The organism is Haloterrigena salifodinae (genome assembly GCF_003977755.1).
GTDB lineage: Archaea > Halobacteriota > Halobacteria > Halobacteriales > Natrialbaceae > Haloterrigena > Haloterrigena salifodinae.
Genome location: NZ_RQWN01000003.1, coordinates 1 through 54,070, shown reverse-complemented (window position 1 = coordinate 54,070; position 54,070 = coordinate 1). Strand labels below are relative to the sequence as shown.

General features: G+C 65.2%; 57 protein-coding genes and 6 tRNA genes (1 of these 63 cut by a window edge). 26 read left to right on the top strand and 37 right to left on the bottom strand.

All coding sequences use genetic code 11. The features are described from left to right. A protein-coding gene (locus tag EH209_RS14835; protein WP_126663671.1) for a DUF309 domain-containing protein crosses the window boundary here: on the top strand, positions 1 to 502 show its 3' portion. 113 nt of this gene lie to the left of the window's left edge; only the last 502 of its 615 coding nucleotides appear in the window; its start codon lies off the left edge, out of view; its stop codon occupies positions 500 to 502. 90 nt (positions 503 to 592) lie between these two features. Here the strand turns inward: EH209_RS14835 and EH209_RS14830 are convergent, their stop codons facing one another. The 3 genes from EH209_RS14830 to EH209_RS14820 all read right to left on the bottom strand — a co-directional run bounded on the left by EH209_RS14830 (position 593) and on the right by EH209_RS14820 (position 3,278). After that, the gene (locus EH209_RS14830; RefSeq protein WP_126663670.1) at positions 593 to 1,564 is read right to left on the bottom strand and encodes an aldo/keto reductase; all 972 of its coding nucleotides are present in this window, start codon (positions 1,562 to 1,564) and stop codon (positions 593 to 595) included. Between the two features lie 125 nt (positions 1,565 to 1,689). Beyond that, positions 1,690 to 2,439: an NAD-dependent glucose-6-phosphate dehydrogenase Azf gene (azf, locus tag EH209_RS14825; protein WP_126663669.1), complete on the bottom strand. Its 750-nt coding sequence runs from the start codon at positions 2,437 to 2,439 to the stop codon at positions 1,690 to 1,692. Positions 2,440 to 2,915: 476 nt separating this feature from the next. Further along, entirely contained in the window at positions 2,916 to 3,278 is a 363-nt protein-coding gene (locus EH209_RS14820; RefSeq protein WP_174681451.1) for a dihydroneopterin aldolase family protein, read from the bottom strand. Between the two features lie 277 nt (positions 3,279 to 3,555). Between EH209_RS14820 and EH209_RS14815 the strand changes: the two genes are divergently transcribed. Further along, complete coding sequence (locus EH209_RS14815; RefSeq protein WP_126663668.1) at positions 3,556 to 4,074, top strand: DUF5790 family protein; 519 nt, start codon at positions 3,556 to 3,558, stop codon at positions 4,072 to 4,074. A 45-nt stretch (positions 4,075 to 4,119) separates the two neighbouring features. On the opposite strand, the gene EH209_RS14810 is transcribed toward EH209_RS14815, so the two are convergent. After that, positions 4,120 to 4,860: a creatininase family protein gene (locus EH209_RS14810; protein WP_126663667.1), complete on the bottom strand. Its 741-nt coding sequence runs from the start codon at positions 4,858 to 4,860 to the stop codon at positions 4,120 to 4,122. A 156-nt stretch (positions 4,861 to 5,016) separates the two neighbouring features. Here EH209_RS14810 and EH209_RS14805 point away from each other — a divergent pair, with 156 nt between their 5' ends. After that, entirely contained in the window at positions 5,017 to 5,361 is a 345-nt protein-coding gene (locus EH209_RS14805) for a DUF5789 family protein (RefSeq protein WP_126663666.1), read from the top strand. Positions 5,362 to 5,427: 66 nt separating this feature from the next. Here EH209_RS14805 and EH209_RS14800 read toward each other — a convergent pair whose 3' ends face one another. The 3 genes from EH209_RS14800 to EH209_RS14790 form a co-directional block, all read right to left on the bottom strand. Beyond that, positions 5,428 to 5,607, bottom strand: coding sequence for a hypothetical protein (locus EH209_RS14800; RefSeq protein WP_126663665.1), 180 nt, complete (start codon positions 5,605 to 5,607; stop codon positions 5,428 to 5,430). After that, positions 5,604 to 7,556 carry an ABC transporter ATP-binding protein gene (locus EH209_RS14795; RefSeq protein ID WP_126663664.1) on the bottom strand — a complete coding sequence of 651 codons (1,953 nt, stop codon included), beginning with the start codon at positions 7,554 to 7,556 and terminating at the stop codon, positions 5,604 to 5,606. Before EH209_RS14795 ends, EH209_RS14800 begins: the two co-directional genes overlap by 4 nt. A 78-nt stretch (positions 7,557 to 7,634) precedes the next feature. Continuing rightward, the gene (locus tag EH209_RS14790; protein ID WP_126663658.1) at positions 7,635 to 8,129 is read right to left on the bottom strand and encodes a DUF192 domain-containing protein; all 495 of its coding nucleotides are present in this window, start codon (positions 8,127 to 8,129) and stop codon (positions 7,635 to 7,637) included. 61 nt (positions 8,130 to 8,190) lie between these two features. Between EH209_RS14790 and EH209_RS14785 the strand changes: the two genes are divergently transcribed. Then, positions 8,191 to 8,264, top strand: a tRNA-Val gene (locus EH209_RS14785). A 415-nt stretch (positions 8,265 to 8,679) separates the two neighbouring features. Here the strand turns inward: EH209_RS14785 and EH209_RS24120 are convergent. Together EH209_RS24120 and EH209_RS14780 are read right to left on the bottom strand one after the other, a co-directional pair. After that, a complete protein-coding gene (locus tag EH209_RS24120) occupies positions 8,680 to 8,856 on the bottom strand; it encodes a hypothetical protein (RefSeq protein WP_164722057.1) in 177 nt (58 codons plus the stop codon). Positions 8,857 to 9,934: 1,078 nt separating this feature from the next. Continuing rightward, a complete protein-coding gene (locus tag EH209_RS14780; protein WP_126663657.1) occupies positions 9,935 to 10,381 on the bottom strand; it encodes a DUF7344 domain-containing protein in 447 nt (148 codons plus the stop codon). A 222-nt stretch (positions 10,382 to 10,603) separates the two neighbouring features. Here EH209_RS14780 and EH209_RS14775 point away from each other — a divergent pair. The 4 genes from EH209_RS14775 (at position 10,604) to EH209_RS24970 (ending at position 13,647) form a co-directional block, all read left to right on the top strand. Then, a tRNA-Phe gene (locus tag EH209_RS14775) sits at positions 10,604 to 10,677 on the top strand. Between the two features lie 959 nt (positions 10,678 to 11,636). Further along, entirely contained in the window at positions 11,637 to 12,077 is a 441-nt protein-coding gene (locus tag EH209_RS14770) for a hypothetical protein (protein ID WP_249038806.1), read from the top strand. A 511-nt stretch (positions 12,078 to 12,588) separates the two neighbouring features. Further along, a complete protein-coding gene (locus EH209_RS14765) occupies positions 12,589 to 13,446 on the top strand; it encodes an aldo/keto reductase (RefSeq protein WP_126663656.1) in 858 nt (285 codons plus the stop codon). Between the two features lie 66 nt (positions 13,447 to 13,512). Further along, positions 13,513 to 13,647 (top strand): hypothetical protein, encoded by a 135-nt coding sequence (locus EH209_RS24970; protein WP_282957096.1) that lies wholly within the window; start codon positions 13,513 to 13,515, stop codon positions 13,645 to 13,647. Between the two features lie 61 nt (positions 13,648 to 13,708). Here the strand turns inward: EH209_RS24970 and EH209_RS14760 are convergent, their stop codons facing one another. The 3 genes from EH209_RS14760 to EH209_RS14755 all read right to left on the bottom strand — a co-directional run bounded on the left by EH209_RS14760 (position 13,709) and on the right by EH209_RS14755 (position 15,642). Continuing rightward, positions 13,709 to 15,019 (bottom strand): hypothetical protein, encoded by a 1,311-nt coding sequence (locus EH209_RS14760; protein ID WP_126663655.1) that lies wholly within the window; start codon positions 15,017 to 15,019, stop codon positions 13,709 to 13,711. 134 nt (positions 15,020 to 15,153) lie between these two features. Then, positions 15,154 to 15,321, bottom strand: coding sequence for a hypothetical protein (locus EH209_RS24115; RefSeq protein WP_164722056.1), 168 nt, complete (start codon positions 15,319 to 15,321; stop codon positions 15,154 to 15,156). 249 nt (positions 15,322 to 15,570) lie between these two features. Then, positions 15,571 to 15,642, bottom strand: a tRNA-His gene (locus tag EH209_RS14755). Between the two features lie 157 nt (positions 15,643 to 15,799). Between EH209_RS14755 and EH209_RS14750 the strand changes: the two genes are divergently transcribed. Continuing rightward, positions 15,800 to 16,255: a DUF5814 domain-containing protein gene (locus tag EH209_RS14750; protein WP_126663654.1), complete on the top strand. Its 456-nt coding sequence runs from the start codon at positions 15,800 to 15,802 to the stop codon at positions 16,253 to 16,255. A gap of 426 nt (positions 16,256 to 16,681) precedes the next feature. On the opposite strand, the gene EH209_RS14745 is transcribed toward EH209_RS14750, so the two are convergent. Beyond that, a complete protein-coding gene (locus tag EH209_RS14745) occupies positions 16,682 to 17,086 on the bottom strand; it encodes a CopG family transcriptional regulator (protein WP_126663653.1) in 405 nt (134 codons plus the stop codon). Between the two features lie 110 nt (positions 17,087 to 17,196). Between EH209_RS14745 and EH209_RS14740 the strand changes: the two genes are divergently transcribed. Then, the gene (locus tag EH209_RS14740; RefSeq protein ID WP_126663652.1) at positions 17,197 to 18,204 is read left to right on the top strand and encodes a VOC family protein; all 1,008 of its coding nucleotides are present in this window, start codon (positions 17,197 to 17,199) and stop codon (positions 18,202 to 18,204) included. Continuing rightward, complete coding sequence (locus tag EH209_RS14735; protein WP_126663651.1) at positions 18,201 to 18,884, top strand: alpha/beta hydrolase; 684 nt, start codon at positions 18,201 to 18,203, stop codon at positions 18,882 to 18,884. Before EH209_RS14740 ends, EH209_RS14735 begins: the two co-directional genes overlap by 4 nt. Positions 18,885 to 18,957: 73 nt before the next feature. Here the strand turns inward: EH209_RS14735 and EH209_RS14730 are convergent, their stop codons facing one another. The 3 genes from EH209_RS14730 to EH209_RS14720 all read right to left on the bottom strand — a co-directional run bounded on the left by EH209_RS14730 (position 18,958) and on the right by EH209_RS14720 (position 21,895). Further along, positions 18,958 to 19,599 carry an RPA family protein gene (locus EH209_RS14730; protein ID WP_126663650.1) on the bottom strand — a complete coding sequence of 214 codons (642 nt, stop codon included), beginning with the start codon at positions 19,597 to 19,599 and terminating at the stop codon, positions 18,958 to 18,960. Between the two features lies 1 nt (position 19,600). Next, positions 19,601 to 20,530 (bottom strand): replication factor A, encoded by a 930-nt coding sequence (locus EH209_RS14725; RefSeq protein ID WP_126663649.1) that lies wholly within the window; start codon positions 20,528 to 20,530, stop codon positions 19,601 to 19,603. A gap of 117 nt (positions 20,531 to 20,647) precedes the next feature. After that, positions 20,648 to 21,895 carry a sulfite oxidase gene (locus EH209_RS14720; RefSeq protein ID WP_126663648.1) on the bottom strand — a complete coding sequence of 416 codons (1,248 nt, stop codon included), beginning with the start codon at positions 21,893 to 21,895 and terminating at the stop codon, positions 20,648 to 20,650. A 144-nt stretch (positions 21,896 to 22,039) separates the two neighbouring features. On the opposite strand from EH209_RS14720, the gene EH209_RS14715 reads away from it, so the two are divergent. After that, positions 22,040 to 22,351 (top strand): DUF7091 family protein, encoded by a 312-nt coding sequence (locus EH209_RS14715; RefSeq protein ID WP_126663647.1) that lies wholly within the window; start codon positions 22,040 to 22,042, stop codon positions 22,349 to 22,351. Positions 22,352 to 22,559: 208 nt separating this feature from the next. Beyond that, complete coding sequence (locus tag EH209_RS14710; RefSeq protein ID WP_126663646.1) at positions 22,560 to 23,381, top strand: DUF7344 domain-containing protein; 822 nt, start codon at positions 22,560 to 22,562, stop codon at positions 23,379 to 23,381. 125 nt (positions 23,382 to 23,506) lie between these two features. On the opposite strand, the gene EH209_RS14705 is transcribed toward EH209_RS14710, so the two are convergent. The 4 genes from EH209_RS14705 to EH209_RS14690 are packed head-to-tail and all read right to left on the bottom strand — an operon-like array spanning position 23,507 to position 26,500. Then, complete coding sequence (locus EH209_RS14705) at positions 23,507 to 23,722, bottom strand: CbaC protein (protein WP_126663645.1); 216 nt, start codon at positions 23,720 to 23,722, stop codon at positions 23,507 to 23,509. After that, positions 23,723 to 25,474 (bottom strand): b(o/a)3-type cytochrome-c oxidase subunit 1, encoded by a 1,752-nt coding sequence (locus tag EH209_RS14700; RefSeq protein ID WP_126663644.1) that lies wholly within the window; start codon positions 25,472 to 25,474, stop codon positions 23,723 to 23,725. After that, positions 25,467 to 26,267, bottom strand: coding sequence for a cytochrome c oxidase subunit II (locus EH209_RS14695; RefSeq protein ID WP_126663643.1), 801 nt, complete (start codon positions 26,265 to 26,267; stop codon positions 25,467 to 25,469). Before EH209_RS14695 ends, EH209_RS14700 begins: the two co-directional genes overlap by 8 nt. Further along, entirely contained in the window at positions 26,264 to 26,500 is a 237-nt protein-coding gene (locus tag EH209_RS14690) for a hypothetical protein (protein WP_126663642.1), read from the bottom strand. The genes EH209_RS14695 and EH209_RS14690 overlap by 4 nt, the downstream gene beginning before the upstream one ends. Positions 26,501 to 26,600: 100 nt before the next feature. On the opposite strand from EH209_RS14690, the gene EH209_RS14685 reads away from it, so the two are divergent. The 3 genes from EH209_RS14685 to EH209_RS14675 are packed head-to-tail and all read left to right on the top strand — an operon-like array spanning position 26,601 to position 30,146. Further along, positions 26,601 to 26,816: a cytochrome-ba3 oxidase subunit gene (locus EH209_RS14685; RefSeq protein ID WP_126663641.1), complete on the top strand. Its 216-nt coding sequence runs from the start codon at positions 26,601 to 26,603 to the stop codon at positions 26,814 to 26,816. 28 nt (positions 26,817 to 26,844) lie between these two features. After that, on the top strand, positions 26,845 to 27,651 hold the full coding sequence (locus EH209_RS14680; RefSeq protein WP_126663640.1) for a sulfite exporter TauE/SafE family protein: 807 nt from the start codon (positions 26,845 to 26,847) through the stop codon (positions 27,649 to 27,651). A gap of 2 nt (positions 27,652 to 27,653) precedes the next feature. After that, on the top strand, positions 27,654 to 30,146 hold the full coding sequence (locus tag EH209_RS14675; protein WP_126663639.1) for a heavy metal translocating P-type ATPase: 2,493 nt from the start codon (positions 27,654 to 27,656) through the stop codon (positions 30,144 to 30,146). Positions 30,147 to 30,166: 20 nt separating this feature from the next. Here the strand turns inward: EH209_RS14675 and EH209_RS14670 are convergent, their stop codons facing one another. Next, the gene (locus EH209_RS14670) at positions 30,167 to 30,463 is read right to left on the bottom strand and encodes a CDGSH iron-sulfur domain-containing protein (protein ID WP_126663638.1); all 297 of its coding nucleotides are present in this window, start codon (positions 30,461 to 30,463) and stop codon (positions 30,167 to 30,169) included. 145 nt (positions 30,464 to 30,608) lie between these two features. On the opposite strand from EH209_RS14670, the gene EH209_RS14665 reads away from it, so the two are divergent. Both EH209_RS14665 and EH209_RS14660 read left to right on the top strand, forming a co-directional pair. Beyond that, complete coding sequence (locus EH209_RS14665) at positions 30,609 to 30,902, top strand: DUF7521 family protein (protein ID WP_049914174.1); 294 nt, start codon at positions 30,609 to 30,611, stop codon at positions 30,900 to 30,902. A gap of 80 nt (positions 30,903 to 30,982) precedes the next feature. Continuing rightward, entirely contained in the window at positions 30,983 to 31,603 is a 621-nt protein-coding gene (locus EH209_RS14660) for a class I SAM-dependent methyltransferase (RefSeq protein ID WP_249038832.1), read from the top strand. Position 31,604: 1 nt separating this feature from the next. Here the strand turns inward: EH209_RS14660 and EH209_RS14655 are convergent, their stop codons facing one another. From EH209_RS14655 to EH209_RS14640, 4 genes are all read right to left on the bottom strand, one after another. Next, complete coding sequence (locus EH209_RS14655; RefSeq protein ID WP_126663636.1) at positions 31,605 to 32,534, bottom strand: NAD-dependent epimerase/dehydratase family protein; 930 nt, start codon at positions 32,532 to 32,534, stop codon at positions 31,605 to 31,607. 123 nt (positions 32,535 to 32,657) lie between these two features. Then, complete coding sequence (locus EH209_RS24110; protein WP_164722055.1) at positions 32,658 to 33,434, bottom strand: hypothetical protein; 777 nt, start codon at positions 33,432 to 33,434, stop codon at positions 32,658 to 32,660. 196 nt (positions 33,435 to 33,630) lie between these two features. Next, positions 33,631 to 33,702, bottom strand: a tRNA-Thr gene (locus tag EH209_RS14645). A gap of 91 nt (positions 33,703 to 33,793) precedes the next feature. After that, a complete protein-coding gene (locus EH209_RS14640) occupies positions 33,794 to 34,588 on the bottom strand; it encodes a DUF7114 family protein (RefSeq protein ID WP_126663635.1) in 795 nt (264 codons plus the stop codon). Between the two features lie 61 nt (positions 34,589 to 34,649). On the opposite strand from EH209_RS14640, the gene EH209_RS14635 reads away from it, so the two are divergent. Both EH209_RS14635 and EH209_RS14630 read left to right on the top strand, forming a co-directional pair. Further along, complete coding sequence (locus tag EH209_RS14635; protein ID WP_126663634.1) at positions 34,650 to 35,360, top strand: enoyl-CoA hydratase/isomerase family protein; 711 nt, start codon at positions 34,650 to 34,652, stop codon at positions 35,358 to 35,360. Positions 35,361 to 35,440: 80 nt separating this feature from the next. Beyond that, the gene (locus tag EH209_RS14630; RefSeq protein WP_126663633.1) at positions 35,441 to 35,980 is read left to right on the top strand and encodes a GNAT family N-acetyltransferase; all 540 of its coding nucleotides are present in this window, start codon (positions 35,441 to 35,443) and stop codon (positions 35,978 to 35,980) included. 6 nt (positions 35,981 to 35,986) lie between these two features. Here EH209_RS14630 and EH209_RS14625 read toward each other — a convergent pair whose 3' ends face one another. Next, the gene (locus EH209_RS14625) at positions 35,987 to 36,781 is read right to left on the bottom strand and encodes an NAD+ synthase (RefSeq protein WP_126663632.1); all 795 of its coding nucleotides are present in this window, start codon (positions 36,779 to 36,781) and stop codon (positions 35,987 to 35,989) included. Between the two features lie 435 nt (positions 36,782 to 37,216). Between EH209_RS14625 and EH209_RS14620 the strand changes: the two genes are divergently transcribed. Together EH209_RS14620 and EH209_RS14615 are read left to right on the top strand one after the other, a co-directional pair. After that, a complete protein-coding gene (locus EH209_RS14620) occupies positions 37,217 to 37,969 on the top strand; it encodes a GNAT family N-acetyltransferase (protein WP_126663631.1) in 753 nt (250 codons plus the stop codon). Between the two features lie 143 nt (positions 37,970 to 38,112). Beyond that, a tRNA-Gly gene (locus tag EH209_RS14615) sits at positions 38,113 to 38,183 on the top strand. A gap of 268 nt (positions 38,184 to 38,451) precedes the next feature. Here the strand turns inward: EH209_RS14615 and EH209_RS14610 are convergent. The 6 genes from EH209_RS14610 to EH209_RS14585 form a co-directional block, all read right to left on the bottom strand. Continuing rightward, entirely contained in the window at positions 38,452 to 39,411 is a 960-nt protein-coding gene (locus EH209_RS14610; protein ID WP_126663630.1) for a transcription initiation factor IIB, read from the bottom strand. A gap of 98 nt (positions 39,412 to 39,509) precedes the next feature. Then, positions 39,510 to 41,003, bottom strand: coding sequence for a hypothetical protein (locus EH209_RS14605; RefSeq protein WP_126663629.1), 1,494 nt, complete (start codon positions 41,001 to 41,003; stop codon positions 39,510 to 39,512). Positions 41,004 to 41,057: 54 nt separating this feature from the next. Next, entirely contained in the window at positions 41,058 to 41,492 is a 435-nt protein-coding gene (locus tag EH209_RS14600) for a universal stress protein (RefSeq protein WP_126663628.1), read from the bottom strand. Between the two features lie 105 nt (positions 41,493 to 41,597). Next, complete coding sequence (locus EH209_RS14595) at positions 41,598 to 41,960, bottom strand: hypothetical protein (protein WP_126663627.1); 363 nt, start codon at positions 41,958 to 41,960, stop codon at positions 41,598 to 41,600. A 6-nt stretch (positions 41,961 to 41,966) separates the two neighbouring features. Further along, positions 41,967 to 42,206 carry an amphi-Trp domain-containing protein gene (locus tag EH209_RS14590; protein WP_126663626.1) on the bottom strand — a complete coding sequence of 80 codons (240 nt, stop codon included), beginning with the start codon at positions 42,204 to 42,206 and terminating at the stop codon, positions 41,967 to 41,969. Between the two features lie 111 nt (positions 42,207 to 42,317). After that, positions 42,318 to 43,385: a KaiC domain-containing protein gene (locus EH209_RS14585; protein WP_126664238.1), complete on the bottom strand. Its 1,068-nt coding sequence runs from the start codon at positions 43,383 to 43,385 to the stop codon at positions 42,318 to 42,320. 250 nt (positions 43,386 to 43,635) lie between these two features. Between EH209_RS14585 and EH209_RS14580 the strand changes: the two genes are divergently transcribed. Beyond that, positions 43,636 to 44,487 carry an NAD(+)/NADH kinase gene (locus tag EH209_RS14580; protein WP_126663625.1) on the top strand — a complete coding sequence of 284 codons (852 nt, stop codon included), beginning with the start codon at positions 43,636 to 43,638 and terminating at the stop codon, positions 44,485 to 44,487. Positions 44,488 to 44,511: 24 nt separating this feature from the next. Here EH209_RS14580 and EH209_RS14575 read toward each other — a convergent pair whose 3' ends face one another. The 3 genes from EH209_RS14575 to EH209_RS14565 form a co-directional block, all read right to left on the bottom strand. Beyond that, complete coding sequence (locus EH209_RS14575) at positions 44,512 to 45,162, bottom strand: DsbA family oxidoreductase (protein WP_126663624.1); 651 nt, start codon at positions 45,160 to 45,162, stop codon at positions 44,512 to 44,514. A gap of 94 nt (positions 45,163 to 45,256) precedes the next feature. Continuing rightward, entirely contained in the window at positions 45,257 to 46,036 is a 780-nt protein-coding gene (locus EH209_RS14570; RefSeq protein WP_126663623.1) for a DNA-directed RNA polymerase subunit epsilon, read from the bottom strand. An 810-nt stretch (positions 46,037 to 46,846) separates the two neighbouring features. Beyond that, positions 46,847 to 47,806: a nucleotidyltransferase domain-containing protein gene (locus tag EH209_RS14565; protein WP_126663622.1), complete on the bottom strand. Its 960-nt coding sequence runs from the start codon at positions 47,804 to 47,806 to the stop codon at positions 46,847 to 46,849. A 480-nt stretch (positions 47,807 to 48,286) separates the two neighbouring features. Between EH209_RS14565 and mptA the strand changes: the two genes are divergently transcribed. Next, positions 48,287 to 49,219 carry a GTP cyclohydrolase MptA gene (mptA, locus tag EH209_RS14560; protein ID WP_126663621.1) on the top strand — a complete coding sequence of 311 codons (933 nt, stop codon included), beginning with the start codon at positions 48,287 to 48,289 and terminating at the stop codon, positions 49,217 to 49,219. A gap of 151 nt (positions 49,220 to 49,370) precedes the next feature. Here mptA and EH209_RS14555 read toward each other — a convergent pair whose 3' ends face one another. Together EH209_RS14555 and EH209_RS14550 are read right to left on the bottom strand one after the other, a co-directional pair. Next, a complete protein-coding gene (locus tag EH209_RS14555; protein WP_126663620.1) occupies positions 49,371 to 50,174 on the bottom strand; it encodes a TrmB family transcriptional regulator in 804 nt (267 codons plus the stop codon). A gap of 91 nt (positions 50,175 to 50,265) precedes the next feature. Then, a complete protein-coding gene (locus tag EH209_RS14550; protein ID WP_126663619.1) occupies positions 50,266 to 51,915 on the bottom strand; it encodes a DUF255 domain-containing protein in 1,650 nt (549 codons plus the stop codon). Positions 51,916 to 52,092: 177 nt separating this feature from the next. On the opposite strand from EH209_RS14550, the gene EH209_RS14545 reads away from it, so the two are divergent. Together EH209_RS14545 and EH209_RS14540 are read left to right on the top strand one after the other, a co-directional pair. Continuing rightward, on the top strand, positions 52,093 to 52,704 hold the full coding sequence (locus EH209_RS14545) for an FxsA family protein (protein ID WP_126663618.1): 612 nt from the start codon (positions 52,093 to 52,095) through the stop codon (positions 52,702 to 52,704). A gap of 69 nt (positions 52,705 to 52,773) precedes the next feature. Continuing rightward, positions 52,774 to 52,847, top strand: a tRNA-Ile gene (locus EH209_RS14540). The last annotated feature ends 1,223 nt before the right edge of the window (positions 52,848 to 54,070 follow it).

Here is a 54,070-nt window from a genome sequence, read left to right as displayed (position 1 = left end):
GCGACTGCTCCACGGATTGATCCAGTTTACGGCGGCGGTCGTCCACGCCCGTGAACGCAACTGGGAGGGGGCCGTCGGGCTGGCCGAGAGCGCCGGAGAATACCTCGCCGAGTTGCCGGCCGACTACCGCAACGTTCGGCTCCCGCCGGTGCGTTCGTTCCTCGAGGCGCTGGCGGCCGATCCCGAACTCGTCGAGCGCCAGCCGCCGGTCCGACTCGTCCACGAGGGAACGGCGCCCGCGCCGGCCGAGCTCGCGTTCGAACCGACGGCGATCGCTGCGCCTGTCCTCGCCGACGAACTGGGGTACGACGTCGCTCCCGTCGACGCGGCCCGACAGTACGCCGAACAGGATCTGGCGGCCGGCGACGACGACAGCCGCTTCATCACGCTGGTGTTCGATTTCGTCCGCGAGGACGAGCACCGCGGACTCATTCATCAGCGACTCGCGGATCACGTCGGCCGGCGCGAGGCCCGCGAATCCGACGTCGAAGGGCTGTTCTGATCGGGTCGATCCGCGTTCGGAGCCACGGCAGTGTACTTCCGGCACCGTCGCCCTGTTCTCAGTGCCGTCGCCTCGTCGCGGTCGCGACGGTCACTCGTGGCCCGCGATCGGAAGCGGCTCGTAGGGCTCCTCGAGGTAGGCGATGTCCGACGCCGTGAGATCGACCTCGAGCGCTTCGACGGCCTCTTCTAGGTGTTCGACGCTGGTCGTCCCGACGATGGGTGCGTCGACCCAGTCCTTGTGGAGCAGCCATGCGAGGCTGATCTGGGCCATCGTGACGCCCTTCTCGGCGGCCAGTTCCTGCACCCGTTCGTTGATCTCCTCGCCGCCGCCCTCGAGGTAGGGGATCTGTTCGAGGTACTGGTCCGTCTGGCCGCGGGTCGTCGACTCGATCTGATCGTGCGGACGGGTACCGACGCCGCGGGCCAGCGGCGACCACGGGATCACGCCGACCCCTTCCTTCTGACAGAGGGGGAGCATCTCTCGCTCTTCCTCTCGATAGAACAGGTTGTAGTGGTTCTGCATCGTCGCGAAGCGCTCGAGACCCAGTCGCTCGCTCGTCTGCAGCGCCTCGGCGAACTGGTGGGCCCACATCGAGGAGGTACCGACGTAGCGCACCTTCCCGCGGCGGACGGCGTCGTCGAGCGCCCGCAGCGTCTCGTCGATCGGCGTGTCGTCGTCCCAGCGGTGGGTCTGGTAGAGGTCGATCGTCTCGAGGCCGAGTCGATCGAGGCTGGCCTCGAGTTCCTGTTCGATCGCCTTTCGGGAGAGTCCGCTGGCGTTGGGGTTGTCGGGATCCATCTCGGCGAAGACTTTCGTCGCGACGACCTGTGCGTCGCGGTCGTACCCCTCGAGGGCGTCGCCCAGGATTTCCTCGGACTCGCCCGTGGAGTAGACGTTGGCGGTGTCGAAGAAGTTGATCCCGAGGTCGATCGCGCGCTCGATGAGCTCGAGGCCCTCCTCGCGGTCTAACATCCACTTCCGACCGCTGCCGAAACTCATGCAGCCGAGACCGATGCGACTGACTTTCATGCCGGTCGAACCGAGCGTCGTGTACTCCATGGCCGTACTGACGCGGCCGACACCAAAACGTCGGGGCCCGCCGGTTTCGGTTGCCGGTTTTCCCCGCGAGCGTGCCGGCGGAGGCTACTCGAGAGGGGTGCCGCTCGAGGGACTCGCAGCGACCGTCAGTCGTCGTTGTGAGCGGCGGAGTTGTCCTGTGGCTCGTAGCCGAGCACTTCCTTCGCGCGTTCGATTGAGTAGTACTTGCGATCGTTGTCGGAGATACCGTAGACGATCTCGTAGTCGTAGTCGGCCTGAATGCAGCGATCGAAGAGGTGTGCACAGTCCCGGTAGGAGAGCCACATCGCCTGGCCGCGCTCGTAGTCGATCGGCGGGTGGTTCTCCGTGAGGTTCCCGATGCGGACGTTGACCACCGAAATGCCGTACTCGTCGTGGTAGTAGCGACCGAGTGACTCGCCGGCGACCTTCGAGACGCCGTAGAGGTTGCCCGGCCGGGGCTGTTCGGTTCCGTCGAGCAGGTAGTCGTCCTCGGCCCGGTACATCTCGGGCGTGCGCTCGTCGGTTTCGTAGTGGCCGACGGCGTGGTTCGAGGAGGCGAAGGCGACCTTCTCGACGCTGGCGTCGACGGCGGCCTCGAAGACCGTCTGGGTTCCGTCGATGTTGTTCGTCAGGACGCTGTCCCACGGCGCCGTCTTTCGGGGGTCGCCCGCGAGGTGGAGCACGACGTCGATCCCCTCCATTGCCTCGCGGATGGTCTCGTCCTCGGTGATATCCGCGACGACGAACTCGCCGGGATAGTCCTCCGTCGGCGGATCCCGATCCAGCAACCGCCACTCGTAGTCGTCCGCGAGGCCGCCGAGGATGGCCTCTCCGACCCGCCCCGCAGCCCCCGTAAGCAGGACTGACTGTGCCATTCGTTCGGTGGAAGGGAAAGCGTCGATAAGTACCATGCGGTTCCTCGGCAGTTCGGTCGGTAGTAGCATACGGTCCGAACGGCGACGGCTACTGTCCGCTCGGCTCCCACTCGATCGAGAACCGGCGTTTCGGGGGCGCGTGCTGACGGCGCGCCTGAGTAATGCGAAGGCGCGGCGACGACTACGCGCGAGGGATGAGCGAGTGACCTGTGGGAACGAGCGTTAGCGCGGAATCGACGGTTCCGCGAACCATGCGAATAGTGCGAGACCTCCGGTCTCGCATACCGTGCGAACGGCCGGTGGCCGTGAGCAGAGGGTGCTTCGCACCCGTGAGCAGAAATCGGCTGGGGAGGGGGCGGCAATTCCCCGTTGCCACGATAGCAGAACGCTTCGTTTCGGTACGATAGTTCTCGATCCCACTGTTCGACGAGCGGTAAGACTGAACGTCGATCGTATCTGTCCGCTCGCTCCCGGAATCAGTCGCGACCGCGAACCGATTCGACTCGCATCAGCGGATAGCCCTCGTCCATCTCCATCCGGGTCACCACCTCACAGCCCTCGTAGTCGACGACGATCTCGACCTCGAGGAAGCGTCCAGTCAGTTCGGTGTAATCGGCCGCCGAGTCGGCGAGTTCGGCCTCGAGCGCCTCGGTGCGAACGTCCACGGTGACGTCCGTACAGTGGGGCTGGTTCTCGATGGCCTCCTCCATCGCGGTCGCGAGGCTGGGTGCGCTGGCCGGCGCGACGGGCGTCCCGGCGAACTGGTGGTAGAGCGTGCCGAACTTGATGCCGGCCTCGAAGCAGGCGGCCTCGGCGTCAGTGGGGTCGCTGTCGGTCATACGCGGATGCTCGAGTGCGGTCGGGAAGGGGATTGCGATGCGAGCGGACGCGATCGCGACGTCGGTTGGCCGAATAGGGAACGGGACCGTTTCCGTCTCTACTGGCCGATAGTGCCGATTCGTTCGACCGCGTATTCTCATTCTTGTTCCGCCGAGGGTTCGAATCACCTCCCTTTCGAAATCTCGTCGCCGTTCGGGCGATATCGACTTGCTCGAGTCGGTTTTCACTTTCACTTTCGGGCGACCTTTTAACCCCAGCCCCCGTGAAGGGTGAGCTATGAGCCAAGCGACATTCGGCGACGACGAGGAACTGTTCGGCGAGGCCGCCAACGAGATGCGCGCAGACGTCGAATCCTCGCTCGAGGACGGCTGGGCCGCGCTGCCCGATGCCGACGACGTCTGGGAGACCGACGCCGACAACGTCCTCGGCGTGCTCAACGGGCTCAACTCCGCGCTGAACGCCGGCGACGCCGAGGAGCACCTCCGAGACGCGAAGAAGTGGTTCACGATGGGCCAGCGCGCCGACGCCTTCGAGGACGCCGACGATCTCGAGGAAGAGATCGGCAATCTCGAGGACGCCATCGCGGATATCGCTGAGGCCGGCGAGCAGGTCGGCGAACTTACGTCGACGATTCCCGCGCTCCGAGGGACCCTCGAGGACGCCGGCCCCGACACCGACGCCGACGCGGACACCGAGGACGAAGCCGAGGACGCCACGGAAGAAGACGAGGAAGACGAGGAAGAGGAGGCGGAAGTCGACGCTGACGAAGACGAGTCCGACGAAGACGAAGAGTAACGACGCTGCCGCTCGAGAGTGACTCGCGTCGCCCCGCGATCGCCGTTACTCCCGGCGCTCGGGTCGCGAGACGTCTCGCTCGGCGACGGCCTCGAGCAGTCGCGCTAACGCGTCCCCCGACAGTTCGAGCAGTTCTTCGCCACGTTGCCGATCCCCGTCCGCGGGATCGCCGACGACGCCATTTTCTGTAAACTCCGCCGCGTCGTAGGCCAGATTCGTATAGCTCAGCCAGTCGCCCCAGCTCTTGGCGCGTCCGTCACGGGCCTCCTCGATCCGTTCCTCCCGGACGAGGTCAGGCTCGCAGTGGCGCAACAGGGCGGTCTCGAGCGGGCCGCCGTGGCCCATCTCGGCGGAGTGCTCGCCGACGGCCTCGAACCAGGTGAATGGAACGGCGTAGGCGTCGCCGTCGCGGGTGATTCGGCCGCCGACCTCCCACAGGGCGTTGACGTTGCCGCCGTGGCCGTTGACGATGACGACCCGATCGAAGCCGTGGTGGGCGAGGCTCTCGACGGCCTCGCGGACGTAGTCCCGAAAGGTGTCCTCGGAAACCCACATCGTCCCCGGGAACTGCCGGTGTTCTTCGGCGATACCGACCGGGATGGCGGGCGCGCGGACGACCTCGCGGTTGACGCGCTCGACGCCGGCGTCGGCGACCGCCTCCGCGGCGACGACGTCCGTCCCGAGGGGGGCGTGGGGGCCGTGCTGTTCCGTGCTGCCGACGGGGACGACCGCCAGCTCCGTCTCGCAGTCGCGGACGTCCGTCCACGTCGCGTCGCGTAGGTCCATGCGCGAGTACTCCCGTGGGGCGGACATGAAACTCTCGGAACCGTCGGTTCCCGGTGCACTCTCGGCGCGCTCGAGACCGATGCGCCGCTCTGCCGTGCGGTTCCGGTGGCGAACGCAGGGCCAACCGGTTTCTGGCGGTGCGGGTAATTGCCGTCCATGACCAACGACGACCGACAGCTCGGCGTCGACCTCGGCGAGTTGGGCGACGACCTCGAGTCTGCGGACTACCCGCTGAGCGAGGACGAACTGATGGAGCGCTACGGCGACGAGGAGATCGAAATGGAGGGGAACACGACGACCCTCGAGGAGCTCATCGGGCCGCTCAATCAGGAAGAGTATCAGGACTACGGTGACGTCGAGACGGCGATCATGAACATGGTCGGCGACGAGGCGATCGGACGGAAGAACTACAGCGACCGCACCCCGCCCGCGTCGGGCGAACAGCGACAGGACGAGGGTGCGCCGGACCAGGACGACCAAGAGGAACAGGAGTCGTTCTGAGCGCGTTCGAAGCGGAACCGGTCGCTCGAGACCGAGACAAGAAGGAGGAGGTATCGCTAGTACTTTTCAGCGGAGAGTGACCAGCGTGCGAGCGAACGAGCCACTTTTGCCAGTTGCGACTGTCTCGACGGTCGCCTCGAGCGGCGCGTCGGGCGTCTCGGCGGTATCGGAGGCGAGGACGGAGACGCCTACCCTTGCGACGGTGCGCCGCTGGCCGGAGAGCGAAATCGCCCTCGCGCCGATCAATCGTCGTCGTCGGTACTCACGTCCGTTCGGGCCTGCCGGCGCTGGGCGCGCTCGATGAACTCCTGTGGCAGTTCGTCGATCTCGCCGGCCTGGACGCCCCAGAGGTGCGAGTAGAGCCCGCCGTTCTCGAGCAGTTCTTCGTGTCCACCGCGTTCGACGATCTCGCCGCCCTCGAGGACGAGGATCTGGTCGGCGTCCTTGATCGTCGAGAGGCGGTGGGCGATGGCGAACGTGGTTCGGTCCGCTGCGAGGTCGTCGATCGAACGCTGGATCAGCATCTCCGTCTCGGTGTCGACGTCGCTGGTCGCCTCGTCCAAGACGAGAATTTCAGGGTCCTTGAGGATCGCCCGCGCGATGGAGATGCGCTGGCGCTGGCCGCCCGAGAGTTTCACGCCGCGCTCGCCGACTTCGGTGTCGTAGCCGTCTGGGAGGTTCTCGATGAACTCGTGGGCCTCGGCCATCTTCGCGGCCTCGATCACGTCCTCGCGGTCGGCGCCGAACGTGCCGTACGTGATGTTTTCCTCGACGGTGCCGTAGAAGAGGAACGTGTCCTGGCTGACGTAGCCGATCGACTCGCGCAGGCTCTCGAGGGTGACGTTTCGGACGTCTTGGCCGTCGACGGTGATCGCCCCCTCGTCGACGTCGTACATTCGCAAGAGGAGTTTGAGGATGGTCGACTTGCCCGCCCCCGTGGGGCCGACCAGCGCCAGGGTCTCGCCGCCGGCAACGGTGAAGTCGACATCCTCGACGATGGTCTCGTCCTCGTCGTAGCCGAACGTGACGTCGTCGTACGAGACGCGGCCCTCCGTCACCTCGAGTTCCGTCGCGTTCGGGTTCTCCGCGACGCGGCTCGGTTCGTCCATCAGCCCGAACATCCGCGCCGAGGAGGCGCGGGCGCGCTGGTACATGTTGATGATCTGCCCGAACTGGGCCATCGGCCAGATGAAGCGCTGCGTGTAGAGGATGAACACGACGAACTCGCCTTCGCTCAGGGTGCCGGTGAACGGTCCGGGTGCCCCCCGGAAGACCCACAGACCGCCGACGAGGAACGTGACGACGAAGCCGATGCCGGCGAGGACGCGCAGCCCCGGGAAGAACTTGATTCGGGTCTCGATGGCGTCCCAGTTGGCGTCGAAGTAATCCTGCGAGACGTCCTCGACGCGCTCGGACTCGTAGTCCTCGGTGGTGCTCGACTTGATCACCTGGATCCCGCCGAGGTTGTTCTCGAGGCGGGAGTTGACCTTGCCGACGGTCGAGCGGACGGCGGCGTACTTGGGCTGGATGATCCTGACGAACAGGTAGGTGAAGCCGGCGATCAGCGGTACCGGAAGCAGCGCCACCAGCGCGAGTTGCCAGTTGTAGGCGAAGAGGATGGCGCCGATGCCGACGACCATCACCGCCAGCCGGAACAGGGAGTTCATCCCGTCGTTGAGGAATCGCTCGAGACGGTTGACGTCGTTCGAGAGGATGGACATCATCTCCCCGGTCTGCTTGTCCGCGAAGAAGTCCATGTTCAGCCGCTGCATCTTGTCGTAGGTGTCGGTCCGGATGTCGTGCTGGATGTTCTGGGCGAAGGCGTTGAACCCCCAGTTGCGCAGCCAGTGAAACGCCGCGCCGAAGAAGAAGGCGGCGGCGATGACGCTGACGGTCAGGTAGAACTGTCCCTCCTGAGTCGCGGGAATGTACGGCGCGATCAGGTCGCCGCCAAAGGGCAGGGACTCCGCGTAGCCGGCCTCGCCGCGGAAGACGGCGTCGAGCGCGACCGCCAGCATGATCGGCGGCAGCAGATCCAGGATTCGGGCGAAGATACTCGCGAAGACGCCGACGGTCGCCTGAAACGTGTAGTTGCGCCCGTACTCGAGGAGCAGCCGCTTCATCGGGTTCTCGATCTCCTCGCGTTGTTCCTCGAACGGGTCGTCCTCCTCCCAGTCGACGCCACTCCCGCTCATTGTCCTCGAGTCCGGGTCGGCCGCCAATAAGGGTTTGCTACGAATCGAAACGGTGGTCTTCGGGGATCGGTCGTCGTCTCACTCGTACTCGATTTCGATCTCGTCGCCGGTCTCCATTCCGGTCTCGTTGGCGTAGCCGCGGGGCACCTCGAGAACCCACTTCGCCTCGCCGGAGTACTCGAGATTCTCGCCGTCCTCGCCGGCTTCGGGCGCGCGGGCGTGCTCGATCGCCGTGATCTCGCCGTCGGCGCCGACGAAGACGATGTCGATGTTGAAGTCCATGTCCCGCATCACGTAGGTTCGCTCGTCCTCGTCGCCGTGGACGAACAGCATCCCCTTGCTGTCCGCGAGCGACTCGTGGTCGCTCAACCCGGTGTGGCGTTCGTTCAGGGTGTCCGCGACCTCGACGTCGACGGTCGCGAGCTCCGCGCCGGTGTCGCCGTCGACGACGCGGACGGTGCCCTCGTCTTCGGTCCACGGCGGCGTGACCAGCCCCATCTGAAGAACGAGCATGGCGACCACGCCGACGGCTGCAACCGCCAGGAGGACCTTCTGGACGCGTTCGAGGGCCATGATCGATCCTCGAGCGCGAGAAAGTAAAGGTTATTCGGACGGGGTGATTTGGTTCGGATGCGGGCTCGTGGTCTAGCTGGTCATGACGCGGCCTTTACAAGGCCGAGGTCGGTGGTTCGAACCCGCCCGAGCCCACTTCCTGCTGCGAGCACTCTCACGAGCAGCAGGTACGTGGATCGAGGGCGGTTCGAATTAGATGAGACGCGCGCAACGTAGTGAGCACGTCTCGGCATGGTTCGAACCCTATCAGTCGCGCGCAGCGTAGCGAGCATGTCTGATTCTGGTTCGAACCCACCCGAGCCACTCTTCAACTCGAGCCAGTCTCTCTCGAACGCACTCGAGTCGATCTCCCTTCAAACGTACAAGCCAGCACAACCGCCAAGCCTCGCGACGAGAGTGTACTCCGGGCCATCGATTCTCGTACGCCACCGACCGCGGACAACCGTCCGGAAACGCTGCGCTCGGAACGAGAGCGTCGGCGATCATCCAGCCTTCCCAATCCGGCTGAGCCGACGCCGAACCGGACGAAGACTGCTCGACGACGAACGGGTCAGCGTTTGGCCACGAGGTCCAGCCACTGCGAGGACCAGAGCCACTCCGAGGACGACGGTCCGTCCCCCCCGCTGGTCGCGATTCGGACGCCGACGACGCCGGACATTGACTCAGGTTCCCATTCCGCTTCGGCGGGCACCGGTCGGAACACGTCTTCGTCTCGAGACTCGAGCATACTCTGTCCGAGGTGATACGTTCGGGGCGGATAGTTACGCGTTCCCCTCCGCGCGGTACTCGAGCGCTACCGGATCGTTGCTCGTGGTATCGACTGCGTGGCGAGTCGGTAGCGACCGCATTACGGTCCACCACCGGCCGTTGGGAAGTTCCCACGGCCTCATTGCGTGCTCCCAAAGGCGGATTCGCCGGGCCACTGTTGCACCCCGATCCGCCTCACTCGTTCGATGCCGGCATCGTGCCCGTCGACCGGCGGTTCGAACGAACGCAGGTCGCAGATATCGGGGTGCTCGAGGTGCGTTCGCGCCCGGTCGGTCTGTTCCGGGCGCCGCGTCCCGGTCGAGAGATCCTCGCGAGTCGATTACCACCGCGCGTGTCGCCGGCGGACGAGGACCGGAATCGCTTGAGGGTGAGCAGCTTGGCAATGGCCAGCCGGTGATCGCCCGGACGGCGTGCAACAGCGCGCCGTCCCGTCCGATCCTGATCGTGATCTCCTCGAGTTGGGGGTCGAGCGTTCGATCCCGGTCGCCGGCGGCGACTCGCCGCCACGGACTTGATGCGCTCCGGATGCCGCACGCTGGACTGTCGGCTCATCTGTGAGGCTTGAGAGCGTCCAGTTCCTTCCACTCGAAACGGTGTCCATTCCAGTAGCGATGACGCTCTTGCATTCGATACACTACTCGTCTCGGCGGGTAGAGGGCTCGTTGCAGTCAGTGAAACGGTCAGGTTCCTGTCTATTTCTCCAACCCGATTCAGGCCGCTCGCTGTGGCTGCCGTTCGGATTCGACGCGTCGCTCGAACCGCTCCATTCTCTACCACGAGACGCCTGGAACTGGTTTCCAATGACGTATTATGGACACTCGTTTGTTAAGATAGTCCCCCGTCGGTAATGTAAGAATATCTCTCTCGAAACCGATTTTGCGGAGCTGGAATCGCTCCGACGCACTGGTAGCGTCGTCTCGTCCCTGCTCACCGATTGTCGCGAGTCGTTCAAACCGAATCGTCCCGCGAGAAAACAGCCACTGTGCCTCGAGTGACGCGGTTCGCCGTCGTCGGTTCGGTCGGCGATTCGAGTCGAGCTACTGCTTGAGTCGGGCGACGTTCTCCCGGACGCGTCCCAGAAGGCCGTCGCCGGACTCGTGTTCGAGCGCGGCGTGGAGTGTCGAATTCTCCGGTTCGTCCTTGACGACGACGCGGAGGTACGGCTCGAGCTGGTCGAAGTTGTCCCCGAGGACGACCGTGTGGTTGTCCTCGTCGTGGTCGACGACGCCCGCGTCGGCCAGTTTCGGGACGTGACACTGGACGGAGGAGACGTAGACGCTCTTGTACTCGTTCTTGGCGACTTCGTCCGGGGGCACGTCGTGTTCCCAGCCGGCGACCTGTTCGGCCAGCGTCGAGAGTTCGATCGGATCTTCCTGCCCGCGGAGCGCGTAGAGGAGGTACCGCCGTCGCCGGTTCGCGAGCAGTTCGAGGATGGTATCTGCCGAGAGTTGTCGTCCCTCCTGACTCGAGGTAAGTGCCTCCATAACACGATATTACTCGCCAGCCCGGAAAAGGGTGTCTTGAATATCTAAAAATCCAACACACACGGATCAATGACTGATAAACTCGAGCGTATTCTCCGCGTTACTTTCCGATGTGTTTTCCTAACCCCACCTATCACAAACGAAATGATACTCGTGCAGACGGCTGTCATACCGGCTCCGATTCGAAATCCTTTTTTATACGATCGACAGAGATAGAGGTGCGCCGCCTTAGCTCAGACTGGGAGAGCACTCGACTGAAGATCGAGCTGTCCCCGGTTCAAATCCGGGAGGCGGCACTTCTGTGATTCTAACCGGCGAGCGTAGCGAGCCATGTTAGAATCCAGAATGCGATCCGACCGGATTTGAACTAGACGGAGGTTCTGCGCTTCGCGCAGGTTCTCCGGCGTAGTTCACAATCCAGGAGGCGGCATTCCGATTCTACTCGGTCTACATTCGCAGTCCAGTAGCGCTGTATGGCGGTTTCTCTGTGATTCCTCGGCTGAGACCAGATTATCATTCCACTCGCGTTCCGTCGCCTTCGGGCACTTCAGGCTAGATTCGATTCAAGAGGGACTTATATTTCAGCGTACGAAATTGGACTCACAGGGACTCGTCCATTGAAGATCTCCCTCGCGTTACCCTATCGAATCAGGATCGGTCTTCATCTCATTGATTAATTCGGTGGACCTGGAGAAACAGACTCTGTGAGCTACAATGACGCCTCTCTCGATCGACTTTCTCTCTATCCCTATCGTTTCGAGAATCTACTAAGCGCGGCGGAGAGTAGTGAGGGGCGAATAGCTCCTTAGTTCCATTATATCCCAACAGGTCCGAAGAATTCGTCTTCTCGCCGCAAGAAATAGCAAAGAGAATCGACTCGAGGATCAGGTGGTGTCATAGAACGGATTGGAGACCCGCTCTACGGCGATCCGATGGGTGGTAAGTACAGGTCAGGTAGCTAACGGGACGGCAGCCGTTCCTACTGATGGCTGTCGATGGTGGACACAGCGGGCAAGGTCAGTACGACATCGCTGTTTCTTTCGCCCCGTTTCGATTATCCCTTCTCCGTCGCGTATTTACTAACGTGGTCACTTCCGCTGTTTCTCCTGAGTACGCTATATGACGTGGCAAACGAGTCTGGAAAGATGTTCTTAAAATCAAATGTGGTTATAACTTCGCTGTGGAACAATTATAGTAAGTACAACCAATTCATAATAACCAGATAGGGAAGGTGTCTATCGGAGTTGACGATGGTATGCCAAACTGGCATCGCCGAACGGTACTCGCGACAGGCGCAGCGCTTTCGACCGGACTTGGACTCACCTCGAGTGTGGCGGGCGAATCGAACGATGATGACACCGAAGGGGAGCGCGATCTCGAACTCTCGGTGTCGGCACCCGAGTCGATCCCGTACGAAGAGGTCGCCGATCCGAGCGAGGACGCCGCCGACTTCCATATCGAGGTGACAAACCGCGGCGACGAACCCGTCTCGGTCGAGGGAAGATTCAAGATTGGTCCTCTCGACGAACCGCTATTGTCCGCTTCCCCAGTTGAGCTGAAGCCTGGCGAGACGAATACCGTCTACTTCGGCGTCATGAGCCGGGATCTCGGTCCCGGTGACCACGAATGGACCGTCACCGCGAACGACAAAACCGAAACTGGAACGCTGACGGTGACCGACGACGAGGGGTGCTGACCAGTTTCGGATTTCGAATACCGGGAAAGATTCGGGTCGAATAGAGCCCTCGAACTCATTTTTCTGACGACTTATCGGCAAAACTTCGACGAAAACGACCACTGTTGCGGGGTTCCCTCTGCACCAGGGATAAACCACTCACACTGCTCGTGGTTACTTGCTTCACGCAGGATATCCGTTCGCACCGCTACGTATCGGCTGGTTCATCGGAATATAGATACGACGACAGATTATTATATTGTCAATCATCCGTAAATTATGAGCGTACTCGAGATACTGACGGAGACGATCGGGGGCTACCTCTCGGGCGGGACGGAAGAAGCGGTTTCCGAAGGCATCGAAGAAACGGCCGAAGAAGCGACTGGAGAAGGCTTCTAGCCGGCTTTTGGGCCGTCTCGAGCGAATCGCTGCACTCAGTTCAAGGGCGGCAATCGAGACCGCGAGCGGGTAGAAACCGGAACCCGACGTAGCCGTGGCCAACGGTTATGCGTCCGCCGGCAGTAGCACGCCCGTGAGCGAGACACCGCAAAACGAGAGCGACACGTTCGAGATCGGAGACAGAACCGTCCATCGGCTCGGCTTCGGGGCGATGCGTCTCACCGGCGACGAAATCATCGGGCCGCCCGAGGACGAGGACCAGGCCCGCGAGGTCCTCCAGCGGGCGGTCGATATCGGCGTCGACCTCGTCGACACGGCCGACTCCTACGGGCCGGCGGTCAGCGAACGGCTCATCGGCGAGGCGATCGGCGACCGCGACGACGTGCTGGTCGCGACCAAGGCCGGCCTGCTGCGCAACCGCGAGGGCGAGTGGCTCGCCCACGGCGATCCCGACTACATCCGCAATCAGGTGCTCACCTCGCTGGATCGCCTGCAGACCGACACCATCGACCTCTACCAGTTCCACCGGCCCGATGACGACACGCCCTTTGAGGACTCGGTTACGGCCTTCGCTGAACTCAAAGACGAGGGGCTCGTCGACGAGGTGGGGCTCAGCAACGTCTCGCCGGAACACATCGATCAGGCCCGCGAGCAGGTCGAGATCGCGACGGTCCAGAACCGCTACAACGTCGGCGACCGGGGAGCCGCCGATGCCCTCGAACTCTGTACCGAGGAGGGGATCGGCTTCATTCCGTGGGCGCCGATCAATGGCGACGACGTCGACGAACACGGTGACCTCCTGAACGAGATCGCCGACGAACACGACGCGACGCGCCGACAGGTCGCCCTGGCGTGGCTCCTCGAGCGCTCGGCGGTCATCCTGCCGATTCCGGGCACGTCCGACCCCGACCACCTCGAGTCAAACGTCGCGGCCTCGCAGCTGTCGCTGTCCGAGGACGAGGTGCAGCGATTGACCGACGCGGCCGACTGAGACCGGGTTTTTTCGCCCGTCCAGTTCAGGCCCCACGCCTACCAGAGCGGGCGTTCGAGGGACGATATGGGCGACCGAACTGCGCTTGACGACGCGACCGAGGACGAGCGAGCGGCCCTCGAGGAGATCCTCCCGGCGGGCGTCACCGACGACGGCAAACTGACCTACCATCTCGTCGCTGAGTTCGAGGAGTCGGCGTAGCGTCGGAACACCGTTGAGCGTCGAAGCCTCTCTCGAGCGTCGGCTCGAGCGGCCGACTGGCTCAGTTCTCGAGTTGGCTGGCGATGCGATTCGAAAGTTCGGTGAGGTAGAACGAGCCCCAGATCGCGGCGACGCCGGCGCCGACGACGTCGTAGAAGAGGTCGACGATCGTGTCGCTGAGCCCGTGCTGGGCGACGACCGCGCTGAGTCCCAGTTGCTGGGCGCTCCAGTCGAGTGCGAACTCCAGGAGCTCCCAGAGGACGCCGAATGCCAGCACAAACACGAGGATGAAGGCGATCAGCATCCGCGGTGGAAAGTAGATCTCGTCGGTGTGGAGGTCGATCGCCCGGACGACGGCGTAGCCGGCCGCGGCGACGATCGACGCCGAGACGGTGTGGGTTAGGCTGTCCCACGGGCCGATGAAGCTGTAGAGGCCGGCGGACCCCAGCGCGTGCAGAAACACCGCCGCCGTGAGCCAGAACACCAGTCCCGGCTCGAGGGGCAGTCGCCGGTCCCGTTCGAACACCGCGGGGAGGAACGTGATCCCGAGTGCGATGGCGCTGTTGGAGACCGTCGTCAGGTCCCGCGTGACGAACCCGTACAGGAGGAGGACGGCGAGGGCGACCTGCATCGTTCGCGAGAGGATCTCGACGGTTCGGTCGGGGGCGTCCAACCGGTCGCGAATCAGACTCGGAACCGGATCGGGTTCTTCGTCCGGCGCGTCGTCGTCCGGCTCCGCCTCACCCGGAGCGTTGTCGACGGGAGAGTACGCTCGCGTCCGATCGGTGTCGTTCGGCGCGTACGAAAAATAGCGCCCGAAGACGACACTCGCGAGGAGTCCGGCCAGGGCCGCGTACGCGAAGTCGATCATCAGCGCGCGGTTGGCGGCGTCCTGCGAGCGACCGTCGAGGACGTAGTTGGTGCCGACGGTCACGTCGGCCAGCCACTGGGCGACGTTCCACGTTCCGGCAACCGCCAGCGTCGTGAGGACAACCAGGATGATCGCGAACGTGTGGTTCATTCGCACGGCCGTGAACCGATCGATCTCCACGGTCGCGACGAGCGCGACCGCCGCGACGGCGACGTAGGTCGCGACCGTCGTCAGCGGGGATTGGCCGAACAGCGTCGCGTCGACGACGGGAACGGCGACCAGCGCCAGCAGTTCCCACGGCGGCATCGCGAGCGGATCGCGGAACGCGACCACGGGCAGCACCACGATCGCGACCGCGAAGCCGGTGAAGGCGAACCAGCGGTACGACTCGGCGAGGCCGTGGTTGATCGCGAAGGCGACGAGCGCGAGCGTGACAATCCAGGCCAGCGCCGCGTTCCGCGCGGGCTCGTCGACGGTCCGTCCGAGTCCGGCATCGGCCATGCGGGACCGTACGCGACCGCCGTCCTAAACGCGGACGCATGAACACGCCGCCGAACGGACCACTCGAGGCGGTGTTCGGCATCTCGTATCGGCCTCGAGCGCTCAGGTCGGGAATCACTGACTCGAGCGGCCGATCAGTCGCCGACGTAGACAGTCTTCAGTCGCGAGCCGCAGTGGGGACAACAGAGGGTCTGCCACGTCGTCGAATCGAGCCCGCCCATTGTTTTCGTTCGGCGGGCCTCCTCGAATCGAACGTCGGCGTCACAGGTGTCACACTCGAACGGTCCGTCGGTGGCCGTCATCGTTCGAATCGACGGCGGCATCGGTATTCAACCTGTGGCGCCGTTCACTCCTACCCTTCGCATCTGCAGTGGAGATGTGTCATATCGTGCGATTACTTCTCGGTCGGATTTGCGCCGCTGGAAGATTTGTTCGTCGCGAAAAGGTTCGGGTGCGAGAATCGAACCCGACTGCGAGACTCACTTCGTTCGCCTCGCGTAGTTCGATTCTCTGACGACTCCTGCGGCTCACGAGTTTGTTCGCCGCAGGAAGTCCGGGTGCGAGAATCGAACCCGCGTCTCAGCCTCCACAAGGCTGAAGGATAACCACTACCCCAACCCGGACACGCTTACATAATCAGTTACGGCCGGTCCAACTGAAATACGTTACGACTCGAGTACGCGTCCGTGCGAGACAGTACCGCGTGATTCCGAGACACTCGCCGGCCGGCGACGCGGACCGGGACGTTTTTCGGCCCAGCGCCGCTAGGACCGCCAACGCGTGGCCATCACCGATAAAATCTACGTCAAAAACCACCGGCAGCTCAGCTCCCAGCTCGAGACGAACATCCCGAAGGGCGCGTTCAAGGGGGCGACGCTGGACATGCTCTTCCAGGGCCAGGGCCTCGAGAAGTTAGACGACGCGACCCGGGATCGCGTCCTCGACTTCACGGAGGACTTCCTGGACTGTAGCTGCGACAACAACCCCTACTGTGGCTGCCCGGAACGGAAGTTCATCCAGTACCTCCTCGAGTTGCGCGCACAGGGGCTGGGCCCGGACGCGATCGTCGACGTGATGACCGACGACTACATGATCTACGCCTATCCCGGCGACGTCCTCTCGTTTCTGGACAACGGCGTCCGCACGCTCGAGGCGGCCGAGGGGCTGGCGCGGGTCGACGGCGAGAGCGAGAAACGCGACGAGATTCGGCAGGCGAAGCAGAATCTCGCCCGATAGCACTCTCGTTGCCGCTGCTGACTGGAGAAACGGAACGTCGCACGATTTCACTGTTTCTTACACGCGCCTAGAACAGATCTGACGATCCAGCACCTATATTTGGAAAATAACCAAATTGTATTCATAAAACTGTGTGTACGTAGGCGTATGGAGCAAGTATTATTCGGGGCAGTCATCGTGTTTTGGATCGCTCTCGGATGGAGTCTCCTTCGATGGCTGGTAACCGGCGAGATGCCGGATTTGCTCAAGAATCTCGGTTGATGTACCATCGCTATAAGCAGCAGGCCGAGTTCCGCGGAACCTGATTTCGAGGCGATTCATCCGAGAGATTCAGCAGTCACACAGCGAGCACTCACGCTTCGGTTTCCCAACTCCGGCGCGCACCACCGCAGAAATCAGTTCAGTTCAGTCTGCTCCGAGCGCCGACTATCGCAACTGGTACGATTCGTCTTCCTCGTCTAGATCGTCCAGCAACAGGATCTCGTCTTCCTCGTCCTCGAGTCGGTCCTGCAGCTCGTTGACGTAGCCCTTGTACTCGTCGAGTTGCTCTCGGAGGTGTTCGGCCTCGAGTTCGAGGCGCTCGTGTTCGCGGACGAAGCTCTTGCGGACCTCGACGGTCGGCGGAAACGTCTGCTCCCCGTCGTCGCTCCCCATCGCCTCGAGTTCGTCCTCGGGGACGACCTCGACCTGCCCGTCGTGTTCGACCAGTCGGTCGACGTAGTCTCGGAAGACGGCGGACAACGAGATGTCGCGCTCTTCGGCGATATCCTGGAGCGCCTCGAACGCGTCCTCGTTTACCCGAAACGAGATCGTCTTGTTCTTGTTGCCCATCTGTTTGTCGTCTATTCGTCGGGCATGACACTTAACGATTCGTCAGACGAGACCCTCGCTCGCGGTTCCGGGACCCGACCTGCTATTCCGCTCGAGGCCCAACGTCGACCATGCCTCCCGACACGCCGGGACTCCACCACGTCACGGGGCTGGTCGGCGACGCCCAGACGGCCGTCGACTTCTACGCGGGCGTCCTCGGCCTCCGCCTCGCGACCCAGACGGTGAACTTCGAGGACATCCTCCAGCACCACCTCTACTTCGGCGACGCGGTCGGCACGCCGGGGACGGTCCTGACCCACTTCCCGGACCCCCACGCCGATCCGGGCCGGGTCGGTAAACCGCAGGTCGCGTCGGTCGCGTTCGCCGTTCCCGCGGGCTCCCTCGAGTACTGGCGGGACCGACTCGTCGATTACGACGTCGCGGTCGAAGGCCCGCTCGAGCGCTTCGAGGAGCGCGTCCTGCAGTTCGAGGACCCCGCCGGGACGCAACTGGAACTCGTTGCCGGTCCGCCCGACGCGCCGGACCCGAGCGGCGTCGAACCGTGGACCGATGGCCCGGTTCCCGACGAATCTGCGATCCGCGCGCTCCACGGCGTCTCGACGCTGTCGGTCAATCCCTACGCGACCGCGAGTACGCTCGAGACGCTGGGCTTCGAGTACGAGTCCGAACTGGACGACCGAGCCCGGTACCGCGCCGCCGGCGATCGAGCGACGATCGTCGACGTGCTTGATCGGGACGCCGAGTTCGGCCGCGAGGGTCCCGGAACCCTGCACCACGTCGCGGTTCGCGTCGGGAGCGAGGACGACCTCCACGAGTGGCGGAAAATCTTCGACGACCGCGGCCATGACGTCTCGCGGGTCAAGGATCGTCACTTCTTCCATTCGCTGTACGTCCGCGAACCGGGCGGCGTCCTCTTCGAACTGGCGACCGAGAGCGACGGCGTCGCTGCCAGCGGTCCCGAGGGCGGCCCTGGCGAGTCGCTGCACCTGCCCGACTGGTTCGAACGGGATCGGGATCTGATCGAGAGCCAGTTGCCGGAACTGACGGTTCCGGAGGCAACTGCGCGCGACGGGGACACTGGCGCCGCCGACAGCGCCGACGCCGGTAGCGATCGATGACGGGACGTGACTCGGGCCGGTCGATGGACTCGGTTTCGGGACCCCACGCCGGCCAACCCTTGCTCACGGCCGGCGCGCCTGCGCTGGCCGCCGAAGCCGCACTCGTCGTCTGTCACGGCCGCGGCGCGACGGCCCAGGGCGTCGTCAACCTCTTCGAACCGGTCTCCCGCCACGGTCTCGCCGTCCTCGCCCCGCAGGCCGAGCGGAGCCGCTGGTACCCCCGTTCGGCCGCCGCGCTGCGAACCGAAAACGAGCCGTGGCTCTCCTCGAGCGTCGACTGCGTGGCTGCCGCTCTCGGAGCCGCGGCGGGGATCGGGATCCCACCGGAACGAACCGTTCTTGCGGGCTTCTCGCAAGGCGCTTGCGTCGCCGCGGAGTACGTCCGCCGGAACCCGAACCGCTACGGCGGGCTCGCTGTCCTCTCTGCGACGCTGCCGGGATCGGACGCCGAGCTCGAGGCGACCGATATCGACGGCTTGCTGGCGGAGACGCCGGTCCTGCTCGGCTACGGCGCCGAAGATCCACACGTCGATCCGTCGCGCGTCGCCGCGACGGCGCAAATCTTCGAACGAGCCGACGCCGCGGTCGACGAGCGGCGCTATCCCGAGACCGGTCACGAGGTCACCGACGACGAGTTCGCGGCGATCGGCGCGCTACTCGAGACCGCGCTCGAGGCGTAATCGGAGATCGGACGCGGATGCATCGCTCTCTGGGTTAAGCGGCGCGAAAAAGAACGAAACGGAGTTGCCGAACTCAGGCCGTCGCTTCGGCGTCGTCGGCCTCGACGTCCTCGAGTTGCTCGAGCGCCTGAATCACGTCGTTGCGGTAGTTGACGACCGGCGAGTCGTAGCGCTCGCGGGCCATCTGGGCGTACTCGTTGGTGGGCGCCGTCGAGCCGTTCTCGGGAGCCTCCTGTTCTTCTTCCCACTCCTCGAAGGCCTCGATGCGATCGAGGGTGCGTTCGGCGGTTTCGACGACCCAACGGTCGCGGGTGTCGTCGTCGACGACCGCGATGGATTCGGGGCGAACGGAGACGTTGACGCTGCCGTCGTCAGTCTCGTAGGTGCGGGGTTTGCCGACGATGGAGACGTATTCCGGCGGCTCCGTGTCCCGGAGCACCGATGCGGCCTCGGGCTGGTACTGACCGGCGTAGACGAAGAACGTCCCGGTCGGGTCGACGACCCGGCCGCGCCAGTACTCGCTGTCCTCGCCGACGTCCTCCGTTTCCGTGAGGGTTCCGACGATGAACACGCGGTTCGCGCGGTCGCCGGTCGGGAGCAGCGCGTAGTTGGGCGCGCGCTCGTCGTCGCTCTCTTTGAAGGTGTACGTCGAATCGTTGAATTCCGATGCGAAGACGCGGCGGGCGACTTCGCGGGTGAGTTCTGACTGGCTCATATCACATCGACCTCGCTCTGATCAGCAGCTGTTCGGCGTCGGCGGGCCCGTCGAGTTCCTCGACGTCGTCGGCCAGCACGTAGCGGCCGAAGGTCGGTCCCTCGATACGGTAGTAGGTGCCGACGATGTCCGCGGCGATCTCGTCGGCGACGATGGTCGTGTCCAGAGCGTCCATCGCCATATCCTTGGCCTCCTCTAAGCTCAGGCCCGTCAGGTCCTCGGTGGCCTCCTTGTCGAAGATGACCTCGTGGGCGTCGATCCCGTCGTCGACGACCGCCTTGATGCGGAGGTCGAACTCGCCTTCGACCTCGCCGTGTTCGTTACAGCGGCCGTTCTGCAGGACGCGCGTGCAGTCCTCTTTCGGGCAGCGCTTGATGAGGCCGCTGCCGCTTTGCATGTCCACGAGGGCGCCCTCGATCTCGCTGGTGTCGTCGCCGACCTCGAGGTCCTCGTCGAGCTCCTCGATCACCGTCGTCGAGTTAAGTTTGACCGAGTACCGGCCCTGGTACTCGTCGGTGACGACGTTGCGAAGGTCGTAGACCGCGCCCTCCTCGAGGGATGGCAGGTCTGATTTGGCCCACTTGGTGAACTTGATCGTGCCCGTCGGGTCGCCCAGCAGGCCGACCTGTGCGACGGAGTCGCTCCGGGGATCCCAGAGTTCGATGACCTTCGCGGTGAGGTCGATCCACTGTTCGGGCTCGTCGACGTCCTCGACGTTCACTTCCTCGCTGCCGCCCCGCGAGATGTCCTCTCGCTCGAGGCCGGCCTCTTCGAGGTAGTGGTTGGTGACGCTCCGGCGCGCCTCGTCGATGGGAACCTTGTACTCGTCGACGAGCGTCGTCAGTCGCTCCTCGACGTCGTCGACGCTCACGTCGATGTGATCCGAAAACTGGTCGTGTATGTCGTCCGCGTGCTGTCGTACGTCGCTCATTGTGTCACGCCTCCTCTTTCGTTTCACTGGGAGGCATATCTCGTTTCGCGCCCGATAGTATTTAAAGTACCGGCACCGGGGTGAAAGTGAACGTCGCGAGCCCGATCGAGGGGGCCGTTAGGTCGACTCGACGTCGATTTCGACGGCGTTCGGCAGGACCGCGTTCGCGGCGTACCCGCCCTCGTTCCAGGGGAACTCGTCGGCCTCGAGCGCGTCGCGCCAGGCGTCGGGATTGGAGATCCGCATCGGCTGTCGGCGGCCCTGATCGTCGGTCGCTCGCGAACAGAGAACGTGCGTCCCTGGCTGCGCGTCCCAGTCGTAACGGAACAGTCGCCACGCACCCGCGTAGTCGGGGCCGAACAGTTCCGCGTCGGCCCACGTGTCGCCGCCGTCGGTCGAGACCTCGACCCGCTCGACGCCGTCGTCGCCGGCCCAGGCGACGCCGGTGAGTTCGATCGTTCCGTCCTCGAGAGCGCTCACTGCGGACTCGCCGTCCGGAGCGCCGATGATCGACATCACGGTCTGGTCGAACGTGTAGGGATGATCGGGCTCGCCCGCCTCGAGTTGGGACCACGTATCGACCGTTTCGACGGTCTCGTTCGGTTCGGGGTCGACGTCGGCGGGGTGCATTCGGTAGGCCTCCTGCTGCCAGTAGGCGTGGTCACCGGGTCGATCCAGTGAGCCGTCGACGACCATCGTGTCCATCAGCCGGAGCTCCTCGACCCACTTGACGCAGTTGACGCCGTACCAGCCGGGAACGATCAGCCGAACCGGGAAGCCGTGTTCGCGGGGGAGCGGCCGGCCGTTCATCTCCGTGGCGAGGATGCAGTCCTCGAGCGCCTTCGAGAGGGGAATTGACCGCGCGAAGACGTCGTCGCCGTCCGAGGGGTCGCCACCGACGGCCGTGAGCCACGCGTCGCCGTCCGCGTCGTCAAGCCGACCGCGTAGTATCGAACTGAGCGGCGTGCCGGTCCAGATCGCCGTCCCCGCGGCCTCGAACCCCCATTGGACGCTTCCGGTCTCGGGGCGGTGCTGTCCGCGGCCGTTTCCGGCGCACTCCATCGTGTGGGCCACCGCGACCGTCGGGAACTCGTCGTTCAGGTCCGACAGCGAGTACTCGTCGTCGAGCCGTCCCGTCAGGGAGACCGTCCACGAGTCCGCGTCGGCGTCGGGAATGTCGTTGCGGTGGCAGACGAAGTGTTCCTCAACGGGCGTCAGCCAGTTCGCGTACGTTCGCCTGTCGGCCGCGCCGACGACGGTGTACTTGTCGGCCTCGTCGCGGGTCTCGCGGACGCCGCCGTCCTTTCGCTCGAGGATCGCGTCGATCTCGCCGCGGCGACTCTCTCGAGGTGTTTCCGTGCTCATAGTCACCACACAACACGAGCTGGCAAAACCCTTCGCCCCGACTCGAGCGGTCGCTCGTCGCCGGCCGGCCGAGACCGTTCCCGCGCCGACGAACCGCGGAACGGCGGCGACGGGACTATGTGGCCGGCGATCGAATCACGTCCAATGGCGGATCGTCGTCGGCTCGAGCGGTTCCTGCGCTCGAAGCTCCAGGAGGCTGGCGAGCAGTACGAACAGGTTCGGGGCTCGACGGGCGAGCAACTCGAGGAGGCCCGCGAGGCCTACGAAGTGGCGAAAAACGCCCGCGGCCTGCCGTCGGACGAGGCGGGACGGGCGAAGATCGTCTGCCGGCGTTATGCCGAACAGCGGGCGGCGATGCTCGACGACCAGTACCGGCCGGCGTGTTTCGAAGCGGGCCATCCCGACTGCGAGGGCTGTGCGGAGGACGTCCGCGAGGGACGGATCGAGACCTGGTAGCGACCGCCGCGTTGCCGGTAGTTAGTAGCGCGGTTTCGTTCTTCGAAGTTGTTCTCGGAGCCGAATCGTCCAATTTGGTAGCTATATCTGTGACTTCTGAGTGGGAACGCTGTTGACTCTCAGCAAAAATCGATAGGTTATAATCCTATAATAACACTCTTGAATAGAAACCTGGTTTTTAACACCCGCACGGGAATATCCACCAGTAATGGGGTCAGAAGACGAAGAAATCATTCGGATACTCATAGATGCAACCAACCGTGAAATTTTAACTGTTCTCAATGAATCTCATCGCGGCCTCTCTGTAACGGAGCTCGCTGAACACCTCGCTTCGGCGGACGAGCAGGAACTCGAGCGAACGATCGTTTCGCTCCATCACGAGTACCTTCCCCGACTCGACGAAGTCGGGCTCGTCGCGTACGACCACGATGAAAATACCGTCACCACCGGCCGTCGATCGGCGGATGACGCCGACTGGATGGACGTCGAAGCGCTCGACGAACTGCTCTCGCAGTTCGAGACGGGACGGAGACCGGACGAGCGTACCGTCGGGCGGCTCGAGGGTCGCGAAGCGGTGTACGACTATTGCCGAGAGCTGGCCGACAGAGCCGACGACGAACTCTTTCTGATCTACGCGTCCGACGAGTTACTCGACGAAGCGTGTGTCCCGCACGCGGAGAACGCCATCGACCGAGACGTCGAACTTCACGCCGGAACGAAAAACGACGCTGCTCGAGAGTTCTTTCGGGAGCGCCTCCCGGAAGCAACGATCTGGGAGCCACAGATGGATTGGATGTACGAACGAGCGAACTATCCCAAGGTGAGTCGGCTCATCGTCGCCGATCGGGAGACCGTCGTCGTCGGCCTCTGGGACGAGGACGCCACCGGATCGAGAACGGAGGTCGCGATGATCGGAGAGGGCCAGACCAATCCACTGGTGGTCCTCACGCGGGAACTGCTCGGCCCTCGACTGGACCATCTCGATTATCAGAGCGACGAGTTTCTCGGAAGTCTTCCGTTCGAAACGTAAGCTTCGGTCTCGTCGCGTCGAAGCGTTCGATACCGGCGTTTCCTGTACGCACCGCGATTTTCACACGCCTCCGGAAAAGAAATCGCCCTCGACTCCCGGTCAGGGCGTCGGACCGCTGCGACCGATCACTCGGGACCCGTGGGTTCGGTCTCGGCGTTGCCGTTCCCGTCGGACGGCCACACCGCCCAGACGACGATCGCGAGGACAATCGCGATGGCGAGGGCGACCCCTTCGAGGACCGAGAGCTCGATTCCGAACCACGAGAGCGCGGTGCGGAGTTCGACGACGATCGGGATGACGATCGCCGCGACGACGAGCAGGCCGGCCTTCGAGATGCGCATCTAGGAAATCACCTCCCGGACGGTCTCGAGGACGGCCGTGGTATCGGGAACGAGCGTGAGCTGTCGCCCCTCGATGCCGGGACCGAAGAGGCCGCCGTTCTCGATGATGCTCGCGAGCGGAAGCGTATACGCGAAGATTACGAGGACGATAGCGATGGCAGTCCAGAGTTTGAGGTTGTCGAGGATCTCGGGCGCGTCCTCGGGGCCCGAGAGCGTTCCGGCGTAGGTGTTGTCCGGGATGGCGTCGCTGGACCCGTTGAACGACGTCAGGACCATGTTCAGGAGGAACAGGGCCAGCGAGACGGTCAGGATCACGGCGCCGAGGGCGACCTGCGCGTTGATCTCGCCGACGGTCCCGGCGGCGGGTTCGAACTCGAAGCCGGAGTACTGCGGTTCGGCGGTCCGGCGGGGCATCCCGAACAGCCCCGAGCGGTGCATCGCGTTCGACATGAACGTCATGCCGATGAACCACAGCAGGACCTGCCCCAGCGCGACGGAGCGGTTCCACAGCGCCTTGCCGGTCACCTGCGGGATGAACCAGTAGGCCGCGGCCATGAACGTCAGCGCGACGGCGGTGCCGACGGTGAGGTGGAAGTGACCGACGACCCACCAGGTGTTGTGGACGAGGTAGTTGATGTTCATCCCCGCGTTGATCATGCCGGAGAAGCCGGCCGCGGCGAACATCAAGCCCGCCAGCGCCATGCCGGTAAAGACCGGGTCGCGCCATGGCAGCGCTCTGAGCCAGCCGAGGTAGCCCTCGCCGCCGCGCTGGCGCGCGCCGTGTTCCATGCTCGCGACGACGGTGAACGCGGTCAGCAGGCTCGGCAGCAACAGGAACATCGTGTTCGTCATCGCGATGAATTTGTACCCCTCAGCGATGCCGGGATCCAGATACTGGTGGTGGATGCCCAGCGGCGTCGAAAGCAGCAGGAACAGCACGAAGACGACGCGGGCAAGCGGGTCGCTGAACAGCTTCCCGCCGGAGAGCTTCGGCAGCATGATGTACCACATCATGTACGCCGGCATCAGCCAGAAGTAGACGACGGCGTGGCCGAAGTACCAGAACAGCGTCCGGGTCAACAGCGGGTTCACGGAGTCGACGATGCCCAACGACCACGGCAGCAGGAAGACGAGGATCGACAGGGCGACGCCGAACGTACAGACGTACCAGAACAGCGTCGTCGTCAACACCATGAACGTCGGCAGCGGGATCCGCTCGTCGGGGTTCTCGCTGCGCCAGGCCCACCACGTCCGGAACCAGTCGACGCCGGCCAGCCAGGAGCCGACGACGAACAGCACCAGCCCGACGTAGAAGAAGGGGTGGGCCTGCAGCGGCGCGTAGAACGTGAAGAGCACGTCCGCGTTCAGCGGCGCGCCGAGGATCTCAGGCGCGTCCTCGAGGAAGCCGGCGAAGATCGTGACGGCGGTGAGGACCGATCCGACGACCATCATGACGTACCACGACCAGGTGAAGCGGGTGTCGACGACGCCCCGCTCGAGGCTGGTCGTCACCGCCCAGGTGAAGATGCCCACGAGGAAGAAGATCGTGAACGTGATCGCCAGCAGGACGCCGTGGGCGGTCAACACGGTGTAGTAGTCCGCCGAATCGATAAAGCGGACGACGTCCGTCCGGTGGAGCGCCTGCACGAGTCCGAGCAGGCCGCCGATGGCCAGCGCGAGGAAGGAACTCCAGAAGGCGGCCTTGATCACCTTCGCCTCCGCGGGGAACTGATCGATGTAGGCGTTACGCATCGCCGTCACCTCCGTCGGAGCCGCCGTCACCGTCCGCGACGGTGAGCGTGCCGCGCTCCTCGTAGCCGGCGGCGGTCACCGTCCAGTCGTGGTCGCCCGCGCCGAGTTCGTCGGTGTCGACCGCGAACTCGACGGACTCGCTGCCGGCGCCGGAGATTGTGACGTCTTCTTCGTACCGCTGATCGCCGATCTCGAGAGTCGCGGTCGTCTCGAGGTCGGTCTGCATCCCGTCGCTGACGGTCGCGTTGATCGTTGTCTCGTTACCTGCCTCGACCTCGCTGGGGGCCTCGACGTCCAGTTCGGTCATGTTGAACTCGTCTTCGGGAACGACGTTCAGTTTCCCTTCCATGTTGTGGTGGCCCTGACCGCAGTACTCGTTACAGAGAATGCCGTACTCGCCCGGTTCGTCAAACTCGACGGTCATCTGCGAGACCTCGCCGGGGATGACCATCGTGTTAATGTTCGTTCCGACCACGGAGAAGCTGTGGGTCACGTCTCGGCTCGTGACGTAGAACGTCACTTCGCTGCCCGCCGGCACCTCGATCTCGCCCGGCGAGTACGACCACGCCTGTGCGACAACGTCGACCTCGTACTCGTCGCCACCGACGTGTGTGACGCCGGTGTCGCCGAACCGCTCGTGATCGCTGATCGCGTCGGGGTCGATCGAGCCGCCGTCGTCGTCAATCATCGAGACGCCCGGACCGACCGCGCCGTACGTGATCGTCGCGATGAAGCCGACGATCAACACCATCGCCGCGGCCAGCCAGAGCTTCTCGTAGGTGTGAATGTTCATGCCAGCCCCACCACCGTCACGAGCGTCCCGACGACGGTCGGTCCGTTGCCGAGGAACTCGACGAAGTACATGAACAGCCACAGCAGTACCAGTATCGCGAAGTAGATCGCGATCAGGATCAGCGTCCCGATCGGATCGTACTCGTCGTGACCGATCGTGCGAACCGGACCGGTCTCCCCAGAATCGGTCTCGGTGGCCTGATCGGTCGTCGGTTGTTCCGTTGCCGAACTCATACGCGTTGGTAGGGAACAGCGGCACCTTACGACCGATCGTAATTCCCGTCCGGTGAAAACAACTCGAGGTATTAAGCCGATGACAGCCCGAGAGACGGCTATGACCCTCGAGACAGTTACGCCGCGGTACGTGGCGGCCATCGGACTACTCGCGGTCGTGCCGGTTCTCGTCTACGGAGTCACGAACTCGGGCGTCGCCGGTCTCGTCAGCGCGGTCAACGTCGCGGTGATCATCGGTTCGTTGTACCTCGCGATGTCGCCGGTCGAGGGATCACACGGCGATCACGCCGCGAGCGAAAACGGGGCCGCCAGGTGACGCCTCGGCGACCGAACGACGGCCGGAGATGACCCTCGCAGCACTTGCGAGCGCCGGGCCGGGGCTCGGCCTCGAGCACGCGGACCTGATCGTCCTCTTCGTCGTCGGCCTGCTCGCCGGCGCCCACTGTCTGGGGATGTGCGGGCCGCTGGTAACGGCCTACGCCGACCGGATTGGCGCCGCCGGCGACAAGCGCCGCGACGATACGCTCACCGGCTACGAGGTGCGCCAGCACGCGCTGTTCAACCTCGGACGGACGGCGAGCTACGCGACGATCGGGGCCCTCTTCGGCCTCCTCGGCGCGGCGACGGTCGCCTCGAGCGAGGCCGTCGCCGCGGTCGGCGACTCCGTCAGGGGCGCGACGGGAATCCTCGTCGGGATCGCCATCATCGCGAGCGGACTCTACTACGTCCGCGGTCGGACGGCCGTCCCGGGTCACGATCTCCCCCTCGTCGGGACGTTGTTCCGTCGCCTCTCGGCGCTGCTCTCGAGTCGGATCGATCGGCTCGCGACGTCGCCGGGGATCGCTGCGCTCGGCGCGGTCCACGGCCTCATGCCGTGTCCGATCATCTACCCGGCGTACCTCTATGCGTTCGCCGTTGGCTCGCCGACTCGCGGGGCGCTCTCGCTTGCCGTCCTCGGACTCGGGACGATCCCGACGCTGTTCGCCTACGGCACCGTCCTGACCGCCGTCGAGTCGGCGACGCGCGTCCGCCTCCACCGCGGGCTCGGCGTCGCCTTCGTCGTCCTCGGCTACGTCCCGCTCTCGCACGGGCTGATGCTGTACGGAATTCACCTGCCCCACCCGCCGCTGCCGTTCGCACCACCGTTCTAACGATGTGTCCAGACTCACGGAACCCAGACTCGTCGGAACGCCCGCACACGCCCGCACCGTCGTCGCCGGCCGAGGGGAGCGACGGCTGTGACCTCTGTGACCTGCCGCTTCCGTCGGCGCCGATCACCGACCCCGACCCCGACGTCGACGGCACCTACTGCTGCCGGGGCTGTCTCGAGGTCGCGCGAACCCTCGAGCGGCGCGACGACGGCCCCGACGAGGCGGCGGTTCGATCGCGACTAGACGGGGCCGAGGCGACGGACGGCCGCGACCTCGACGACCTCGACGGCGAGGACGCCTTCCTCGCGGTCGACGGCATGCACTGCTCGACCTGCGAGGCGTTCCTCGAGTCGGTCGCCGAGCGCCAGGCGGGCGTGCGGGGCGCGACGGCGAGTTACGCGACGGATACGATCCGGATCGTCTACGATCCCGACCGGCTCGCGGCCGACAACCTCCCCGAAATCGTCTCGGGCTACGGCTACACCGCGGCCGATCGATCGGCCGCCGACGGCGACGCGGGCGACGACGACGGGCTCGCCCGGCTGCTGCTCGGCGGCTTCTTCGGCATGATGGTCATGGTCTGGTACGCCCTCTTTCTCTACCCGACCTACTTCGACCTCGAGCCGGTCGTCGCCTTCAGCGGCTACGAGCTCGCGTTTTTGTCTGCGAATATCTGGGCGTTCACGTCGTTCATCCTCTTCTACACCGGATATCCGATCCTCCGGGGCGCGTACGTCAGCCTCCGGGCGGGTCGGCCGAACATGGACCTGCTCGTCGCAACGGCCGCACTCGGCTCGTACGGCTACAGCGCCGCGGCGATCCTCCTCGGCGAGAGCCACCTCTACTTCGACGTCACCGTCGCCATCGTCCTCGTCGTCACCGCGGGCACCCACTACGAGCGGGCGGTCAAGCGCCGCGCCACAGGGCTGCTCTCGGAGCTGACCGAACGGCAGGTCGACGAGGCCCGCCTCGAGAGCGGCGAGACGGTCCCGCTCGAGGCCGTCGAGCCCGGCGATCGGCTGCTCGTCCGCCCCGGCGAGCGGGTCCCCCTTGACAGCGAAGTTCTCGAGGGGTCGGCCGCGGTCGACGAGTCGCTGGTCACCGGCGAGTCCCTCCCCGTCCGGAAGTCACCCGGCGACGAACTCCGCGGCGGCACTGTCGTCACCGACGCGCCGATCGTCCTCGCGGTCGGCGACGAGGCCGAGAGCACGCTCGATCGGCTCGTCTCGCTGCTCTGGTCGATCCAGAGCGCCCGACCCGGCGTCCAGCGGCTCGCGGACAAGCTCGCGACGGTGTTCGTCCCGCTAGTCGTCGCCCTCGCCGTCTCTACGGCCGCCGTCCTGCTCGCGACCGGCTCGAGCCCGTCGACCGCCCTCCTGATCGGGCTGACGGTCGTCATCGTCTCCTGTCCCTGCGCGCTCGGGCTGGCGACGCCGTTGGCGATCGCCGCGGGGGTGCAGGCCGCCGCGAAGCGCGGGATCGTCGTCGCCGCGGAGACGATCTTCGAGGACGCACAGGACGTCGACGTCGTCGTGCTGGACAAGACGGGGACACTGACGACCGGGGAAATGGCCGTCGAGGGCGTTCACGTCGTCGACGGAACCGACTCAGACGAGTTGCTTCGGCGAGCCGGCGCGGTCGAATCGCTGTCGGAGCACCCGGTCGCCGCCGCCGTCGTCGAGGCGGCGCCCGTCGCCGCGGCCGACGGCGGTGGTCTCGAGGCCGAAAATGACGGTGGGACCGTGGCCGGCGCCGAGGGGTCCACAACCGTCGACTCGTTCGAGCGAGCCGACCGCGGCGTCAGCGGCGTCGTCGACGGCGATCGCATCGTCGTCGGCCATCCCGACTTCTGCCGCGAGCGCGGGTTGGCGGTTCCCGGCGCCCTCGAGTCACCGATCGACGACACTCGCGCGGCCGGTCGCGTCCCGGTCGCCGTCGGCTGGGACGGCCGGACCCGCGGCGTCATCGCGGTCGGCGATTCGGAACGCGAAGAGGTCGACGCGGCCCTCGAGACGCTCTCGTCGGGTCGCGATATCGTCGTCCTCACCGGCGACGAGGGGCCGGCCGCCGAGCGGTTCCGCGCGGTCGACGGCGTCGACGAGGTCTTCGCGGGCGTCCCGCCGGAGGCGAAAGCCGAGACCGTCGATCGCCTCCGCACGCGCGGGACGGTCGCGATGGTCGGCGACGGGAGCAACGACGCGCCCGCGCTGGCCGCCGCCGACGTCGGCATCGCGATGGGCGGCGGGACCCAACTCGCGACCGACGCGGCCGACGCGGTGATCGTCGGCGACGACCTCGAGGCGGTCGGCGAGACGCTCGCGATCGCCGCGAGCACGCACCGGCGCATTCGCCAGAACCTCGGCTGGGCATTTTGCTACAACGCAGTGGCGATCCCGCTGGCGGTCGCCGGCCTGCTGAACCCCCTCTTCGCTGCCGTCGCGATGGCCGCGAGCAGCCTGCTGGTCGTGCTCAACTCCTCGCGCTCGATGCGGTAACGTAACTCCGGTGGCGACCCCTACTCGGCGCTGGCGTCGTCATCGCCGTCGGTGTCGGCATCCCCATCCCCAGTGCCGTCGCTGCCGACCGCCCCGTCTTTGGTCACGACTCGCTCGACGACCCGACGCTCGCCGTCCTCGTAGACGTAGGTCGTCTCCGGCTCCTCGTCGCGGGTCTGCCGATGGCTCCCGTCGCAGAACGGAAACGACTCAGACAGGCCGCACCGACAGACCGCGATGTCTCCCTTCTCGTCGTCGATATCAGATGGCTCGAGCTTTCTCGGTCCCGTCTCCTCGAGTTCGACCAATCGCGTCATGGCCGTCGATTCGGGACCGGCGGGCAAAAGACTCGGGTGTCCACGCGTCGGTTCGATTCGCCTCGAGATCGCGGTCGCAGCCGGCCGGTTCGTCGTGAACGCAAGCTACTTGGTTCCCGTTCGTAATTTTCGACGTACGGACACCATGAGTTTCCACGACGCAGGAACGTCGATCGCCATCTCGCTTGCCGTCGTTAAGACCCTCATCCTGCTCGTGGGCAGCTTCATCACCTTTCTCGCGTTCAAAGCCTACCGCCGGACGCGCCAGCGCGCGCTCGGACTCCTGGCCGCCGGCTTCGGCCTCGTCACGCTCGGCCTCGTGCTCGCCGGGCTGCTGTACGAAATTCTCGGGGTCTCGCTGATGATGGGTATCCTGCTCGAGAGCCTCCTGATGCTCGTGGGCTTCGTCATCATCGCCTACTCGCTGTACGTGACGTAGCGCGGCGACGACACACCGTGCTGACGACGAGACGGGCGGCCGCCGAACGCCGCGAGAAACTAAGGCGCTGCGTCCCGCGAGTGCGAGCCGTGACCGAAGACCACGACGCCGCTCGGTCGGGTTCGGGCCCGTCTCAAGACGACGACGTTAGATCGGACGGACTCGCGCCGGTCGTTCGGTCGGTCGTCGAGGAACTGTCCCCCGGACGGGCCTTCGACGTCGCCACCGGCACCGGTCGGAACGCCCTTGCTCTGGCGGAGCGCGGCTGGACCGTCGACGCCGTCGATCTCTCGAGCGCGAAGCTCTCGCGGGCCCGCGAGCGGGCGAGCGAACGTGGAACGACCGTCAACTGGATTCTGGCCGACGCCGATCGCTACTGCGTCCCCGAGGGGAGCTACGACCTCGTAACGGTGAGTTTCTTCGACGCGCGCGATCGGCTGCCGGCCCTGATCGACGCCCTCGCGCCAGGGGGCGTCCTCTGCTACGAACACTACCTCGCGTCGGCGGAGCGCGACGCCGGCCCGGGCGATCGGTTCCGGTTCGATTCGAACGAACTGCTGGCGGCGTGTTCGGAGCTCGCGATCCTCTACTACGCCGAACGCCGGGTCGGCGACGAGCCGCGCGTCACGCTGGTCGCCCGGAACGAAACGGGCGTTCCGCGGTGGCGCCCGCAGCTTTCGCCGTCGCTCGACGACGCCTAAGTCACAGCCACGTCGGCCCCGACACGTCCTCGTCGGCCCCTTCGTGCCAGGTGTGGGCGGGCGTCCAACCGAGCACGTCGGCGGCCTTCGCGTTCGACAGCGCCGACTCCTTGCCCTCGAGATCGACCGCGCCGGGGATCGGCCCGCAGACCGTCTCGACGAGTTCCGCGGTCGGCCGCCCGAGGTAGTTCTCGTCGGCGACGCAGAGGAACTCCTCGTGACCCTCGAGGTCGGTCGCCAGCGCCGCTTCGATCATCCGCGCGACGTCGCGCACGTCGACGTAGGACGCGAAGTTGCCGGTCGGCTCCTCGCTCGAGAGATCCGAGCCGTCCTCGGTCGGGCGCGCTCGTTCCTTCGTCGGCGAAAAGATCGTCGCCGGCCGGATCGTTGCGACCGAGATCCCGTACCGGCGGGCCATCGATTTCGCGATCTCCTCGCCGCAGACCTTCGAGAGCCCGTAGGCGTCCTCGGGCCGGCGGTCGTGGGCCTCGTCGATCGGCAGGTAGTCCGGCGTCCACGTCGACTCCGCGAACAGCGCGCCGTAGGTCGCCTGCGAGGACGACCAGACGACGTCGATCCCCTCCCGGCCGGCCGCCTGTAGGACGTTGTACGCGCTCGTGACGTTGTTCTCGAAGAGCCGCGTCGACGGGTTCTCGAGGGGATCCGAGAGCGCCGCCAGGTGGACGACAGCGTCGGGATCGACCTCGGCGATCGTCTCCCAGGTGTCGACGCCCTCGGTCAGGTCGACGGCCCGAAAGTCGACGTTAGCGCGCACGCCGTCGGGTCGATCGAAATCGACGCCGACGACGTCGACGCCGCGATCCGCCAGTCGATCGACGACCCACGACCCGACGTCGCCGGTCGCCCCCGTGACGATCGCGGTCTCGATATCGTACTCGAACTCCGGCGTCGATAGCTCGGTCTCGGCCATACCGGTCGTCCAACGGTCACCCACTAAACCGTGGTTCCAAACTGCACCTCGAGAAGGGAGACGGCGGGACCCGTCCGCTGTGATTGCGACGCGGTCGTCAGCGTCCGATGCCGCGTCGTTCGTCTATTGCTCGTCGTCCCGCTCGCCGTCGTCACCCTCGGAATCGGCGGCCGAATCAGCTTCGCGGTCGCCCCGCGGCGGCGCCTCCTCCGCCATCGGTTCGGGGTCGGTCCCCTCAAGCGAGGGATAGGCCTGCTCCGGATCGGGGCCCGTCGCCTCGCTGGCCTCGTCGGCCATCGCGGCCGCCGAAAGGTCGACTTCGACGTGGTCGTTGTCCGTCCCCGGATCCGACTCGGCGCGGCGCGGATCCTCGTCGGTCTCCTCGAGGTGGGGCTTTGGCGACGCGCTCTCCTCTCGGTCCGTCGTGAACCGCACGTCCCCTTCGTCGGGAGCGGTCTCGGTCTCGACATCGAGCTCTCCCGACACACCGCGAGGATTCGTCTCGGACTCGTGGAGCACGTCGGAGCGCTCGCGGTTGGCTCGAGCGTTGTCCGAACCCTCGCCGCCCTCGTCGCCGATCCCGATCGACTCGGTGTCGTCGTACGCGCCTGACTCGTCGCCCACCGATCCGGACACGTCGTCGCTCGAGCGCCGTTTTCGGAGGCCGATTCCGAGGAGTGCGCCTCCGGCGAACGCGCGGAGACTGGCGCGGCGTCGATTCCGTCCCGCCGACCGGACCGCATCGACGAGCAGGGCGGTACCGGTCAGTATCGGGAGAACCCCGTTCTGGATCTGGGCGAGAACAGTTGAGCGGATCCCGCTCGAGTCGGCCTCCAAGTCTGTCTCGTCGGTTCCGTACGTCGCCTCGAGGTCGGCCGTGTCGGTGCTGTGAGAGGACATAGTGAATCGTTGTGAGAGTCGGTCCGCACTGGCCGTTCGGTCGGCTCGAGCGGTTGTACGAGTTTGCGACGGTTGAATCCCAGCCCCGCCACTGCTACCCGTCCGGATTCGGAAACTGGGCGACGGACTCACCGTCAAATGAAGTATCACCGGTTAAGAGACAGCAACAACGCTCTGTGTGGAAGTTCTCGAGAAAAGCCTAGGCCGGGATTTGAACCCGGGCTCTCGTCCTTACCAAGGACGCGCTTTACCGCTAAGCTACCCAGGCGCGCACTTCTTCGTTGACTCGAGTCGTCTTTAGGGCTTTCGATTTGCCGTGGGGCGTGGGGCTGTGTAGCGGGCCACTCGAACCCACGCTCTCAGGGATCGGTCGCCGATGTGGCTCGATCGGTCGTTGGATCCTCGAGGGACTGTTCGGAGGGCATCGGCTCGAAATCGGCAAGACAGTCCGCGGCCGGCGGGAAGGAGGTGCCGACGGTCTCGGCGAGGGTCTCGGCGGTGGCGAGCAGCCGATGGGACGGCGCGTCACCGACCGCGGCGGCGCCTGTGCGGACCGCGAGTTCGAGGATATCGCGCTCGAGGTTGGCGTCGATCGCCGTCGCCTCGCCGTCGTCCGGTGCGGGCTCGCCGTCGGCACCGGCGACCCCCGCACTCGAGCGATCAGCGACCGCGTCGCGGCGGGTCTGGTCGCGCCCGAATTTCTGGACGGTTCGGACCGCCTTGCCGGCGGCGTCGGTGCGAGCGAGCAGGTAGAAGCCGCGGGCCACGAGGATATCAGCGGCGAGGATCGCGAGGTCGCTCTCGTCGTCGCCGTTCCCGTCGGGGGCCCAGGGTTCGTCGTGGGCGAGCGACCGCGTCAGTCGCAGCCCCTCGTAGATGAGCTGGACGCCGGCCGCCTGGGTGGCGAGCCCGTCGGTATCGCGGTCGCCGTCGCGGCCGCGGCGCTGTGCGTGACCGCGGTCGGTCTCCGCGCTGCGCTCGGAGTCGGCGACGGCGCGCCCGTCGGCCGTCGTCGCGGCGCTCTCGAGTGTCAGTACGCCGGGGACCATCGATGCTTCAGTGAGGGTGGTCTCGATGCGGTCGTGCAGCGCCGGCGGCTCCACGTCCGCGACGGCTTCGGAGGCGGCACGCCGACAGCTGTCGGCTCGATCCATTGATAGCGGGTTACGACGGGGGAGCCAAAGACCTTTGGAAACGTCCGGTAGACTCGCCCACATGATCGATGTGGACAGTAACGCCGACCGATCGATTCGAACCGTGACGATCGACCGCCCCGACGCGCGCAACGCCCTGACCGTCGCGGGCCTCGAGGCCCTCGAGACGGCGATCGAAGACGCCGAGGAGCCAGTGATCTACCTTCGCGGACGCGGCGGAGCGTTCTCCGCGGGCGCGGACCTCGAGGCGGTCGCCGATCTCGACGGCGACAGCGAGCGGGCCGTCGAGTTCGCCCGGCTGGGCCAGCGCGTCGCCCGGACGATCGAGGACTCGCCGGCCGTCGTCGTCGCCGGCATCGACGGCCCCGCCCGCGGCGGCGGCCTCGAGCTCGCGCTGGCCTGTGACGTCCGCGTCGGAACGCCCGACTCGACCTACGGCGAACCCGGCGTCACGTTTGGCCTGTTCGGCGCGTGGGGCGGTACCGTCCGACTGCCTCGCGTGCTCGGCGAGGGGGACGCCCTCGAGTTCGCGCTCTCGGGGCGAGCCGTCGACGCCGACGCCGCCCTGCGCATGGGCCTCATCTCGAGAATCGACGCCGAGCCGCGGACGGTCGCCGAGGAGATCGCCGAGAACGCGCCCGACGCGCTCGCCGTCCTGAAACGACGCATCAGGGACGACAGCGAGCGCGCGACGCAGGAACGTCGCGAGGCGCGGGCGTTCGGCGACCTCGTCGCGACCTACGCGGACGATATCGACGCCGTCCTCGAGTAGCGACTGGCGACCGAGCCGACGGTGCCACGAGAACCGTAGCTCCAGAAATGTTTTTCACGTTTCACGATGAGGGTGGACCAATGCCCGACTCGGTGTTCCTCTCCGGCGACAGCGTCGATCTCCGACCGATCGAGGAGGACGACCTCGAGTTCCTGCGGCCGGCGGTCAACGACCGGCTCGTCTGGCGACCGATCGGACGGTCCCGTCCCGTCAACCGCGAGCAGGAACGGGAGTTCTTCGAGGATGTCGTCTGCGACGACGACACGGTGAACCTCCTGATCGTCACCGATTCGACACCGGTCGGGACGGTCGCCTTCAACGGGATCGACTGGGAAGCAGATCGGGCGGAAATCGGCTACTGGATCGCGCCCGACCACCACCGGCAGGGATACGCCACCGACGCGGTCGAGCGGTTCGTCACCTACGGCTTCGACCAGCTTGGCCTGCACAAGATCACGGCCCGCGTGTTCGAGTTCAACGAGGGCTCGCAGCGGCTGCTCGAGTCGATCGGATTCACCAAAGAGGGAATTCATCGCGACGAGGTGTTCGTCGACGGCGACTACCAGGACACGTACTGGTACGGGCTCCTCGAGCCGAACTGGCGCTCGCGAGTCGACTGACCGCGCTCAGTCCAGTTGCTCCGGCGCCGGCGGCACCCGCCGTTTGTGTTCGCTGCGTTCGTACATTCCGCGGACCTTCTCGACGGTCTTCGCCTCGACCTCGAGCAGGCGGGCCGTCGCGTCGACCGACAGCGGGCCGTCGATATGGGTCGCCAGAATCGAGTCGAGCGTCTCGTAGCTGACGCCCATCTCGTCCTCGTCGGTCTGGTCGGCCCACAGCTCCGCGGTGGCCGTCTTCGCGGCCAGTTCCTCGGGGACGCCGACGTGGCGGGCCAGCTGGCGGACCTGTGCCTTGTAGAGGTTGCCGATCGGGTGGCAGTCGACCGCGCCGTCGCCGTACTTGGTGAAGTAGCCGACCGCGGCCTCGCTGCGGTTGCCCGTGCCCAGAACTAGCCGGTCCTCGTGGTTCGCCACGAGGTAGTTCAGGACGGCCCGAACGCGTGCGCGGGCGTTCCCGACGGCCTCGCGGTCGCCCTCCGCTTCGGGGTAGGCCTTCAGCAGGGTGTCGACGATCGGCTCGACCTCGATGACGTCGTAGCTGATCTCGAGGTTCTGGGCGACGCGTTCGGCGTCGCTCATGTTCCCCTCGCTGCTGACCCGGGCCGGAAGGACGAGTCCGTGGACGTTCTCGGCGCCCAGCGCCTCGACGGCGAGGTGGGCGGTGAGCGTGCTGTCGATCCCCCCGGAAAGTCCGAGGACGGCGCCGTCGGCCCCCGCGGCGTCGATTTGAGACTGAACGAAGTCGGTGAGGTGGTCGCGTCGCCGTTCCAGTTCCGCCTCCGAGAAGCGAAGGTCGAGCATCTGTCTGGGCGTTCGTACGGCTGGCCCGTCCTAATAGCCTCCCCTCGCCGGCAAAAAGTGGACGACCGTCCGATCGATGACCCGTCGCGGGGAACGGCCTCGGGGAGGGGCGGGACGGTGAAGCGAAATCGGCCGCGAGGCGTCGGTGAGCGCCGGTGGTGAGCGAATTCGAGAAGTTGCGAGCCACGGGAAACGAGCGAACGAAATGAGTGCGGGTGGCCTCATGGGAGGCGTGAACTGCCTAGGTCGGCAGCGGGTTCAATTCCGGCCGGCGCAGCTCCCGTTTCCGTGTTCGGTCCCGCTGTGACGCCACAGTAGCGACTCGAGCGAATTCCGTCTCCGAGAACCGCAGCCGGGAACTATTCTCCCCAGCCAAACTGTGTTCCACGTTAACCCCCACCAATCACTAAATACGCTGACGGAGAACGCTCTTCTATGCAGGCGATCAAACAACGCGACTTCGAAACCGACGTCCAGCGGGAAGTGTACGACTTCGTCGAGCGAAACGGGGCCGTCGAACGACAACAGTTGAAAGCGGAGTTCGGGTTCGACGACGACGAACTCGAGGAGACGCTCTCGACCCTCGAGGACGACGGGTACGTCGAGACCGAGGAGGGACTCGTGCGGTTGGCGATCGACATCGGCGAAGAGAAGACGCACGCGACCGACGAACTGGAGTATACGATCCGGCCGGCCGAACAGAGCGATCTGCAGGGGATCGTGGGCGTGATGCGACAGGTCGCCGAAGAGAACGACTACCTCGTCGCCGAGACCGTCGTCGACCTGCTCGACCACGAGGAGGTCGTCTTCCGACACAACGACATCACGTCTCGGATCTTCTTCGTCGCGACGGTCGACGACGACGTCGTCGGCTGGGTCCACCTGCAGGCGCCCAATTACGCGAAGCTCTCGCACACCGCGGAGCTGACCATGGGCGTACTCGAGGAGTACCGCGGTCACGGGATCGGAAGCAATCTCCTCGAGCGGGGGCTCCAGTGGGCCACCGAGAACGAGTACGATAAGGTGTACCAGAGTCTGCCGGCGACGAACCAGGACGCCATCCGGTTCCTCGAGGAACACCGCTGGGAGACCGAGGCGATCCGCAAGGCCCACTACAAGATCGACGACGAGTACGTCGCCGAACAGATGATGGCGGTCATGACCGGCCAGTCCCCGCTCGCGTCGTGATCGCACCGTTACCCGTAACTGGTGAGCCGTCAGCCGTCGGAGCCGCCGTCCGTTTCTTTTAATACGAACCGGCGCCTCACCTCGATACAAGCGCCGGTGATGAGACGGACGACGTCCGTCGAATGACGGCGCGAACGAAGTGAGCGCCGGTGGTCCAGTGGTAGGACTCGAGCTTCCCAAGCTCGCGGCCCGGGTTCAATTCCCGGCCGGCGCATTTTTGCGACGAACGAACGTGAGGAGCGAATGCGCCATAAGGAGAATTGAATCACGCAAGACCGAACGAAGTGAGGTCTTGCCATCGGGTTCAATTCCCGGCCGGCGCATACTTCTCCCGCTCACTCGCAGCCGAGTAGTGACGCGAATCGCCGCGATACGACGTGTTATTACTCGCTATCCGTCGGGAATTAGAAACTCCAGCCAAAAACCAGTCATCTACTCGGCCGCGACGGCTGTGGTGATCCCGTTCGCGTTCGCGCCGGCAGCTAGATGCCCATCGCTTCGATCTGCTCCTGATACCGATTTCGAATAGTCACCTCGGTCACCTGTGCGACCTCGGCGATCTCGCGCTGGGTCTTCTTCTCGTTACAGAGCAGCGAGGCGGCGTAGATCGCGGCGGCGGCGTAGCCCGTGGGCGACTTGCCCGACAGCAGTCCCTTCTCGGTCGTCGTGTCGATGATCTCGGTGGCCTTGGCCTGGACCTCCTCCGAGAGGTCGAGCTCCGAGCAAAAGCGCGGCGTGTACTGTTTCGGATCGACGGGCTCCATCTCGAGGCTGAGCTCCTGGGCGACATAGCGGTAGGTGCGGCCGATCTCCTTGCGCTCGACGCGGGAGACGGCGGCGACCTCCTCCAAGCTGCGGGGGATGCCCTCCATGCGGCAGGCGGCGTAGAGGGTGCTGGTGGCGACGCCCTCGATGGAGCGCCCGCGGATGAGGTCCTCGTCGAGCGCACGCCGGTAGATGACGCAGGCGACCTCGCGGACCGACCGCGGAATGCCAAGCGAGGAGGCCATCCGATCGATCTCGCTGAGAGCGAACTGCAGGTTGCGTTCGCCGGCGTCCTTGGTGCGGATGCGTTCCTGCCACTTGCGCAGGCGGCGCATCTGGCTGCGCTTGTCCGCGGAGATCGAGCGGCCGTAGGCGTCCTGGTTCTTCCAGTCGATGGAGGTCGTCAGCCCCTTGTCGTGCATCGTCTGGGTCGTCGGCGCGCCGACGCGGGACTTGCTCTGTCGCTCCGAGTGGTTGAACGCGCGCCACTCCGGCCCGTGGTCGATGTTCGAGCCCTCGACGACGAGTCCGCACTGATCGCAGACGAGTTCGCCCTGATCCTCGCTCGTGACGAGCGTTCCGTCGGAACACTCGTCACACGCCCGCTCGCGCTCGCGTTGATCTGTGGTTTCGGTCGATTCTGATTCGCGTTCGCGCTGGCGGGATGGGCGAGCCATTTCGTATAGACAATGACGGCCGAGGCTTTTAGATGTCGCCCTCCACGGATCGGCCGTTTTTCAGACGACTCTGACCGGAAAAACGCCGCGAATCCCCCTCAGAAGTAGCCTAACAGCGTTCCGGAGAGGACGAGCACCCAGAGTGCGACGCCCGCGACCAGCATATCGTTGAACCGCGACTCGCGGGTCGCGCGTTTGGCCGCGCCGCCGGCGATCAGTCCCAGCGCGACGACGACGAGCATGCGCTGGAGGACGACATCGACGGGCAGCGAATCGACGCCGAGATAGCCGTAGTCGAGCCAGATCGCGGCGGCCAGTGAGCCCGCGGCGACGAGCGCGGCGTCGAGCCGGCGCGTGAGCGTCCCGGCGACCAGGTAGGTCGCGGTCGGAATCCCGACGGCGAGCACCGGGTACAGCAGGCCGGCGATCTGGTGTGGGGTGAGGAAGTCGGCGCGGCGCTCGAGGCCGAGGCCGCCGAAGCGCACGGCGAAGTAGAGCCCGACGATGGTGCCGACGAGGAGCAGATGGCCGACCTCGATCCGGTCGTAGGCGGCTGCGATCCGCCGGCGGTCGACGTCCGTCAGGTGGTCGTCGATGGCCGACGGCGCTCGGTCGGCGATGCGTTCGGGGTCGGTCTGGCTGCCGGTGTCGGCCCGCAGCAGCCGATCGCGTCTGCGCGCGACGAGTCCGACGGTCCCGGGCAGAAGGATCATCCCGGTGAGATCGACGACGGTCGCCCAGCCGTCGGCGTCGCTGGAGTTCCTGTTGTTCAGGTACACTCTGCGGACGTCCTCCTCAACGTCGACCCGCGGATGCTTCATGAAGTCGTTCTCGATTTTCGTCTGCGCGTCCTGGGAGCCGTGGACGCGGTGGCGGAGCGTGAACCAATCGAAGTGTTCCGAGTGGGTCTGCATGATCACCCACTGGTCGTCCTCGTTGGGGCTCTCGTAGAGCCTGATGTGGTAGCGCTGGCCGTAGTAGTCGCCGTCCTCGAGTTGCCGCGTCTCGGTCGTCCAGTAGCCGGACTCGTTGGGTCCGGGATCGAGGTAGGCGTAGCGAGTGCCGCCGTCGGCTTCGCCCCACTCGAGGTTCGGGATGGGACCCGACGAGTCGTTGGCTGCCTCAGAGTCGTTGGCCGCCTCGGAGTCGTTGACGGTGTCGTTCGCGGGCGGCTCGTCGACGGTCGGCTCGTTGCCCGCCGTCTCGTTGTCCTCGGCCTCAGGATCGGGTTCGGGATCGTCGGAGCGGTTGCCGCCGCCGGTGAGCGTGTAGGTCTCCGGTCCCGCTTCGACCTCGCTCTCGTTGATTTCGGCCCAGTCGCCGTCGCTGGCTTCGGTCAGCACCCGCTCGACGTCGTCGACGTCGCCGCGAACGATCACGTTGATCGGGCTCCGCTGCTTGAACCGCTCCTCGGGGCTCAAGTATCGCCAGAACCGACTGTCGGAGTCCTCGAGTTCGGTCATCTTGGGCGATACCTCCGTCTCGTTCGGGGAGACGGACTCGGTCGAGGGAGAGAACAGCAGCGAGGGGCCGCCGACGAAGAGCAGGGCGAGAACGAGTAACGCGAGCGCAATCACGAGCGATCGACGCATGTTCTCCCTACTAGCGACGGCTTACACATCAATCTATGTGGTTGCAGACCCCGGTTAGCCCTCGACGTCCGGCCCGACGGTCAGGACGGGCGTGGGAGCCTCGCGAACGACCCGCTGGGAGACGCTTCCGACGACGTTGGTCTCGTACTCGTCGCCGCTGGTCCCCATTACGATCATATCGACGTCGTGGTCGGCCGCGTAATCGACGATGCATTCGGCGGGGTGGCCCGTGTCGGTGGCCGTCTCGACCGCGAGGTCGCGGGCCGCCGCGCTCGTCGCGACGTCGTCGATCGCGTTGCGGGCGTTCGCTCGCAGGTCTTCGCGGACCGTCTCGACGCGGTCTTCGTCGAGGACGAGGAACGCGCGGTCGTCGACGACCGAGAGGACGTGGACCGTCGCCGACCGCGTCGCTGCGATGTCGATCGCGTGGCTCGCGGCGACCGCTGCCTGGTCGCTGCCGTCGGTTGGAACGAGGAGTGTCTCGTACATCGGGCGTATGCGAGACACTCGTCCGCGGTGAAAAAGCGATTGCCGTCGTTCTCTCCGGCTGGGAATATCGCATCCGTTTCCGGTAGCGATCGGTTTCGGTCGGGGCTAGGCGCCCGGGATGCCCAGCGCCTCGGGGGTGACGATCCCGAATATCGAGGCGGCGTACACGATCGCGACGGCGACGACCCAGGCGACGATGCCGATCGCGGCTGCGGTCCCCCAGCCGCCGGGGTAGCGCCAGTTGATCACGCCGATCCAGGCGACGAGCATCACCAGCACGCCGAGCAGCGGGATCCAGCCGACGAAGTAGCTCGTCAGCGCCCAGACGGCCGCGCCGATCAGCGCGGTCAGCGCGGCGTTGAAGGCGCTCGCGTCCCGGTCGAGGATGACCCGGGCACCGGCCAGGATCGCGACCGTCCCGACGAGCAGACTGAGCACGAAGATGATTGCGGAATCGATTACGGCCATAGTGAGTTAGGACTTCCAGCTCAGTTCGATCTCGATCGTTTCGCGACTGCCGCGGAGCATCGAGGAGCGCTCGACGACGTCGATCGAGAAGTCGACCTCCTCGGACGGGTTCAGCGAAACCGTCTTGTTGCCGACGTCGACGTTGATCTGCTCGTTCTCTCCGTCGAACTCCTCGGACAGCGTCGCCAGGAACGCTGCGAGTTCCGATCGCGGAAGTTTCTCGTCGGCCGTCGTCCGTTGAACCATACGCGCTAGTGGTGCCGATATCCGCAAAAGTATGGGCAGCGAACGGGTTCCTAACGGAGGTTTACCGCCGCAGACGCGGTCGAATCGCCATCGAATCCGAACCGAGACGAGCTAGAACAGGTTCGCCTGCTGGTAGACCGAAATCCCCTCGTCCGTGATCTCGTAGGGCTTCTTCTCCCGGGAGTGGTTCGCGTCCCGGATCTTCTGGATCTCGACGGCCAGGCGCGTCTCCCGGAAGTCGTCCGGCCGGATGTACTGCAGGACGAAGACCGCGTCCGTGAGGTACTCCACAATGCCGTACCGGGAGGCGTACGGCGACTCTTCGGACGCCTCGCTCGTCAGCAGGGCGGTGACGCCGGCCTCCTTCAGGCTCCGGGTGAAGTCGTAGATCTCGTTGCGGCGGGTCGCGCGGTCCTCGTACATCATCTCGAGCAGCGATACCGAGTCGAGGACGAGCCGCGCGGCGTCGAACTCCTCGATGAGCGTCGGAAGCTCGTTCGTGATCGATTGCAGGCTGTTGGCCATCTCGACGGGATCGACGTCGACGACGGCGAGTCGGTCCTCGGCGAGGTACTCGTCGAAGGGGTAGCCCTTCTCGGTCGCGCTGTCGATCACCCGCCGGCGGCTCTCCTCTAGGGTGATGTACACCGCGTTCTCCCCCCGCGCCAGCCCGTGCTCGAGAAACTGCAGGCCGAATGTCGTCTTCCCGGTCCCGGCGCTGCCCATCGCGACGAGCAAGGAGCGTTCGGGGACGCCGCCCTGGATCATCCGATCGAGCCCCTCGATGCCGAGCTCGAGTCGGGGGAGGTCGGAGTCGACCGCCTCGTCGAAGTCGGTCTCGGTGCCCGCCGCGAGGCCGAAGTCGAGCTCCGAGAACCCCTCGGGGCCGGTTTCGTCCGCGCCGGCGTTCGGAACGTCGACGTCCGCGAGCGCCGCGCCGAAGTCTTCGTCGAACAGTTCGCCTTCGCTTCCCCCATCTCCCTCGTCGGCCGTCTCGGCCGCCGTCTCACGCTGACTCGCGGCTTCAGCAGATTCGATGCCACCGAGCGCGCCGAACTGCTCGGCGGTCCCGTCGCCGGACGGTTCGTCCGCAGCGTCATCATCGTCGTTCGCGGACTCCTCGGCGTCCTCGAGCGCGCGCTCGAACCAGTCATCGGACTCGTCACGCACGGGGATCACCGTCACTGACGCCCGCTGCCCCGTGGCGGCCGTCGCCGGAAGCACTACCGTGCTCGAGGCTGCTCGCTCGCGGCGGTTGCGGCGATCGATCGAAATACCTCGGCGGGAGCGCCTCTATCATGCAGGATCTGGGACGGCGGCCGTCGCGGGCCGTTCACGTACTCGAGTGTCCCCCACCACGATGAATGTTGTTGCCGTCCCGACGGCGTGACGGGTGGCTTTTTGACGACGCAGCGGGTAGCCGCCGACGATGGACGTCGCCGTCGGCATCGTCGGCCAGCGAGGCAACGAGCGCGCACAGGGACTCGCCGCGTCGCTCGCGGAGACGCTCGAGCGAAGCGGACGCGATGGGGGGGAGACCGCGGTCGTCGTCGACGAGGCGACCGGCGAGGCGGTCGACGCGCCCGCGTGCCCGGTCGACGAGATGGACGACCGGGATCTCGTCGTGAGCATCGGCGGCGACGGCACGCTGCTGTTCGTCGCCCGCGAGGTCGGCCCCACGCCGATCCTCGGGGTCAACCTCGGCGAGGTCGGCTTTCTCAACGCCGTCACACCCGAGGACGCCGTCGACGTCGTCACCGATCTCGTCGCGGACTACCGCGAGACCGGCGCGTTCGAGGGGCGCGAACTCGCCCGCCTCGAGGCGACGAGCGAAGGCGCCGACTGGACCCTCGAGCCGGCGCTCAACGAAATCGTCGTCCACGGCCCGCGCCGGGGCCCGGGCGGCGGGGCGACCGTCGAGGTCCGCGTCGACGGCGGGCGATACGCCGCCAGCCACGCCGACGGCGTCCTCGTGGCGACGCCCGCGGGCTCGACCGCGTACAACTTGAGCGAGGGCGGGCCGCTGGTTCACCCGACGGCCGACGCGCTGGTCGTCACGCAGATGGCCGCCGCCGATTCGATGCCGCCGCTGGTCGTCGACCCGGACACGGATCTCTCGATTACGATTTCCGACTCCGACACCGCCTACGCGATCAGCGACGGGCGGAACCGACGGCGACTCGCCCCCCCCGCGACCATCACCGTCTCGGTCGCGGACGAGCCGATCAGACTCGTCGGGCCTCGCGGGGACTTCGTCTCCAGCCTCGAAAAACTCGACTGACGTCGGGACGGCGTTCCGCGAACGCTATCGGTGGGCCTGCTCTGCACCCTCGACGAGTCGCTCGAGTTGGGCCGGCGGGACGGCGCCGCGGGCGGCGTGATCCTCGTAGACGAACGTCGGAACGCCGGTTATGCCCCGCCGCTGGGCCGCCTGGAACTGGTCCTCGAGCTCCGTTCGGAGCCCGTCGTCGTCGACCGCCGAGCGGATCTCGTCGACCGGGAGCCCGACGGCCTCGGCGAGGTCCGCCAGGACGTCGGCGTCGCCGATGTCGCGGCCGTCCTGCCAGAGCGCCTGATAGATCGCCTCGTCGAAGGCCGCCCACTGCTCGGGGTACTCCTGCTTGACGTACCAGGAGGCCTGCTGGGCCGGCAGCGAGTCGACCTCGGTGGCCATGATCTGGTTCATCTCGACGCCGTACTCCTCCTGCAGTCGGCGGACGTTCTGCTTGGCCTGCTCGTAGTACTGGTCGTCCTTGCCGTCGTCGGCCTCGTGATCGATGGAACCGTCCGGGTTCCGCTTGCCGCTGCGGAGGTCGAACGGCTGCCAGTCGATCTCGAGGGGGGCCTCGCGCTCTTCGCGGTACTGCTCGAGTGATCGCGTCCCCAGGTAACAGAAGGGACAGACGTAATCGGCGTAAAGTTCGAGTCGATCGGGCGAATCGGCTGTCTCGGACATACCCGCGCTAGGGAACGACCACGGAAAAGTCGCCGGCAACCGGAAGATCGTCCGCTGAGGGGCCCAGTCGTCGACTCCGCCCGTCGCCGGCGATTCAGGCGCCGTTCGCGCCGTCGCCGGCGGCGACGCCTTCCTCGCTCCCCGCGTTGGCCTCGGTGACGTCCGGGAGGTTGGGGTCGCGGTAGGGGTTCCGGCCGTAGGCCGGTAGCTCGTCCTCGAGTTGCTCCTTGAGGACCCGTCGGAGCCGGTTCAGGCTGGTCGTGTCCAGCCCATAGTCGGCCGCGAGACGCTTGAACGTCTCCTCCTCGGTGATATCGTGGGCCCGGTACTGGGCGAACAGGTCGTCCATCCGGTCGGCCGACAGCGCCTGTGCGTCGATGTCGTTGAGCCCAAAATACTGCTGGCGGTCGACGTCGACCACGTGGCGGATGACTACCAGCGCGACCTTCTCGATCGCGCGCTGGCTGCCGAACTCGGTGAGATCGATCTCGTCCATGACCCCCAGCGCGAGGTCCCGCTGCCACGGCGTCACCTCGAGGGCGTTACACAGCGCCTGGGTCGTCCGCAGCCGGTCGAGCCGATGAGCGCGCTCGCTGTAGCCCGGCGTGGCCGCGTGCTGTTCGTCGTGCAGTCGGCGGACGCTCTCCGAGAGGTCCCCATCCGACGACTCCGCGCGGCCGATCACGGTCGCGCTCGGCGTGACGACGCCCCACTGGCGGACCGTCGAATCGCGCTGGACGTCCGCCCGCGAGAGCGACCCGGAACCGGGCCGGTTTTCGAGTCGGCGTTCGTCCTCGTACTCGAGTTGCGGGCTGTCGCCGACGGCCGCGGGTTCGTCGGGGCCTGGACCGGGTTCAGCACCGTCGTCTCTCATTACCGCTTGCTCGGACCGGCAGACGGAAAAAGGCACCTCCTAGTGAAACCGTCGCTCGATGGAACTGAAAGCCTCGGTGATACGAACTCGACGGTCGATCACCCGACGGCGCGACCACTCTCGAGGCTGGGGACGGTTTTCGACGCCGCGAAAAGCTCCTCGTAGCTTCACCTTGTAACCAGAGGTACTTAAAGAGACACTGGAACGTTGATCCCAGTCACCGCTCGAAGAGTAGCCTCGCTACTCGCGAATTGGGACTCCAGAAGGACCGCCTCTCCGTCGTATCTTCACCTTATGACCAAAAGCACTTAAAGCAGATCGGAGATCGTCCGCCCCGGTCGTTCGAGACGAACGGATGGATCGACAGCGGTAGAACCGAACGAATCGATCAGTACGACGGCTGGCTACGGACGACACTCCGGGTGAAAGACGCCGAGGTTCCCCGTACTTCCCGTGTCTCTCTGGCTCGCTTTGTACAATCTAACCCCCTCTATCTCCCGGCCACACACGTCACAGGTCATTAGCGAGTGCAGACGCTCACCCGAGTAAACCCTGTTGTGACTACGAGAACAGCAACAGCCGTGGTCTACCCGATGCAACAGTATCCAATTACGGGACGAAGTTGCCGCTAAGATCCTGGCCGACCGATACCTACGGAATGGCGCTCGGGGATCGAACCGATAGAGTCGCTGCTCTCGGTAGCAGCAACTGGTCAGTAGATACCCACTCGAGAAGACCGTTCTCCCGTCGTATCTTCACCTTGTGACCAGAAGCACTTAAAGAACGAGCGCGCCGGTCTTCGACCCCGTCTTACTGCACTGCCGCGATCAGCTCGTCGACGAACTCGTCTAGCCGCTCCGGATCAGGACCGCTGCGCGCGTGACGGCCGGGATCGATTTCGCGGGGCGGATGAGCGAACTCGCGGCCGACGGCGTCGCCGATCGGCACCGAACCGTCGCCGGCCCGCTTTCGCTCGAGCAACGTGCGGGCGCGTTCGATCCGATCGGCATCGAAAACGGACGGTGCCTGCTCGTCTAGGAAGCGGTCGAATTCGATTACCGGTAGCTCGTGGCCATCCTGCTCTCCGGTCGCCTTCAGGTAGCGAGCCGACATCGCCGCGCGGTGGATCGTCAGATTTCGCTTCACCGTGGGTTTCGTCTGCGTCTCGGCGAACCGCTCGTCGTCGACCGGGATCGTTCGCGTTCCGTCGTCGCTGCCCGCGTCGTCCGCACCGTCCCACGTCGCGACGACGTACTCGTCCTCGCGCGCCTCGAGGATCGGGAAGATCGCGTCGTCGTTACGGACCAGATGGTGCGAGATGTACTTGCGGTAGTTACTCGTCGCGATGCCCCGCCACGCGTGGTAGAGATCCATCGGATTGTACGTCCGTTCGACGTAATCGGCGAGTGTCGCGGGTTCGTACGCGATGCGGTAGCGGATTGGACTCCGGAGCAGATCGATCGCGCCGTCGTTGGAATCCGCGAGCAGTCGCGCGAACGTTCGGACGTCCCAGCCCTGCAGTTCGACGTCGCCGTCGTCCGTGTCGACGGCCTCGTGGATCGTCTCCGGTAGGCCCGCGAGGTGGGCGTAGCTACGGAGATCGTCCGGGACGAAGACGAAGCCGATGTCGTAGTCGCTTTCGGGGCTCGCCGCGCCCCAGGCGTGACTGCCGCGGGCGACCGCCAGCGCGACGCGCACCCCGCGGTCGCGCTCGAGGTCGGTCAGCAGGTCGTCGACGGTCTCGAAAACGGACTCGGGGACGGTAGACATGGCTGTGGCTCGTCCCTCGAGTGGTAGCGGTCCGCGAAAAGCCCTTCGTAGCTTCACTTTGTGACTAGAGACACTTAAAGAGCGAGCGGCGATCACCGCCGCTCGACCGGGAGCTATCGCTAACGAAGTAGACGACTCGAGAAGAACCGATCTCCCGTCGTATCTTCATCTTGTGACCAGAAGCACTTAAAGAAAAACGCGTAGCGACGGGTCTTGGGAAGAGCGTGAGCTGATCGTCTTGAAGACTGTCCTGTGGAGTCGCGTAATACGAATCCGACTGCGAACCCGTCGCTACGACATCGTTGAGGACTCGAGAAGAACCGTTCTCCCGTCGTATCTTCACCTTGTGACCAGAAGCACTTAAAGGACGCTCGAGGCTGACGGCGATTCGAGACTCCGTTTCGGTCGGGATTGGCCAACTGTACACCGAGGACTTCCCGTTCCGAAAGCTTGAATCGCTTCCTGCCCTGAATACGGACAATGAGTCATCAGCTTCCGGACGTGCAGGCAACGTCACCCGACGTCACCGTCGGTCTGAGTCAGGTCGGCGTCACCGGCGTCGACAAACTCGTCAAGATCGCCCGCGAGGGGAAACGACCGATCGTCCTCACCGCCGAGTTCGAGGTCTTCGTCGATCTCCCTGCCTGGCGCAAGGGCGCAGATATGAGCCGCAACATGGAGGTCATCGACGAGATTCTCGAGGAGGCCACCCGCGAGGAGGCCTACCGCGTCGAGGACGTCTGCGGCGACGCCGCCGAACGGCTCCTCGAGAAACACGACTACACGTCCACAGCCAAGGTCTCGATGGAAGCGGAGTTCATGCGCCGCGAGCAGACGCCCGCCAGCGACCGCGAGACCCAGCACACCGTCGACATCATCGCCTCCGCGACGGCTACCGAGGAGGGTACCCGTGAGGAGATCGGCGCGGAAGTCACCGGGATGACCGTCTGCCCCTGTTCGCAGGGGATGTCCGCTGCGCGCGCGAAACAGACGCTCGAGGACTTAGGCGTCGAGGAGGGGACGATCACCGAGTTCCTCGAGGAAGTGCCACAGCCGGGCCACTCCCAGCGGGGCCACGCGACGCTAACGGTCGAATCGAACGGAGATCCCGATGTCGACCTGAACGACGTCATCGACATCGCCCGGGACGCGATGAGCGCGCGGATCTACAATCTCGCGAAGCGGCCCGACGAGGACCACATGACCTACGAGGCTCACGCGGACGCGAAGTTCGTCGAGGACTGCGTGCGCGCGCTCGCTGAGGGCGTCGTCGACGAGTTCGATCACCTGCCCGACGACGCGGTGATCACGATGAAACAGTCCAACGACGAGTCGATCCACCAGCACAACGCCCACGCCGAACGGAAAGTCGAGATGGATACCCTGCGCGAAGAAGTCAACGGCGACGACTGATTCCGGACCCGTAACCACCGCGATTCGCGCCGGCCGCGAACGATTTTGGCGGCGACACCCTCTGCTGAAACAGCTTTCTCCCTTCGCAGATCTTCGTAGTCGCTCGTGATCGATGCCACCGATCACGGCCGGTTTCACTCCTTTCGGTCGCTCAGAACTCGAGCGGTTCCGCCTCCTCCCACCGGGGGACGAACTCCTCGTGGACGTTCGCGGCGAACTCCGGGTCCTTCAGATCGATCATGCCGAAGGCGTCGCCCGACGACAGCGGGTTCGGCACTTGAATACAGATCTCGACGCCGTCGATGATGTTGAACGAGCCCGAGATATCGTCGTTCGTCCGGACGTCGAAGTCGTCGCGCTGCTGGTGGGTCGTTCGGTACCGTCGACCCACGTCTTCCGAGAGCGAGCCGACCATCTCGCGGGTCATCAAGAGATCGATCGAGACGCCCCGGTCGAGTGCGTCCTCGAGTTGGGCGTTGACCGCCTCGCTGACGGTCTGGAGGTCCCACTGGGGGGCCGGATCAGCCGACACCATCACGATGTGATCGTCGGCGGCCGCGAGCCGTTCGAGCATGAGATCGACGGTCTCCTCGGGGCCGACGGCGGCGGTCCAGAACTGGTCTTCGACCGGTTCGGCCGCGTCGAGTTCGTTAGCCAGGTCGTCGACGATCGATTCGTACTGGTCGGCTTTCTCCTCGAGTTCGCGTTTCTTGTCCTCGAGAAGCCGGTCTAACGCCGTCGAGGGTTCGACGGCGACGTACTTCTTCGGCCGACTCGCGGTCTGGCTCCGGACGAGGTTGTACTGCTCGATGCTGTTGAGAACGTCGTAGATCCGTCCCATTGGCACGTCGCTGGCACGGGACAACTCCTTGGCCGTTGTGGGACCGGTATTGAGCAGCGACCGGTAGGCTCGAGCCTCGTACTCCGAGAGCCCGAGATCCCTGAGACTGGACATATTCTGAAAAAACTAACCGGGGAAATATAAACGCTGTGGTCGTTTGACAGACGGATGACTGAGCCGCCGGAAGCCGCCTCCTCCGCTCGCGTTACTCGAGGACCGACTGGACGCGTTCGCTCAACTCGGCGGGGGTTTCGGCGGTGTCCGAGCGCTGGTCGCCGCGTTCGACCCGCGCCAGCTCCGCCTCGAGGTCGGCGGCGGCGGGAACGACGACCTTCTCGTGGTCCGCCATTCGCAGGGCGGCCCGATGGAGGTCGGTTCCGGGGTCGGCCGCGACGCGGATCACCAGCGGTCCCTCGAGCAGCCGCGAGACAGTGGTCGCGTAGCGAGCCATCTGGACGCCGAAGCGATCGCTCGCGCCCGCGAAGGCCTCGAGCGTCTCTCGAGCGACCTCGCGGTAGCGCTCCTCGTCGGCCAGGACCGCGAGCTCTAGCAGCGCGTCCGCGAGCGCGACGTTCGTATCCAGCGGTCGAAGCGGGCGCTCGAGGAGTCCGGCCCCCGACGCCGGCCCGTCGAGGAACGACTCCCCGTCGCGGAGCCGATCGATCGTCGCGTCCGCAACCGCGGTCGCGGACGCCAGCGCGTCCGTCTCGAGGATGCTCGCGGTCGTCGTCAGCGCCGACAGGACGTAGGCCTGATTCGCGAGCAGCGGCGTCACCTCGCCGTCCGCGTCGCGTTCGACGTCCCCCTCGAGCGCGTGGACGGCGACGCCGTCCTCGAGCAGGTCGTTCCGAAGGGTCTCGAGCGCGCGTTCCGCGTACCGACGCGCCCGCTCGTCGTCGGTGTAAGCGTAGTAGGTAAGCAGTCCCTCGATCGCCAGCCCGTTCGGGCCGGCGAAGACCCCCTCGTCGACCGGCGGCTCGTCGGCCGCGGCGCGGTCGGTCGCGTCGATCGTGTGGGCGTCGTCCTCGCCGGGCGCCTGACTGTTCGCGAAGGCATCGGCCTCGTCGTTCCACAGCGTCGTCGTGAGGTAGTCAACGGTCCGCTCGGCGGGCTCGCGGTACTCGTCTTTGCCCGTCAGCAGGTAGGCGTTGGCGAACGCGCGCACGAGCGCGCCGTTGGAATCCAAGAGTTTCTCGTGTTGGAGTCCGGCCCAGTCGCGTTCGGCCGCGAACCGGTAGAAGCCCCCGTCGTACTCGTCCAACAGGTTCGCGCTGACCGCGTCGAAGGAGCGCAGGGCCATCTCTCGATCGCGCTTGAGGGCGAACTCGAGGGCATCGGGTAACGGGAACTTCGGACTCCCGCCCCAGCCGCCGGCGACTTCGTCGTAGGCCTCGGTCAGTTGGCCGAGCATCGCCGACTCGACGCCGCTCGTGAGCCGACCCGCGGGCGGGTTGTCCTCGCGAAGCGGGCGCGGGACGCGACCGGCGCCGCTGCCTTTCGTCTGCCACATGGTCCGGACGCTGTCCAGCACCTGTCGCATGCCGTCGGGCCCGAGATAGCCTGCGCCGGTCAGCACCGTTCCGTCCGGGGCTAAAAAGACCGTCGACGGGAACCCGCCCATGTTGTACCGATCGCGCACGCGCGAATGGCGATCGACGTCGACCCGAACGGGGACGAAACTGTCGTTGATATTCGCCGCGATGCGAGGCTCCGCGTAGGTTTCCGCGTCCATCTCGTGGCAGTGATCACACCACGTCGCGGTGAGCGAGAGCAAAACCGGGGCGTCCGCCTCCGCCGCCTCGTCGAAGGCGTCCTGTCCCCAGTCGCGCCACTCGACGCGCGTCTGGTCGTCCATACCGGAGCCTCGGCTGTTGCGGGCGTAAGCCCTTCGACTGCGGAACCGCCGCTGATCGGCGCAATTGCGAGACCGACGAGATCGGGCCTCCAGCGAGCAAAACTGTTCCAAAACGGTCGTTTCGCGGACGTGTAGTGAGAGTAAAGCGTTTTCACTCTCCGCCGGCTATGTCGACGTATGCTCCGGTGGATTGCCGCGTTGTTGCTCATCCCGTTTCTCGATGCGGTGTTACTCGGGTTCCTCGTCACTCAGTTCGGCGCGTTTACCTGGGTCGGGATGGTGCTGCTCGTCGTCCTGACCGGACTCGTCGGCATGCTGCTCGTCCGTGCCGAGGGTCGCCGAACTATCGGGAAGATGCAGCGGTCGCTGGCCGAGGGGCGACCCCCGACCAACGAACTGCTCGACGGTGGACTCCTGATCGCCGCCGGGGCCTTCCTGTTGACTCCCGGCCTCGTCACGGACGCCATCGGCTTCCTGCTGGCCGTCCCGATCACGCGGGTCCCGATCCGGGCCGCCCTCAAACGGTTCGTGATCGTCCCCTACGCGGACAAGAAGACCGGCGGCTTCGCCAGCGGCAAGGTCTGGACCTTCGGCTTCCCTGACGAGGGAACGACTCGAGGCGGGAGTTCCAGTGACGGCAACTCGACCGACAGCGGGACGTACGACCTTGGCGCCGACGACTACACGGTCGACGACCACGGCGATGAGGACTCATACACGATCGATTTCGTCGACGAGCGGCCCTCCGATTCCGGAGAGGATCTAGACGACGACCCCTCCGCCCGGTAGCGGTTCGCATGGGGCCCGAAGAAAGAAACGCTTAAACGTTCCACCCCGCAACTATTGAGTGCGAAGCGCGGGCCAATAGCTCAATTAGGTTGAGCGCCACTCTGATAAGGTGGAGGCTCTCGGTTCAAATCCGAGTTGGCCCATATTCTTGCGATGAACAAACCCGTGAGTCGAAACTATAGAATCCGAGTTGGCTCACTATTCTCGGCGAACTACTTCGTGAGCCGAGAATACGCGCGTGAGGAGTTGAATTACGGAAGTCGCACGCTCACGAGCGAAGTCACTCGAAACGGCTCCACCGGTTCGTGACTGAGCGGAGCTTCGCTCCGCGAGGTCTGCGAAGCTGAAGGCTTCGCTTGATGACGAGAGAGCGAAGCTCTCTCGAGCCACGAGTGAGACCGTCTTCCGGTGGTTCAAATCCGAGTCGCCCCATACTTTTGCAGTGAACCTCGCTCTGAGCTACAGGACTTACAGTGAGGATTTGCGCTCCGAACGGTGCACTCGCGAGCACAGCGAAGGAGATCCCCTCGAGACAGTTCTAATCGAACTTCCCTTCTTTTGCTGTGAATCACGCGACGGAGAGCCCGCGAGCAGCAATATAACCGACTCGATAGTACCGAACGAATCGCGCCACGAGTGCGGAACGCGAACGAATTAGGCGGTCTCGAGGCGTGGCAAATACGAGTCTTCGTCGCTCGCGTCGTGAGCCGAAGCGACGTCAGCTGCGGTCTGGGAGAGATTGATCCCCGCGTAGCATCGCATAGCGGGGCGCGAAGGATCGTCTTCGCGTCGTCTTGAGAGTGATTCGAAACTGCTCGAGGTGGCCCGAATGCGTCTGGGATCGCCTTTCCCGATAGCCAAGTTTGCAAGTTTCGAGATCGGGCTGACTCGAGGCAGTGGGTCGTCGATTCTCGGTAACGGATGAAGCGACCGATCCGAAACGTCTCAACAGAAATAGCGCACGCGTACGTGTGACCCATGAACGAAAATTAGCCAGCGGGGACACCGTTTCCCGGTAGACGAGTCGCCGCCAGCCGCAATCATCACGATCGTCTCGAAAGCCGTCCGTTGGCGCACTCAAGGGCCGAACTAGCTTCGTGAACGAGCATCTCTGCTCAGCGGTGCTCTGAACGAGATTTACCTACGACTGTGGTCTCGAGTTATTAGAATAGTTCGGACAGAAACACAATCATTATACATTGAATCTTGCATGGTAGTGCCTACCTTTGGAGTTTCGATTCAGAGGCCTTAAATAGTAACCAGCGATTGTGGTATAATACGCAGAAGATGAGGACCCTTCCCCTGCGGTCCGCCGTACAGAAGGGGTCTGATGTTAGCCTTGGTAGTTCGGTGACGCCCGATCGGT

Bases quoted from the DNA above. Each gene is read 5' to 3' on its own strand.
- EH209_RS14830 (WP_126663670.1), bottom strand. From the start codon at position 1,564: ATGGAGTACACGACGCTCGGTTCGACCGGCATGAAAGTCAGTCGCATC.
- azf (WP_126663669.1), bottom strand. From the start codon at position 2,439: ATGGCACAGTCAGTCCTGCTTACGGGGGCTGCGGGGCGGGTCGGAGAG.
- EH209_RS14820 (WP_174681451.1), bottom strand. From the start codon at position 3,278: ATGACCGACAGCGACCCCACTGACGCCGAGGCCGCCTGCTTCGAGGCC.
- EH209_RS14815 (WP_126663668.1), top strand. From the start codon at position 3,556: ATGAGCCAAGCGACATTCGGCGACGACGAGGAACTGTTCGGCGAGGCC.
- EH209_RS14810 (WP_126663667.1), bottom strand. From the start codon at position 4,860: ATGGACCTACGCGACGCGACGTGGACGGACGTCCGCGACTGCGAGACG.
- EH209_RS14805 (WP_126663666.1), top strand. From the start codon at position 5,017: ATGACCAACGACGACCGACAGCTCGGCGTCGACCTCGGCGAGTTGGGC.
- EH209_RS14795 (WP_126663664.1), bottom strand. From the start codon at position 7,556: ATGAGCGGGAGTGGCGTCGACTGGGAGGAGGACGACCCGTTCGAGGAA.
- EH209_RS14790 (WP_126663658.1), bottom strand. From the start codon at position 8,129: ATGGCCCTCGAACGCGTCCAGAAGGTCCTCCTGGCGGTTGCAGCCGTC.
- EH209_RS24120 (WP_164722057.1), bottom strand. From the start codon at position 8,856: ATGCTCGAGTCTCGAGACGAAGACGTGTTCCGACCGGTGCCCGCCGAA.
- EH209_RS14780 (WP_126663657.1), bottom strand. From the start codon at position 10,381: ATGGAGGCACTTACCTCGAGTCAGGAGGGACGACAACTCTCGGCAGAT.
- EH209_RS14770 (WP_249038806.1), top strand. From the start codon at position 11,637: ATGCCAAACTGGCATCGCCGAACGGTACTCGCGACAGGCGCAGCGCTT.
- EH209_RS24970 (WP_282957096.1), top strand. From the start codon at position 13,513: ATGGGCGACCGAACTGCGCTTGACGACGCGACCGAGGACGAGCGAGCG.
- EH209_RS14760 (WP_126663655.1), bottom strand. From the start codon at position 15,019: ATGGCCGATGCCGGACTCGGACGGACCGTCGACGAGCCCGCGCGGAAC.
- EH209_RS24115 (WP_164722056.1), bottom strand. From the start codon at position 15,321: ATGACGGCCACCGACGGACCGTTCGAGTGTGACACCTGTGACGCCGAC.
- EH209_RS14745 (WP_126663653.1), bottom strand. From the start codon at position 17,086: ATGGGCAACAAGAACAAGACGATCTCGTTTCGGGTAAACGAGGACGCG.
- EH209_RS14740 (WP_126663652.1), top strand. From the start codon at position 17,197: ATGCCTCCCGACACGCCGGGACTCCACCACGTCACGGGGCTGGTCGGC.
- EH209_RS14735 (WP_126663651.1), top strand. From the start codon at position 18,201: ATGACGGGACGTGACTCGGGCCGGTCGATGGACTCGGTTTCGGGACCC.
- EH209_RS14730 (WP_126663650.1), bottom strand. From the start codon at position 19,599: ATGAGCCAGTCAGAACTCACCCGCGAAGTCGCCCGCCGCGTCTTCGCA.
- EH209_RS14725 (WP_126663649.1), bottom strand. From the start codon at position 20,530: ATGAGCGACGTACGACAGCACGCGGACGACATACACGACCAGTTTTCG.
- EH209_RS14720 (WP_126663648.1), bottom strand. From the start codon at position 21,895: ATGAGCACGGAAACACCTCGAGAGAGTCGCCGCGGCGAGATCGACGCG.
- EH209_RS14715 (WP_126663647.1), top strand. From the start codon at position 22,040: ATGGCGGATCGTCGTCGGCTCGAGCGGTTCCTGCGCTCGAAGCTCCAG.
- EH209_RS14710 (WP_126663646.1), top strand. From the start codon at position 22,560: ATGGGGTCAGAAGACGAAGAAATCATTCGGATACTCATAGATGCAACC.
- EH209_RS14705 (WP_126663645.1), bottom strand. From the start codon at position 23,722: ATGCGCATCTCGAAGGCCGGCCTGCTCGTCGTCGCGGCGATCGTCATC.
- EH209_RS14700 (WP_126663644.1), bottom strand. From the start codon at position 25,474: ATGCGTAACGCCTACATCGATCAGTTCCCCGCGGAGGCGAAGGTGATC.
- EH209_RS14695 (WP_126663643.1), bottom strand. From the start codon at position 26,267: ATGAACATTCACACCTACGAGAAGCTCTGGCTGGCCGCGGCGATGGTG.
- EH209_RS14690 (WP_126663642.1), bottom strand. From the start codon at position 26,500: ATGAGTTCGGCAACGGAACAACCGACGACCGATCAGGCCACCGAGACC.
- EH209_RS14685 (WP_126663641.1), top strand. From the start codon at position 26,601: ATGACCCTCGAGACAGTTACGCCGCGGTACGTGGCGGCCATCGGACTA.
- EH209_RS14680 (WP_126663640.1), top strand. From the start codon at position 26,845: ATGACCCTCGCAGCACTTGCGAGCGCCGGGCCGGGGCTCGGCCTCGAG.
- EH209_RS14675 (WP_126663639.1), top strand. From the start codon at position 27,654: ATGTGTCCAGACTCACGGAACCCAGACTCGTCGGAACGCCCGCACACG.
- EH209_RS14670 (WP_126663638.1), bottom strand. From the start codon at position 30,463: ATGACGCGATTGGTCGAACTCGAGGAGACGGGACCGAGAAAGCTCGAG.
- EH209_RS14665 (WP_049914174.1), top strand. From the start codon at position 30,609: ATGAGTTTCCACGACGCAGGAACGTCGATCGCCATCTCGCTTGCCGTC.
- EH209_RS14655 (WP_126663636.1), bottom strand. From the start codon at position 32,534: ATGGCCGAGACCGAGCTATCGACGCCGGAGTTCGAGTACGATATCGAG.
- EH209_RS24110 (WP_164722055.1), bottom strand. From the start codon at position 33,434: ATGTCCTCTCACAGCACCGACACGGCCGACCTCGAGGCGACGTACGGA.
- EH209_RS14640 (WP_126663635.1), bottom strand. From the start codon at position 34,588: ATGGATCGAGCCGACAGCTGTCGGCGTGCCGCCTCCGAAGCCGTCGCG.
- EH209_RS14635 (WP_126663634.1), top strand. From the start codon at position 34,650: ATGATCGATGTGGACAGTAACGCCGACCGATCGATTCGAACCGTGACG.
- EH209_RS14630 (WP_126663633.1), top strand. From the start codon at position 35,441: ATGCCCGACTCGGTGTTCCTCTCCGGCGACAGCGTCGATCTCCGACCG.
- EH209_RS14625 (WP_126663632.1), bottom strand. From the start codon at position 36,781: ATGCTCGACCTTCGCTTCTCGGAGGCGGAACTGGAACGGCGACGCGAC.
- EH209_RS14620 (WP_126663631.1), top strand. From the start codon at position 37,217: ATGCAGGCGATCAAACAACGCGACTTCGAAACCGACGTCCAGCGGGAA.
- EH209_RS14610 (WP_126663630.1), bottom strand. From the start codon at position 39,411: ATGGCTCGCCCATCCCGCCAGCGCGAACGCGAATCAGAATCGACCGAA.
- EH209_RS14605 (WP_126663629.1), bottom strand. From the start codon at position 41,003: ATGCGTCGATCGCTCGTGATTGCGCTCGCGTTACTCGTTCTCGCCCTG.
- EH209_RS14600 (WP_126663628.1), bottom strand. From the start codon at position 41,492: ATGTACGAGACACTCCTCGTTCCAACCGACGGCAGCGACCAGGCAGCG.
- EH209_RS14595 (WP_126663627.1), bottom strand. From the start codon at position 41,960: ATGGCCGTAATCGATTCCGCAATCATCTTCGTGCTCAGTCTGCTCGTC.
- EH209_RS14590 (WP_126663626.1), bottom strand. From the start codon at position 42,206: ATGGTTCAACGGACGACGGCCGACGAGAAACTTCCGCGATCGGAACTC.
- EH209_RS14580 (WP_126663625.1), top strand. From the start codon at position 43,636: ATGGACGTCGCCGTCGGCATCGTCGGCCAGCGAGGCAACGAGCGCGCA.
- EH209_RS14575 (WP_126663624.1), bottom strand. From the start codon at position 45,162: ATGTCCGAGACAGCCGATTCGCCCGATCGACTCGAACTTTACGCCGAT.
- EH209_RS14570 (WP_126663623.1), bottom strand. From the start codon at position 46,036: ATGAGAGACGACGGTGCTGAACCCGGTCCAGGCCCCGACGAACCCGCG.
- EH209_RS14565 (WP_126663622.1), bottom strand. From the start codon at position 47,806: ATGTCTACCGTCCCCGAGTCCGTTTTCGAGACCGTCGACGACCTGCTG.
- mptA (WP_126663621.1), top strand. From the start codon at position 48,287: ATGAGTCATCAGCTTCCGGACGTGCAGGCAACGTCACCCGACGTCACC.
- EH209_RS14555 (WP_126663620.1), bottom strand. From the start codon at position 50,174: ATGTCCAGTCTCAGGGATCTCGGGCTCTCGGAGTACGAGGCTCGAGCC.
- EH209_RS14550 (WP_126663619.1), bottom strand. From the start codon at position 51,915: ATGGACGACCAGACGCGCGTCGAGTGGCGCGACTGGGGACAGGACGCC.
- EH209_RS14545 (WP_126663618.1), top strand. From the start codon at position 52,093: ATGCTCCGGTGGATTGCCGCGTTGTTGCTCATCCCGTTTCTCGATGCG.